This is a genomic window from Sphingorhabdus sp. EL138 (assembly GCF_900258045.1).
Lineage (GTDB): Bacteria > Pseudomonadota > Alphaproteobacteria > Sphingomonadales > Sphingomonadaceae > Parasphingorhabdus.
On record NZ_OGVD01000004.1, the window covers coordinates 1,376,824 to 1,432,023 of the forward strand.

Annotated in this window: 65 protein-coding genes (2 of these 65 cut by a window edge); 25 read left to right on the forward strand and 40 right to left on the reverse strand. The window is 53.2% G+C overall.

Annotated features, from left to right (window positions below; all coding sequences use genetic code 11):
• From DK507_RS16465 to DK507_RS16480, 4 genes are all read right to left on the reverse strand, one after another.
• A protein-coding gene (locus tag DK507_RS16465; RefSeq protein WP_109357372.1) for an efflux RND transporter periplasmic adaptor subunit crosses the window boundary here: on the reverse strand, positions 1–207 show its 5' end (the start). It extends 978 nt beyond the left edge of the window; the window shows 207 of its 1,185 coding nt (coding positions 1–207); its start codon is at positions 205–207; its stop codon lies beyond the left edge, outside the window.
• Between the two features lie 257 nt (positions 208–464).
• Complete coding sequence (locus DK507_RS16470) at positions 465–740, reverse strand: GlsB/YeaQ/YmgE family stress response membrane protein (protein WP_174209053.1); 276 nt, start codon at positions 738–740, stop codon at positions 465–467.
• Between the two features lie 195 nt (positions 741–935).
• Positions 936–1,235 (reverse strand): DUF1153 domain-containing protein, encoded by a 300-nt coding sequence (locus tag DK507_RS16475; protein WP_108812231.1) that lies wholly within the window; start codon positions 1,233–1,235, stop codon positions 936–938.
• Positions 1,236–1,343: 108 nt separating this feature from the next.
• A complete protein-coding gene (locus DK507_RS16480; protein WP_162559096.1) occupies positions 1,344–1,673 on the reverse strand; it encodes a biotin-dependent carboxyltransferase family protein in 330 nt (109 codons plus the stop codon).
• Positions 1,674–1,878: 205 nt separating this feature from the next.
• Here DK507_RS16480 and mnmA point away from each other — a divergent pair, with 205 nt between their 5' ends.
• Positions 1,879–3,012, forward strand: a complete 1,134-nt coding sequence (gene mnmA / locus DK507_RS16485; RefSeq protein WP_174209054.1) for a tRNA 2-thiouridine(34) synthase MnmA — start codon at positions 1,879–1,881, stop codon at positions 3,010–3,012.
• Between the two features lie 8 nt (positions 3,013–3,020).
• Here the strand turns inward: mnmA and DK507_RS16490 are convergent, their stop codons facing one another.
• On the reverse strand, positions 3,021–3,395 hold the full coding sequence (locus DK507_RS16490) for a hypothetical protein (RefSeq protein WP_109357374.1): 375 nt from the start codon (positions 3,393–3,395) through the stop codon (positions 3,021–3,023).
• Positions 3,396–3,424: 29 nt separating this feature from the next.
• Between DK507_RS16490 and DK507_RS16495 the strand changes: the two genes are divergently transcribed.
• Positions 3,425–4,567, forward strand: a complete 1,143-nt coding sequence (locus DK507_RS16495; protein WP_254054426.1) for a serine hydrolase — start codon at positions 3,425–3,427, stop codon at positions 4,565–4,567.
• Positions 4,568–4,573: 6 nt separating this feature from the next.
• Here DK507_RS16495 and DK507_RS16500 read toward each other — a convergent pair whose 3' ends face one another.
• Both DK507_RS16500 and pdxH read right to left on the reverse strand, forming a co-directional pair.
• Positions 4,574–5,380, reverse strand: coding sequence for a PhzF family phenazine biosynthesis protein (locus DK507_RS16500; protein ID WP_109357376.1), 807 nt, complete (start codon positions 5,378–5,380; stop codon positions 4,574–4,576).
• On the reverse strand, positions 5,377–5,964 hold the full coding sequence (gene pdxH, locus DK507_RS16505; RefSeq protein WP_109357377.1) for a pyridoxamine 5'-phosphate oxidase: 588 nt from the start codon (positions 5,962–5,964) through the stop codon (positions 5,377–5,379). Before pdxH ends, DK507_RS16500 begins: the two co-directional genes overlap by 4 nt.
• A 133-nt stretch (positions 5,965–6,097) precedes the next feature.
• On the opposite strand from pdxH, the gene DK507_RS17900 reads away from it, so the two are divergent.
• Positions 6,098–6,445: a PilZ domain-containing protein gene (locus tag DK507_RS17900; protein WP_162559097.1), complete on the forward strand. Its 348-nt coding sequence runs from the start codon at positions 6,098–6,100 to the stop codon at positions 6,443–6,445.
• Between the two features lie 34 nt (positions 6,446–6,479).
• Here the strand turns inward: DK507_RS17900 and DK507_RS16515 are convergent, their stop codons facing one another.
• From DK507_RS16515 to DK507_RS16525, 3 genes are all read right to left on the reverse strand, one after another.
• A complete protein-coding gene (locus tag DK507_RS16515; protein ID WP_109357379.1) occupies positions 6,480–7,193 on the reverse strand; it encodes a hypothetical protein in 714 nt (237 codons plus the stop codon).
• 5 nt (positions 7,194–7,198) lie between these two features.
• Positions 7,199–8,404, reverse strand: coding sequence for a toxic anion resistance protein (locus tag DK507_RS16520; protein ID WP_109357380.1), 1,206 nt, complete (start codon positions 8,402–8,404; stop codon positions 7,199–7,201).
• Positions 8,405–8,573: 169 nt separating this feature from the next.
• Positions 8,574–9,206 carry an arylesterase gene (locus DK507_RS16525; protein WP_254054427.1) on the reverse strand — a complete coding sequence of 211 codons (633 nt, stop codon included), beginning with the start codon at positions 9,204–9,206 and terminating at the stop codon, positions 8,574–8,576.
• 90 nt (positions 9,207–9,296) lie between these two features.
• Between DK507_RS16525 and DK507_RS16530 the strand changes: the two genes are divergently transcribed.
• Positions 9,297–10,037, forward strand: a complete 741-nt coding sequence (locus tag DK507_RS16530; protein ID WP_109357382.1) for an ABC transporter ATP-binding protein — start codon at positions 9,297–9,299, stop codon at positions 10,035–10,037.
• On the forward strand, positions 10,034–12,541 hold the full coding sequence (locus DK507_RS16535; protein ID WP_109357383.1) for an ABC transporter permease: 2,508 nt from the start codon (positions 10,034–10,036) through the stop codon (positions 12,539–12,541). Before DK507_RS16530 ends, DK507_RS16535 begins: the two co-directional genes overlap by 4 nt.
• 11 nt (positions 12,542–12,552) lie before the next feature.
• Here the strand turns inward: DK507_RS16535 and DK507_RS16540 are convergent, their stop codons facing one another.
• On the reverse strand, positions 12,553–13,491 hold the full coding sequence (locus tag DK507_RS16540; RefSeq protein ID WP_162559098.1) for a bile acid:sodium symporter family protein: 939 nt from the start codon (positions 13,489–13,491) through the stop codon (positions 12,553–12,555).
• A gap of 100 nt (positions 13,492–13,591) precedes the next feature.
• A complete protein-coding gene (locus tag DK507_RS16545) occupies positions 13,592–14,425 on the reverse strand; it encodes a glycosyltransferase family A protein (RefSeq protein WP_162559099.1) in 834 nt (277 codons plus the stop codon).
• Between the two features lie 262 nt (positions 14,426–14,687).
• On the opposite strand from DK507_RS16545, the gene typA reads away from it, so the two are divergent.
• The 7 genes from typA (at position 14,688) to DK507_RS16580 (ending at position 20,534) form a co-directional block, all read left to right on the forward strand.
• Entirely contained in the window at positions 14,688–16,505 is a 1,818-nt protein-coding gene (typA, locus tag DK507_RS16550) for a translational GTPase TypA (protein ID WP_109357386.1), read from the forward strand.
• Positions 16,506–16,552: 47 nt separating this feature from the next.
• Positions 16,553–17,521, forward strand: a complete 969-nt coding sequence (locus tag DK507_RS16555) for an MBL fold metallo-hydrolase (RefSeq protein ID WP_162559100.1) — start codon at positions 16,553–16,555, stop codon at positions 17,519–17,521.
• A 161-nt stretch (positions 17,522–17,682) separates the two neighbouring features.
• The gene (locus DK507_RS16560; protein WP_367889563.1) at positions 17,683–18,102 is read left to right on the forward strand and encodes a DUF805 domain-containing protein; all 420 of its coding nucleotides are present in this window, start codon (positions 17,683–17,685) and stop codon (positions 18,100–18,102) included.
• Positions 18,103–18,199: 97 nt separating this feature from the next.
• Positions 18,200–18,514: a DUF3297 family protein gene (locus DK507_RS16565; RefSeq protein WP_109357389.1), complete on the forward strand. Its 315-nt coding sequence runs from the start codon at positions 18,200–18,202 to the stop codon at positions 18,512–18,514.
• A 17-nt stretch (positions 18,515–18,531) separates the two neighbouring features.
• Positions 18,532–18,930, forward strand: coding sequence for a hypothetical protein (locus DK507_RS16570; protein ID WP_109357390.1), 399 nt, complete (start codon positions 18,532–18,534; stop codon positions 18,928–18,930).
• Between the two features lie 3 nt (positions 18,931–18,933).
• Positions 18,934–19,758 carry an SDR family NAD(P)-dependent oxidoreductase gene (locus DK507_RS16575; RefSeq protein ID WP_109357391.1) on the forward strand — a complete coding sequence of 275 codons (825 nt, stop codon included), beginning with the start codon at positions 18,934–18,936 and terminating at the stop codon, positions 19,756–19,758.
• Positions 19,758–20,534 carry an enoyl-CoA hydratase gene (locus DK507_RS16580; RefSeq protein WP_109357392.1) on the forward strand — a complete coding sequence of 259 codons (777 nt, stop codon included), beginning with the start codon at positions 19,758–19,760 and terminating at the stop codon, positions 20,532–20,534. The genes DK507_RS16575 and DK507_RS16580 overlap by 1 nt, the downstream gene beginning before the upstream one ends.
• 5 nt (positions 20,535–20,539) lie before the next feature.
• Here DK507_RS16580 and DK507_RS16585 read toward each other — a convergent pair whose 3' ends face one another.
• From DK507_RS16585 to DK507_RS16600, 4 genes are read right to left on the reverse strand one after another with little or no spacing between them, the layout of a single operon-like run.
• Positions 20,540–21,415: an alpha/beta hydrolase gene (locus DK507_RS16585; RefSeq protein ID WP_162559101.1), complete on the reverse strand. Its 876-nt coding sequence runs from the start codon at positions 21,413–21,415 to the stop codon at positions 20,540–20,542.
• A 17-nt stretch (positions 21,416–21,432) separates the two neighbouring features.
• The gene (locus DK507_RS16590) at positions 21,433–22,347 is read right to left on the reverse strand and encodes an alpha/beta hydrolase fold domain-containing protein (protein ID WP_109357394.1); all 915 of its coding nucleotides are present in this window, start codon (positions 22,345–22,347) and stop codon (positions 21,433–21,435) included.
• 9 nt (positions 22,348–22,356) lie between these two features.
• A complete protein-coding gene (locus DK507_RS16595; RefSeq protein ID WP_109357395.1) occupies positions 22,357–22,761 on the reverse strand; it encodes a GFA family protein in 405 nt (134 codons plus the stop codon).
• A 14-nt stretch (positions 22,762–22,775) separates the two neighbouring features.
• Positions 22,776–23,909, reverse strand: a complete 1,134-nt coding sequence (locus DK507_RS16600; protein ID WP_109357754.1) for a beta-ketoacyl-ACP synthase III — start codon at positions 23,907–23,909, stop codon at positions 22,776–22,778.
• Between the two features lie 132 nt (positions 23,910–24,041).
• Between DK507_RS16600 and ung the strand changes: the two genes are divergently transcribed.
• Positions 24,042–24,746: a uracil-DNA glycosylase gene (gene ung / locus DK507_RS16605; protein WP_109357396.1), complete on the forward strand. Its 705-nt coding sequence runs from the start codon at positions 24,042–24,044 to the stop codon at positions 24,744–24,746.
• Between the two features lie 38 nt (positions 24,747–24,784).
• Positions 24,785–25,132: a DUF962 domain-containing protein gene (locus DK507_RS16610; RefSeq protein WP_109357397.1), complete on the forward strand. Its 348-nt coding sequence runs from the start codon at positions 24,785–24,787 to the stop codon at positions 25,130–25,132.
• On the opposite strand, the gene DK507_RS16615 is transcribed toward DK507_RS16610, so the two are convergent.
• Together DK507_RS16615 and DK507_RS16620 are read right to left on the reverse strand one after the other, a co-directional pair.
• Positions 25,129–26,112 (reverse strand): alpha/beta fold hydrolase, encoded by a 984-nt coding sequence (locus DK507_RS16615; protein WP_109357398.1) that lies wholly within the window; start codon positions 26,110–26,112, stop codon positions 25,129–25,131. The genes DK507_RS16610 and DK507_RS16615 overlap by 4 nt on opposite strands.
• A 130-nt stretch (positions 26,113–26,242) precedes the next feature.
• Positions 26,243–26,449, reverse strand: coding sequence for a cold-shock protein (locus DK507_RS16620; RefSeq protein ID WP_109357399.1), 207 nt, complete (start codon positions 26,447–26,449; stop codon positions 26,243–26,245).
• Between the two features lie 358 nt (positions 26,450–26,807).
• Between DK507_RS16620 and DK507_RS16625 the strand changes: the two genes are divergently transcribed.
• Genes DK507_RS16625 through DK507_RS16635 form a run of 3 tightly spaced genes read left to right on the forward strand, consistent with a single transcriptional unit; the run spans position 26,808 to position 28,384 of the window.
• Positions 26,808–27,458 carry a hypothetical protein gene (locus tag DK507_RS16625; RefSeq protein WP_109357400.1) on the forward strand — a complete coding sequence of 217 codons (651 nt, stop codon included), beginning with the start codon at positions 26,808–26,810 and terminating at the stop codon, positions 27,456–27,458.
• 45 nt (positions 27,459–27,503) lie between these two features.
• A complete protein-coding gene (locus DK507_RS16630; protein ID WP_216822400.1) occupies positions 27,504–27,935 on the forward strand; it encodes an ion channel in 432 nt (143 codons plus the stop codon).
• Positions 27,935–28,384 (forward strand): DoxX family protein, encoded by a 450-nt coding sequence (locus DK507_RS16635; RefSeq protein ID WP_109357401.1) that lies wholly within the window; start codon positions 27,935–27,937, stop codon positions 28,382–28,384. The genes DK507_RS16630 and DK507_RS16635 overlap by 1 nt, the downstream gene beginning before the upstream one ends.
• On the opposite strand, the gene DK507_RS16640 is transcribed toward DK507_RS16635, so the two are convergent.
• Complete coding sequence (locus tag DK507_RS16640) at positions 28,381–29,832, reverse strand: MFS transporter (protein WP_109357402.1); 1,452 nt, start codon at positions 29,830–29,832, stop codon at positions 28,381–28,383. The genes DK507_RS16635 and DK507_RS16640 overlap by 4 nt on opposite strands.
• Positions 29,833–29,994: 162 nt before the next feature.
• Here DK507_RS16640 and DK507_RS17930 point away from each other — a divergent pair, with 162 nt between their 5' ends.
• Both DK507_RS17930 and DK507_RS16645 read left to right on the forward strand, forming a co-directional pair.
• Complete coding sequence (locus DK507_RS17930; RefSeq protein WP_174209055.1) at positions 29,995–30,144, forward strand: hypothetical protein; 150 nt, start codon at positions 29,995–29,997, stop codon at positions 30,142–30,144.
• Positions 30,145–30,239: 95 nt separating this feature from the next.
• Positions 30,240–30,686 carry a GFA family protein gene (locus tag DK507_RS16645; RefSeq protein ID WP_109357403.1) on the forward strand — a complete coding sequence of 149 codons (447 nt, stop codon included), beginning with the start codon at positions 30,240–30,242 and terminating at the stop codon, positions 30,684–30,686.
• Between the two features lie 34 nt (positions 30,687–30,720).
• On the opposite strand, the gene DK507_RS16650 is transcribed toward DK507_RS16645, so the two are convergent.
• The 7 genes from DK507_RS16650 to DK507_RS16680 form a co-directional block, all read right to left on the reverse strand.
• Positions 30,721–31,395, reverse strand: coding sequence for a chromophore lyase CpcT/CpeT (locus DK507_RS16650; protein ID WP_109357404.1), 675 nt, complete (start codon positions 31,393–31,395; stop codon positions 30,721–30,723).
• Positions 31,392–32,333, reverse strand: a complete 942-nt coding sequence (locus tag DK507_RS16655) for a cyclase family protein (RefSeq protein WP_109357405.1) — start codon at positions 32,331–32,333, stop codon at positions 31,392–31,394. The genes DK507_RS16650 and DK507_RS16655 overlap by 4 nt, the downstream gene beginning before the upstream one ends.
• 11 nt (positions 32,334–32,344) lie before the next feature.
• Positions 32,345–32,797, reverse strand: a complete 453-nt coding sequence (locus DK507_RS16660; RefSeq protein WP_109357406.1) for a PaaI family thioesterase — start codon at positions 32,795–32,797, stop codon at positions 32,345–32,347.
• 89 nt (positions 32,798–32,886) lie between these two features.
• The gene (locus DK507_RS16665) at positions 32,887–33,345 is read right to left on the reverse strand and encodes a hypothetical protein (protein WP_109357407.1); all 459 of its coding nucleotides are present in this window, start codon (positions 33,343–33,345) and stop codon (positions 32,887–32,889) included.
• Between the two features lie 202 nt (positions 33,346–33,547).
• Complete coding sequence (locus DK507_RS16670) at positions 33,548–34,003, reverse strand: hypothetical protein (protein ID WP_109357408.1); 456 nt, start codon at positions 34,001–34,003, stop codon at positions 33,548–33,550.
• A gap of 14 nt (positions 34,004–34,017) precedes the next feature.
• Positions 34,018–34,389: an antibiotic biosynthesis monooxygenase gene (locus DK507_RS16675; RefSeq protein ID WP_109357409.1), complete on the reverse strand. Its 372-nt coding sequence runs from the start codon at positions 34,387–34,389 to the stop codon at positions 34,018–34,020.
• 12 nt (positions 34,390–34,401) lie between these two features.
• On the reverse strand, positions 34,402–34,854 hold the full coding sequence (locus tag DK507_RS16680) for a MarR family winged helix-turn-helix transcriptional regulator (RefSeq protein WP_109357410.1): 453 nt from the start codon (positions 34,852–34,854) through the stop codon (positions 34,402–34,404).
• Between the two features lie 237 nt (positions 34,855–35,091).
• Here DK507_RS16680 and DK507_RS16685 point away from each other — a divergent pair, with 237 nt between their 5' ends.
• A complete protein-coding gene (locus DK507_RS16685; RefSeq protein ID WP_109357411.1) occupies positions 35,092–35,874 on the forward strand; it encodes a DUF2189 domain-containing protein in 783 nt (260 codons plus the stop codon).
• A 26-nt stretch (positions 35,875–35,900) separates the two neighbouring features.
• Here the strand turns inward: DK507_RS16685 and DK507_RS16690 are convergent, their stop codons facing one another.
• The 4 genes from DK507_RS16690 to aspS all read right to left on the reverse strand — a co-directional run bounded on the left by DK507_RS16690 (position 35,901) and on the right by aspS (position 40,555).
• Complete coding sequence (locus DK507_RS16690; protein WP_109357412.1) at positions 35,901–36,689, reverse strand: polyphosphate kinase 2 family protein; 789 nt, start codon at positions 36,687–36,689, stop codon at positions 35,901–35,903.
• 115 nt (positions 36,690–36,804) lie between these two features.
• On the reverse strand, positions 36,805–37,782 hold the full coding sequence (locus DK507_RS16695; RefSeq protein ID WP_162559102.1) for a hypothetical protein: 978 nt from the start codon (positions 37,780–37,782) through the stop codon (positions 36,805–36,807).
• 101 nt (positions 37,783–37,883) lie between these two features.
• Positions 37,884–38,774 carry an alpha/beta fold hydrolase gene (locus tag DK507_RS16700; RefSeq protein WP_109357414.1) on the reverse strand — a complete coding sequence of 297 codons (891 nt, stop codon included), beginning with the start codon at positions 38,772–38,774 and terminating at the stop codon, positions 37,884–37,886.
• Entirely contained in the window at positions 38,771–40,555 is a 1,785-nt protein-coding gene (aspS, locus tag DK507_RS16705; protein ID WP_109357415.1) for an aspartate--tRNA ligase, read from the reverse strand. The genes DK507_RS16700 and aspS overlap by 4 nt, the downstream gene beginning before the upstream one ends.
• Positions 40,556–40,755: 200 nt before the next feature.
• Here aspS and rnd point away from each other — a divergent pair, with 200 nt between their 5' ends.
• Both rnd and DK507_RS16715 read left to right on the forward strand, forming a co-directional pair.
• Complete coding sequence (gene rnd, locus DK507_RS16710) at positions 40,756–41,946, forward strand: ribonuclease D (RefSeq protein ID WP_109357416.1); 1,191 nt, start codon at positions 40,756–40,758, stop codon at positions 41,944–41,946.
• The gene (locus DK507_RS16715) at positions 41,943–42,248 is read left to right on the forward strand and encodes an I78 family peptidase inhibitor (protein WP_109357417.1); all 306 of its coding nucleotides are present in this window, start codon (positions 41,943–41,945) and stop codon (positions 42,246–42,248) included. Before rnd ends, DK507_RS16715 begins: the two co-directional genes overlap by 4 nt.
• A gap of 7 nt (positions 42,249–42,255) precedes the next feature.
• Here DK507_RS16715 and DK507_RS16720 read toward each other — a convergent pair whose 3' ends face one another.
• The 4 genes from DK507_RS16720 to DK507_RS16735 are packed head-to-tail and all read right to left on the reverse strand — an operon-like array spanning position 42,256 to position 47,919.
• The gene (locus DK507_RS16720; protein WP_254054428.1) at positions 42,256–43,746 is read right to left on the reverse strand and encodes a Ppx/GppA family phosphatase; all 1,491 of its coding nucleotides are present in this window, start codon (positions 43,744–43,746) and stop codon (positions 42,256–42,258) included.
• Positions 43,747–43,774: 28 nt separating this feature from the next.
• Entirely contained in the window at positions 43,775–45,955 is a 2,181-nt protein-coding gene (locus DK507_RS16725) for an RNA degradosome polyphosphate kinase (RefSeq protein WP_109357419.1), read from the reverse strand.
• A complete protein-coding gene (locus tag DK507_RS16730) occupies positions 45,956–46,606 on the reverse strand; it encodes a DnaA/Hda family protein (RefSeq protein ID WP_109357420.1) in 651 nt (216 codons plus the stop codon).
• Positions 46,603–47,919 (reverse strand): hypothetical protein, encoded by a 1,317-nt coding sequence (locus DK507_RS16735; RefSeq protein WP_109357421.1) that lies wholly within the window; start codon positions 47,917–47,919, stop codon positions 46,603–46,605. The genes DK507_RS16730 and DK507_RS16735 overlap by 4 nt, the downstream gene beginning before the upstream one ends.
• Positions 47,920–47,981: 62 nt before the next feature.
• On the opposite strand from DK507_RS16735, the gene purM reads away from it, so the two are divergent.
• A complete protein-coding gene (purM, locus tag DK507_RS16740; protein ID WP_109357422.1) occupies positions 47,982–49,100 on the forward strand; it encodes a phosphoribosylformylglycinamidine cyclo-ligase in 1,119 nt (372 codons plus the stop codon).
• Between the two features lie 6 nt (positions 49,101–49,106).
• Entirely contained in the window at positions 49,107–50,072 is a 966-nt protein-coding gene (purN, locus tag DK507_RS16745) for a phosphoribosylglycinamide formyltransferase (protein ID WP_109357423.1), read from the forward strand.
• Between the two features lie 170 nt (positions 50,073–50,242).
• Here purN and DK507_RS16750 read toward each other — a convergent pair whose 3' ends face one another.
• Both DK507_RS16750 and DK507_RS16755 read right to left on the reverse strand, forming a co-directional pair.
• A complete protein-coding gene (locus DK507_RS16750; RefSeq protein ID WP_109357424.1) occupies positions 50,243–50,899 on the reverse strand; it encodes a LuxR C-terminal-related transcriptional regulator in 657 nt (218 codons plus the stop codon).
• Positions 50,900–50,993: 94 nt separating this feature from the next.
• Positions 50,994–51,767, reverse strand: coding sequence for an SDR family oxidoreductase (locus tag DK507_RS16755; RefSeq protein WP_109357425.1), 774 nt, complete (start codon positions 51,765–51,767; stop codon positions 50,994–50,996).
• A gap of 84 nt (positions 51,768–51,851) precedes the next feature.
• Between DK507_RS16755 and DK507_RS16760 the strand changes: the two genes are divergently transcribed.
• Positions 51,852–52,319 carry a nuclear transport factor 2 family protein gene (locus tag DK507_RS16760; protein WP_162559103.1) on the forward strand — a complete coding sequence of 156 codons (468 nt, stop codon included), beginning with the start codon at positions 51,852–51,854 and terminating at the stop codon, positions 52,317–52,319.
• A 241-nt stretch (positions 52,320–52,560) separates the two neighbouring features.
• Here DK507_RS16760 and ndk read toward each other — a convergent pair whose 3' ends face one another.
• From ndk to DK507_RS16780, 4 genes are all read right to left on the reverse strand, one after another.
• Positions 52,561–52,983, reverse strand: coding sequence for a nucleoside-diphosphate kinase (gene ndk / locus DK507_RS16765; protein WP_109357427.1), 423 nt, complete (start codon positions 52,981–52,983; stop codon positions 52,561–52,563).
• A gap of 102 nt (positions 52,984–53,085) precedes the next feature.
• Entirely contained in the window at positions 53,086–53,589 is a 504-nt protein-coding gene (locus DK507_RS16770) for a hypothetical protein (RefSeq protein WP_109357428.1), read from the reverse strand.
• A gap of 81 nt (positions 53,590–53,670) precedes the next feature.
• Positions 53,671–54,108, reverse strand: a complete 438-nt coding sequence (locus DK507_RS16775) for a DNA polymerase III subunit chi (RefSeq protein ID WP_109357429.1) — start codon at positions 54,106–54,108, stop codon at positions 53,671–53,673.
• A 25-nt stretch (positions 54,109–54,133) separates the two neighbouring features.
• Positions 54,134–55,200 carry the 3' portion of a leucyl aminopeptidase gene (locus DK507_RS16780; protein ID WP_109357430.1) on the reverse strand. It continues 391 nt past the right edge of the window, so the window shows 1,067 of its 1,458 coding nt (coding positions 392–1,458); the start codon falls outside the window, past its right edge; the stop codon is at positions 54,134–54,136.

Below are 55,200 nucleotides of genomic sequence, written 5' to 3' on the forward strand. Positions count from 1 at the left end.
GGTAACAACTGGCGCCTGACCGTCTTCTGCTCCATCTACGGCACCACCACCGCCAGACATGAGTTGGTACGTAACCACAGCCACAATCAGGGCTATGATGACGGCCGTAATGATCATTAAACGTCGATTACGACGGCCGCGATCAACAACATCATCCTCTGTCGAGACATCAAGGTCTTCGCCGACAATTTTCGATTCATAGTTCATATTCAATACTCGTCAGCCGATCTTTATCTTGTTTTTGCGCTGCAATATATAAAAGAATCGCCAATCTAGCGAAAACGGAAATTTCTATACTTGGTGTATTACATCAATAAGCCAGTGATCACAAGCCCGAACAATCGCTTAAATTAAACGCTGTTACCAAGCCGTTGCCAAATCGCAACATCCACAAGTTTTTATCCAAAAAAAAGGCCAACCCAGATGGGTCAGCCCTCTGTTTTATATGAGAAAATATCTTATCGCTAGCGGACACGGCCACGCTTGATCAAATTTACGATACCAAGCAAGACGATAGCGCCGCCAAAAGCGACCAGCAAAGTCATGGGGCTAAACGGGGCATCCCGCAGATTTGATGTGCCGCCGGTAAAGAAGCTGAACAGCCATCCGCCCAACATAGAACCAACACAACCTACCACAACGTTCCAGAATATCCCCATCGAGGCGTCCCGGCCCATCACTATGCTGGCCAGCCAACCGATAATACCGCCCATCACCAGTGCAATGATAAAATTGATCATACTTCCCTCCTGATCTGTTTTGACCCAAATCCAGGCCCGATCAGGCAATCTTATACAAATGCTTGGTCAAAACCAGAAAATAGTATGGGAAAGGCCCCGGAAACAGTTTTCCGAGGCCTTCCACCCATTAAATTTTATGATTAATCCTATTGGCGTTACAGACGACTGTACCAACGCCGTGATTAATTTCTCTGCCTAGTATTTCTGCTGGCGCTCATAAAGATCGCGATAGTGCTGGATGCGTGTAACGCGCAAACCGGGCATGCCGGACCGGTCGACGGCACGCTGCCATGAAGCAAATTCCTCCAATGACAGGCTGTAACGGTCGCAAACCTCATCAACCGTTAAAAGACCGCCATTTACCGCCGCAACGACTTCTGCCTTGCGCCGAACCACCCACCGGGTTGTGCCCGGGGCCGGCAAATCAGCTATAGTCAAAGGCTCACCCAATGGGCCGACAACTTGTGCTGGTTTAATTGTTTGGTTCTCGATCATACTACCCTCAAAATACGCCTTGCGGCTTTTCACTCTACGTCCAACTGTTTTTACATCTTTAGACATAGAGTTTTTCAAACTACTAAATCACCAAGGTAAAGAACGCGTTCATATTTGCCTTTGCGTCTCGTCTCCGGATGATTTTTCACGCAACAGATCTGGCCGGAAATGACCCCTTTCAAATATGCGTGCGCTTTTTGAAAACAGGCTTCTTTTCGGAAGCTCGCCTGCAAAAAACTTGATCCGATCTTCCATCAATCCCCTGCTGCCGAGCACTGGTTTCACAGCAACGCCGCCACGTCGCGCAATATAGGCGCGAGCGGAAGGAGACAGAGTCTGACGCGCGATCGCATGCGCAATCAGCGCGTCATGCGCGCTGCCTGCTGGTGCATCCGGTTCGGCACTGGTCTTTGCCAGACCCTTGTGAGGGAAGTTCATTTCCATGAGCAGCCTTCTAGCAACGAAGATATAAACATCCGTAAAGGCGATGTTCACGAGGTCTTAGGACTGGTTAAGCAAATCTTCCTTTCAATTCGGATTTTCGTCCCAATATGAACCATAGCGGGATTTGGTGCAGGTTTTTGGCGGGAAATTTCCACTATACTGGCACTCTGCGCGGTTCATCGTTAAAGGACGTGGCGATATGGCAGACCGAATCAACAATCAATTTCAGCTCGGGGATAACCTGACGGGCAAGCGCATCGTGGTTGCGATGTCCGGCGGTGTCGATTCGAGCGTTGTCGCCGCTCTGGCTGCGCGGACGGGTGCAGAGACGATCGGTATCACTCTGCAGCTCTATGATCATGGCGAAGCGGTTGGCCGCGCCGGCAGCTGCTGTGCCGGTCAGGATATTCGCGACGCACGTCAGGTCGCCGAGAAGCTGGGCATAGCCCATTATGTTTTTGATCACGCCAGCCGTTTTCAGGAGTCGGTGATGGATGTCTTCGCCGATGAATATATGGCCGGACGCACTCCCATCCCATGCGTGCAGTGTAATATGGGGGTCAAGTTTACCGACCTGCTCAATCTGTCGCGCGAACTTGGCGCTGACTGCCTGGCCACGGGCCATTATGTGCGGCGCGTAATGGGCGAAGATGGCTCCGAACTGCACCGCGCGATGGATCCTGCGCGGGACCAGAGCTATTTTCTGTTCGCCACGACACAGGATCAGCTGGACTATTTGCGTTTTCCGCTCGGCGACATGCCTAAAGATGACGTGCGCGAGATCGCCAAGGAAATGGGCCTTGCCGTCGCCTTCAAACCGGATAGTCAGGACATCTGCTTCGTCCCCGACGGTGATTACGCCAAAGTCGTACGCAAACTCCGCCCTGAAGCCGATGATGACGGCGAGATCGTCCACATCGATGGCACCGTCATGGGCCGGCACAAGGGTCTGATCCACTATACAGTAGGTCAGCGCAAGGGACTGGAAATCGGCGGACAGGCCGAGCCGCTTTATGTCATTCGTCTCGAACCGGAAACCAAACGCGTCTTTGTCGGGCCGAAACAGGCTTTGGCAGTGGCGTCAGCGACCTTACGTGATATCAACTGGATTGGCGGCGACTTTGAGGGACCTATGCAGGTCAAGGTCCGCTCCATGGCCAAACCCACCCATGCCCGCCTGGAGGGTGATACACTGCGCTTCCACAATCCCGAATATGGCGTATCCCCGGGACAAGCGGCGGTCTTCTATCATAAAGATCGCGTACTCGGTGGTGGCTGGATTGAGAAAACCGGCGCGGTTTCGCAGCAATGGTTGGCCGCTGCCACGGCCTGAACCGCCGTTTAGTCGGCTTCGGCCCCGGTCAGAATCACACAGCCCCAACCTTCACGAAACTCAGCTGTGGCCGATGCCAGCAGTGGCACTGATGCGGTGACACGGCGCTTCTCGTCATCCAGCGACAGGCCGATTACTTCCATTCCGGGTTCAAAATCCTTCTCGCAGTCCGTCAGATCACGCCCGCCCACATAGTGACAAGAACAGGCGACACGGGCCCCGTAAGCAGTTCCGATGCCAAGCTGCCCTTTGATGAAGCTATAGTTATAGGCGAATACGGCGGCCAGGATCAGGATGAACAGCGCAAGCACATATATGGCCACCCGGCCTTTGCGGATTTTGGGCTGGGATGTGGTTTCGGGATTGTTATTTACGGTTGCCATAGCTGCACCTATTGGTGCAACGCATGCTTATGTACAAGATTAAAATCACCGCCCTGTCCGCCCTTGCTCTTGCACTCACTGGCTGCGGGGCCGCCAGTGAGCCTGCCGCGGCGCCGCCCAAAACCGCCGAAGAGCTTGCCTATATTACGGACGCCAGCCCAATTCCGAAGGCCCGGCTGGACGCGGCGATTTCACCATTGTTCGAAGACCCGGCCATGGCCGAGACCCGCGCCGTGCTGATCATGCACCGCGGAGAGATTATCGCCGAACGCTATGGCGAAGGTTATGATGAGGACACACGCTTCATCAGCTGGTCGATGGCGAAATCCTTTACCGGTGCGCTGATCGGCTTTCTGGTTGCCGACGGCCGGCTGGTGCTGGATGATCCGGCCCCGGTCCCCGCCTGGCAGCGGCCCGGCGATCCGCGCGGCGACATAACCCTGCGCCAGTTGATTCATATGTCATCGGGTCTTGATCATACCGAAGTGCCGGAAGAAGGCGGCGCGACCGTGTTCGAAGCAGACACCAACCGCATGCTGTTTCTAGACGGCGCAGCGGATGCCGCGGGCTATGCCGAAGCGCGCCCGATGGAGGCGGAGCCCGGCGCAAAATTTGAATATAGCACGGCGACCAGCATGATCCTGGCCGACATCATCACGCGGACACTGACCAAGAGCACCGACCCCGAGGTGCGCCGGAACACGGCCATGCGCTTCATTCGCGGACGCCTGCTGGAACCGCTCGGCATGGACGGCACCTATTTCGAATTTGATGCCAATGGTACATTTCTGGGCGGCAGCATCATTCAGGCCAGCGCCCGTGACTATGCCAAATTCGGCGAATTTCTCCGCAATAATGGCGCGCGTAAAGGGGCTCAGCATCTCCCCGTGAGCTGGGTTCAGTTCATGCGGACATCTTCTGCCAATGATCCGGCCTATGGCGGGCATATCTGGCTGAACAAGAAACGCCCGGAAGGCCGCAACCAAGTGTTGTTCCCCGATATGGCCCCCGATACGGTGTTCGGTGCACTTGGCCATCTGGGTCAGCAAATCATCGTGTCACCGGAACAGAAGCTGACGGTTGTCAGGCTGGGCAAAACGCAGGATGATGTAAACCGGCCTATGAGTGATCAGGTCGGGCGGATCGTATCGCTGTTCCCAGTCAGCAAATAGAACCGTTTATAAGCGAAACTGCCCCTCGACCACGGTCACGCATTTTCCGCCAAGCCAGGCCTTTTCGCCATCCAGACGGCAATGCACATAGCCGCCGCGACTACTGGCCTGATAAGCGGTAAAGCCGTCCCGACCCAGTTGCTTTGCCCAATAAGGTGTCAGCACGGCATGCGCAGAACCGGTGACACTATCTTCATCAACCCCGCCGCCAGGGACGAAAACACGGCTCAACGCATCCGTATCCTTGCCTGGAGCGGTGCAGATAAATTGTTCATTCCCCAAAGCTGCCAACGCCTTCAGGTCCGGTTTTAACGCCAGAACCTCATCTGCGGTCTCATAGCGGATGACATTGTACCGACCTTCATGAAACTGGGTGTCGATCGGCGTCCCGCCAACCAGAGTAACAATATCAGGCAATGCTTTTGGTGATGGTGGATAGGCAGGCAATTCCAACGCATAGCCGTCACCGTCCCGCATCATTGTCAGTATACCGGCTTTACGGGTCTGAAAGGTGACCTGGTCCATATCCGGATTTTGCGACAGGATGATATGTCCACTGGCCAGTGTCGCATGACCGCATAGCGCAATCTCTACCGTCGGCGTGAACCAGCGCAGTTCATAATCCGCCTCGCCCGTCGTGTCGGGCAGGTAAAAGGCGGTTTCCGCGAAATTATTCTCTTCACCAATAGCCTGCAGCACGTCATCGTCGAGCCAGCTTTCCAGCGGCATCACCGCCGCCTGATTCCCGGTAAAGGGCCGGTCAGCAAAAGCATCGACGTGGTAATAGGGCAATGTTTGAGTGTCACGGGTCATGGGTAAAGCATTCCTTCGATCCAGCTTTCATCACTATCATTGGCCCGCACAAAGGTCCGCCGTTCGTGCAGGCGATGCTCGCGGTCCTGCCAGAACTCAAACCGCTTAGGCACAAGGCGATAGCCTGACCAATGCGGTGGACGGGTTACGTCCTGCCCATCAAAACGGGCCTTCATCTCTTCATAGCGCGCTTCAAAAGTCGCACGGCTGTCCAACGGCCGCGATTGATCCGATGCCCAGGCACCCAATTGCGAGTCCCGGCTGCGTGTTGCAAAATAGGCGTCAGCAATCTCGTCAGATACAGTTGACAGATTACCTTCAATCCGGATTTGCCGGCGCACGCTTTTCCAATGAAATAAAATCGCCGCTTTCGGGTTGGCTGCAATATCCGTGGCCTTCCGACTTTCCTGATTGGTATAGAAAATAAAGCCGTCGCGATCATATCCCTTCAATAGCACCATTCTCGCCGCTGGCTGGCCGTTGGCATCGGCCGTTGCGATGGTCATCGCATTGCTGTCATTCAGCTCGGTTTCACGAGCCTCGTTATACCAAGTGTCGAAGATAGAGAAAGGATCGGATGTCATAGGACCGCCTGTATCAGGGTGGTTGCACGCAGGAAAGCCATTGATTTCCGTTTTTGTGCCATCTCCCGATATTTTAGCCTTCCGCCCTTCAAAAACCCACCGAATGACCGTTCAATGTTTCAGGACCAACAATATGGACAAGTCGATGCCTCAGTTACAAACGACCGATGATCTTCAAATCGCACCACCGTGCCACAGGAAAAATCCACGAGAAGCTGTTGAGGCCAAGATATTTATAAGGCAGGCGAATTCACAGTTGTTTCGCACGACCCTCTCGGACTTGTCCGTTTCAGGCTTCAGAATGACGAGCTACACTGACCTTGACCCCAAGAAACCGGTTTATATCCGGCTGCCTGGAATCCAGACACTGAGTGCGATGATCAAGTGGAACGATTATCAGGACTATGGGTGCGAGTTCAGAAACGAACTGCACCCCGCTGTGCTGGAACATCTGTTGAATAAGTTGCGAGCATTTCAATAGCAGGTCGAGAACTGATCAGCACATCTTACAACAGCTATTGCGCTTCCCCGGTCTTGTCATATTTCAATTCCAGATAGCGGCCGCGGATCGATAGATTATCGATGTCGCCCTTCGCTATCTGTTGCGTGACACCGGAAATTTCTTTTTCGATCAACGAAAGACCACTGACAAGCTGTTCATCCGGTGATTTTCCGGAATCGTTGCTCTTCTTGCGCATGGACGCTGGTATCGCGCGATAGCCCGAGATCAGCTCTGGCAGATGCTCCCCCATCAGCTTACGCACTTCATAAGCGGCCGGTTCCGCTTCATCGAGCTTTTGCAGCTGCGGCGACAGCATGTCGAGCTGCGTACCGATATCATTGACAATCTTCACTGCTGGCGGAGGCAATAGAGGCCGCTGTGATTCCAGCCATATCTCGGTTTTCCCTGCCAGCGTTTTCAAATCAGACTGCACCAGAGTGTCGGGCGTCGGGATTTTCATCTTGGGAAATTTCATCGCTGCCCAGATACCGCCTGCAATCAGCCCAGCCGAAATCATAACGCCCCAAAAACCGATACCGTTCAATATCCCGCCGACAACACTGGCGCCGACAAGCACACCGGCCGTGACCATAGCGGCCCGTACAAGCTTCTTTCGAAAATAGCCACGTTTCAGGCCTCTCGACCGTTCACCAATTGATTCCGCAAATTTATAACTGCGATAATAATTCGCGGCATTGTCGTAAATTTGCTGATTGCTTTCGCTCATACGCCTTATTCCTCAAGCGCGCTCAGCGGGTTTTCGGAAGGCGCTTCGAGAGCGGCTTTATCCTGCCCCTCAGCGCGGGCGATATAGCCCTTTGACTTCTCAATTTCTCCTGACAGGCTGTTGACGGTGGTTTTCATATTTTCCAGCGCCTTGATCTTGAACGTGTCGATATTGTCCATCGTATCATAAACATTCTGGAAAGCGCGTTGCAGCGTCTCGAGCGGAATGGTCGCGGATGCTGCTTGCTCATGTATCTGCGCCGTCTGGTTTTTCAGCATATCGCCGGTGCTATCGATAATACCCGCTGTCGTCGTATTTAACGAGGTAATCTGGTCGAGTACCAGCTTCTGATTGGTCAACGCCTGTGCAACCGTCACACCTGTACGCAACGCACTAACAGTCGTGGTACTGGCGCGGTCCACACCCTTGACCAGTTCGACATTGTTTTTCTTCACCAGATCAAGCGCCAGATAACCTTGCACCGTAACGGCCATCTGGGTCAGCAAATCCTGAGTCCGCTGACGCACATAGAAAAGCGCACTTTCCCGGATCGCTTTAGCCTTTGCGGGATCAGTAGCATCCAATTCGGCCGCTTTGTCTTCCAGCCGCTGATCCATGACTTTAGACACATGGATCATCTGCTCGAGCCGGCCCATCGCCGCCCACAGATTTTTGCGCTCCACATCAATCGCAGCATTATCCATCAGCAGTTCGTCTTTGCCGCCCTGCAAGCGAGAGAGAATAGAGGAGATATGACCTTGCGCACTCTTATAGCCATCAAAATAGTTGCGTAGCTTGGAACCGAAAGGAATGATCCCAAATAACTTGCGCGGTGCCAGTAAGTTACCGCGTTTACCAGGATCAAGGTCTTCCACGGTCCGGCGGAGTTCGGTCAGGTCAGCGCCAATGCCCGACTCTTCATCCATGGTACGGATGGGCCGATCCAGAAAGCGGTTGGATTGGCCCGCCGCATCGGCAATCTCCTTGCGGCCCATATTGGTGATCTGGTCAACTTTCTTGCCAAATTCCGGGCTGTTTTCATCTTCCGCAACGAGGTCGTCGATAAAACTGTCTACTTTCTCTTCCAGTTTTGACTTTACTTCATCACCCACCGGCACCAGCCCTGCTGCCTTTGTGGGTTCCACAGCCACCACTGGATCAGGCGGTGTCAGGGTCAGGTCTTCGGTTGCGGTAATCGTCTCGGTCGCCATTGGCTCAATCTCCATATAGCTGTCTCTAGTGCAGCACTCCCACCATAAATGGATGCAAATGCACCACTTTTCAAGCGTTTCCGCGCTGTATTATAAAAATAATACAGTTAACACAGAATTGCGCTTAGTGCCTCCAGTGTTTCCAATGGCTTGACCGAGATATGGGCTGTTATCCCTGCAGCGCTTTTTCAACGTCGGGTGCTATCCGCTCGACGATCACATCTATGCCTTCAGCATTCGGATGAATACCATCGGGCAAGATCAGATCAGCCCGACCGACCACGCCGTCCATGAAGAAAGGATAGAGATTGGTTTCATATTTCTTCGCAAGCGCAGGATATATCACATTAAACTGATCGCTAAATTCCTTACCCAGATTGGGCGGGGCCAACATACCCGTCAGCATCACGGGGATTTCCCGATCCGCAAGCTTCCGGACCATCGCTTCCATATTGGCCCGCGTCTCCGAAGGTTTCAGTCCACGCAATAAGTCGTTACCGCCAAGGCCAAGCAAAACCAGGTCCGGTTTTCTGGACAGGCTATCGAGCACAAAATCCATTCGCCGCAGGCCGGCCGCCGTTGTGTCGCCTGAAACGCCGGCATTGTGAACCTTCACGTCCTGACCAGCGTCATTAAGAGCTTTCTGCAGCTCTGGTGCAAAACCTTCATCGGGTGCCAATCCATAGCCTGCATAAAGACTGTCACCGAATGCTACGATAAGTGTTGCTGCTTCGGCAGCGGGAGCTTCAGAGCTGTCGCTGACCACCTGCTGCTGCGCAACTGGTGCGGAGTTTTCTTCCACCGCTGGGCTACAAGCAATCAGAAGTTGAAGAATTGCAAAGCAAAACCCATATGTCATGAACCTGTTCAACATCGGATACACCTTCCCACCATGTTACAAAAAACCGCCGCAACCAGCGACGCCGCTAAAACCAAGTCTCATATTGCCATTGATGCGCAAAATGTCACCCTCTCTTTGGGAGAAGGTGATGCACGGGTCGATATTTTGAAAGGGATTGATCTGTCGATCGATTCCGGCACCACGGTAGCCTTGCTGGGCCCATCCGGCTCCGGAAAGTCTTCGCTGATGGCGATCTTGTCCGGCCTTGAACGCGCCACCGGCGGTACTGTCAATATCGCGGGAGCAGATTTTGGGACAATGAACGAGGATGAGCTTGCCATCGCAAGACGCGGGCGGGTCGGTATTGTTTTGCAAGCCTTCCACTTGCTGCCAACGATGAGCGCACTGGAAAACGTGGCAGTGCCGCTAGAGCTTGATGGTCAGGAAGATCCCTTTGCGATTGCGGCCAGTGAACTGGAGGCCGTTGGACTTGGCGACAGGCTCGGCCACTATCCCACCCAGCTATCGGGCGGCGAGCAACAACGTGTAGCAATTGCGCGTGCTATGGCTTCACGCCCCTCCATTATTTTTGCCGATGAACCGACGGGCAATCTGGATGGAGCAACTGGTGAAATCATTATCGAGCTTTTGTTCGAGCGTCAGAAAGCCAGCAACGCCACATTGTTGATGATTACGCATGATCCGGAGCTTGCCAAGCGCTGTGATCGCATCATCGAACTGCGTGACGGCATGATCGAGAAAGACAGTGCCGAAAAGTCTGTCCAATCATGAGTGCCAGCCTCTCCAAAGCCTGGACCATTGCCCGGCGTGACTTGCGCGGTCGCTTCGTTGGCCTGCGCCTGCTAATCGTTTGCCTATTTTTGGGCGTCGCCACGCTCGCAGCCATTGGCAGTCTGACGAGCGCGATCACGGATGAACTGGCCAATCGCGGACAAGCCATTTTAGGTGGCGATTTGGAAATATCGGTCGCGCAGCGCGAAGCGTCAGCAGCAGAATTGGATACTCTAAAAGAGACGGGTGAACTGTCCGAAACCTTGCGTATGCAGGCCATGGCGCGCTTGCCAGATGGCAGCGACACGCAATTGGTAGAGTTAAAAGGTGTCGATGCCCCCTACCCTCTTTATGGCGATTTCATATTGGAGGACGGTGCCAACGCGCCGCCGCTTGGCCCCACGGATATTTATGTTACTCCTGCCTTGATACAACGATTATCGCTAAGTCTTGGCGACAAGATTGAATTTGGCGAAGCGGCTTTTACGGTCAAGGGCGTCATTGGTGACGAGCCCGACCGGCTGAGTGAAGGTCTGTCACTAGGTCCGGTCGCGATCACATCACTCGAAGGCTTGCGCGCCACCAACCTGATACAACCAGGCAGTCTGTTTCAGAGTAAATATCGCCTGAAGCTGCCTGCCACCGTTGATCCGGCCGAACTTGGAGACGAGCTGGAGAAACAATATAAGAACGCCGCTTGGGAGGTAAAAACCCGTGACAACGGCGCTCCCAGCACACGGCGTTTCATCGAACGTATGGGCCAGTTTCTGACACTGGTTGGCCTTGCATCACTGGTCATTGCCGGAATTGGCGTGGGCAACGGTGTCGCCTCTTACCTGCGCGGCAAACAAAGTGCCATTGCGACGCTCAAGATATTGGGCGCGGACAGTGCAATGGTGTTTCGCATCTACATGTTCCAGATTCTGGCCGTCGCTTTGGTTGCGATAATCGCTGGATTGCTTGTCGGAGCCATTGCGCCTCTAGCCATTATTCAGGTCGCAGGCGATGTCCTGCCAATCAGGCCCGAATTCGCGCTCTATCCACTACCTCTCATCGTCAGTGCTGCCTATGGCTTGCTCATCGCCGTCATATTTGCGTTGCCCCCGCTCTCACGAGCCAAACTTATTCCGGCGGCTGGACTGTTTCGGGGAGAAAGCCGATCATGGCGGGAAATTGACAAACCGACTTGGGTCGCCGTCATGCTGGCGGTCGCTGCGATCGTCGCGCTGGCTGTTGGGACCGGACGGGAGCCGATTTTCTCACTCGCATTCATAGGCGCAGCGCTGGGCATATTGTTGCTGCTTAGCCTGCTTGGTATCTTGATCCGCTGGCTCGCAAGCAAATCGCCGCGCCCCAAACAACCGCTGCTGAGACTGGCCCTTACAAACCTTCACCGGCCTGGCGCACAGACAGGACAGCTTGTTGTTGCCTTGGGTCTGGGTCTGACACTCTTTGCCACACTTGCCGCGATCCAAACCAGTTTGACAAACGAAATCAGGTTCAGTGTTCCGCAGCAGGCACCGAATTTCTTTGTCCTCGATATTCCTGTAGAACGCGCTGATGAATTCAAGAACCAGGTAACCGCAGATGCGCCTGAAGCTGAAATCAATATCGTTCCAACACTGCGCGGCATCATTACCGAATATGGCGGACAAGTCGTCGCCGAGCTGGATGAGATACCGGAAGGTGCCTGGGTTCTGCGCGGAGACCGTGGCTTGACCTATAGCGGAGAACTTCCGGAAGGCAGTGAAATCGCCGCCGGTGAATGGTGGCCTGCGGATTATGATGGGGCACCTCTCGTATCGGTTGACGAGGAACAGGCGACTGCGTTGGGATTGAAAGTTGGTGACAGTCTGACCGTTAGCCTGTTGGGCGTAGAAATTAAATCCACCGTTGCTTCACTACGCAGGATTAACTGGCAAAATTTCGGCTTTAACTATGTGCTGGTTTTCCCGCCTAACGTGCTGGCCAATACGCCGCATAATGTAGCCGCCACCATTCAGCTGGATGAAACCAGAGAAGATGGCCTGCTGGGGTCATTGCCCCGCGAGTTCCCGTCCATATCGATGGTGAAGGTGAAAGAGATTGCGTCGCAGATCGGTACGATATTGGACCAGATGGCAACCGCCATCGCTTCGGCCGCGTCAATAGCCATTTTTTCAGGGATAGCAGTACTGATCGGCGCTATCGCAGCCTCTCGTCAGTCGCGGGTATATGACAGTGTGATACTGAAACTGCTCGGTGCGACGCGGTCGCAGATATTGTCCGCACAAGCGATTGAATATGCGGTGCTCGCCTTGCTGCTTTCTGCTGTTGCCTTGGGTCTGGGGCTGCTCGCCGGCTGGTTTGTTATCACGCAGATTTTTGAGTTTACGTGGCAACCTGACTGGGGCGTGGTAATGGTGACGCTGGGCCTTGGCGCCGTCATGACTCTGGGTATCGGCCTTTTGGGTTCAATCCCGGTCCTGTCCGCGAAACCGGCACGAGCCTTACGTGAACTCTAGGATTTCGAATTTTAGAGCTTAGATAGCCGGACCGCTAAGGGCGCAGACAGTACCAGGCTGGACAGATGATAGAATAGCAGAGGTATAAGCAATAAACCTGCGGCTTCGGCAGGGAATAATATGGCCGCCAGCGGCGCACCCACGGCTATGCTTTTTTGCGCTCCGCCAAATAACAAGGCCTTTCGGTCATTTATGACAAAATCTGCAATTCCGCCCAATAACCAAGCCCCACCAAATGCGAAGATCAGCAGTACAGCAATTGCGGCAGCGACGACCAGAAACTGATCACCGGGCACTTGCTGCCAGATTCCCGCTGCGACGGCGCCCGAGAAGGCAACATATACAGCCAAGCTGATAGCAAGCTTGTCCGACCACCCTACGATATTACCATGGCGCGCCGCCCAAGGACGCGCCCAGCGCTGAATCAATTGCCCGATTACAAATGGCAGCAACAGCATCGTCATGATTTTCACGAAAGAAGCGCCTGTGATAATGATGCCAACAGATTTGGCCAGCAGCGCGAAAAAGACCGGTGTGACAATGATCGATGACAGATTAACTGTCGCCGCCGCAACGACAGATGCCCCCACATTACCTTTGGCAATGGCCGTATAGCTTGCTGCAGATTGGATGGTGGACGGCAAACAACCAAGGTACAGAAAACCAACCGCTATCATCGGCGCGATGTAACCATCCAAAACCCAGGACAATATAAGACCAGCGAGCACCATTGCGCCGAAAACAAACCCGAATACGGCTGATTGCAGGCGCCAATTACGAAACCCAGCGACCACTTCCTGCCGGTCCAGGCGGATTCCGTGAAGCAGAAATATCCAGAAAATACCCGCCGAAACGGCAAAGGCGGCAACAGGTTCGGCATCTCCTGTTACGGGAAATACGGTCGCCAGAAGAACGGAGCCCCCGAGCAACCAGATAAATTTGTCTATCAAAATCAATCTTATGGTCTGCATTGCACAAAGCCAATGCGCCAGTGCGGCATCTGAAGCAAGCCCACAAAATAAGCGTTCGGGATATGGCCGGAAGTTTGGGCTAGGATCGAATTCGGTGCCAGATAGCCCGCGCCAGATCCACTGCCAGTTTGGGCGAGGCTTTGAACACAGTCGAAGGATGGCTTGCGAAAGCCCTTCCCAGCAGTTTCAAATCAAAATAATACCAGTCAGACAATATTCGCTGGACCAATGCTTCGGCACGCAGGGCTCTGTCATCGACATGGTCCAGTTCCCTCAGCAGTACTTTCGAGACCAATTGCCGAATTTCCTTGCTCCTTTGATCGGTCAAACTGCGATCATGTCGCCGGTAGAGGTAAAGATCGGCGTCCACCGGTACCATCTGAAAATGATGCGCGGCTCGCATCCAGTAATCATAATCCTCGGCACCAAAAAGCTGTTCGTCATATCCCCCCAGCTTTTCGGTAACCTGACGACGGTACAAAAAAGCAGCGCCCACCGGGTTGCCGAACCAGCGCTGTTTGATCGGCGGCGGAGAGACATAACGCAATATGTTCTCTGCATCGTCAATCACGCTGTAACCCGCATAGGCAATGTCCATGCCTGGCTCATTCTCCATTTTTTTCATCAACGTCGTAATCATATTGGGTCGCAGGATGTTGTCGTCACTGGTCCAGCTGTGGAAATCCCCGCGAGCTTCAGCAAAGCCGCGGTTAAGCGTCGCTGGCAAACCCAGATTACGTTCATTGGTGCGATGCAACACCCGAGGATCAGCCTTGGCGTAATGCTCTATGATAGTGGCTGAACGATCCGTGGAAGCATCATCTATACAAATCAGTTCCCAGTTCGGATAATCTTGCTCAATTACAGACTTAATCGCACCGTCGAGATATTTCTCACCATTATAGATGGGCATTACGATAGTAACTATCGGAGAAGCCAAACTAGAAAATGTTCCGGACTGAGCCTTCATATACCATCTGTATTTTAAGTGGATGGAAGCTGGGCATATTTAATATGTCGATGGTGAAATGACACCTGTTATTTTCGTACTGCGGCGATAGACTTCATCAAACCCGGTTTCTGATGTTGCGGCGCAGCACGAAACAGGTTAAGGGCGCACGCAATATAAGGCGCGGCACAATAGCCCCCTTTCCTCTCTTACGGCAGAATTTGATATGTCTCTTCGCAATATTGCTATTATCGCGCACGTGGATCACGGCAAAACAACCCTTGTGGACCAGCTTTTCCGCCAATCAGGAACATTCCGCGACAATGAACGGGTCGAAGAACGCGCCATGGACAGCAATGATCTGGAAAAAGAGCGCGGCATTACGATTCTCGCAAAATGCACCAGTGTCGAGTGGAAAGGCACGCGTATCAACATTGTCGATACGCCGGGTCACGCTGACTTTGGCGGCGAGGTAGAGCGCATTCTTTCCATGGTCGATGGCGTGATCCTGCTGGTTGACAGTGCCGAAGGTGCGATGCCGCAGACGAAGTTCGTAACCGGCAAAGCGCTGGCACTTGGCCTGAAACCCATAGTCGTCGTTAACAAGATTGACCGCCCTGATGGCCGTGCAGAAGAAGTGCTCGACGAAGTGTTTGACCTCTTCGTCAATCTTGATGCCAATGACGAGCAGCTTGATTTCCCGTCACTCTTCGCCAGCGGCCGGAATGGCTATGCCGGCGACACACCGGAAGTGCGCGAAGGTGACCTGGCGCCACTTTTCGATAAAATTGTCGAGCACGTGCCAGAACCAGATGTGAACCCGGATGCTGATTTCAAATTTCTCGTTACCCTGCTGGACCGCGACAATTTTGTCGGCCGCATCCTGACAGGTAAAGTGGAAAGCGGAAAGATCGACCTAAACGCTCCCATCCATGCGATTGATATGGACGGAAATGTTGTTGAGACCGGTCGCGCGACCAAGATCATGGCGTTCCGGGGGCTGGAACGCGTTCCTGTAGAAAGCGCGAAAGCTGGCGACATCATCTCACTCGCTGGCTTGACCGAAGCGACGGTTGCCAATACCATCTGTGATCCGTCGGTCACCGAACCCATTGCCGCACAGCCTATTGATCCGCCAACCCTGTCGATGAACTTTGCCGTTAACGACAGCCCGATGGCTGGCCGCGAAGGCGACAAGGTGACAAGCCGCATCATTCGCGACCGCCTGTTGCGCGAAGCGGAATCCAACGTGGCGATCAAAATCACCGAAAGTGATGAGAAAGACAGCTTTGAAGTCGCTGGTCGCGGCGAATTGCAGCTTGGCGTGCTAATTGAAACCATGCGCCGCGAAGGCTTTGAGCTTTCCATCTCCCGCCCGCGTGTTCTCTATCGTGAGGAAAATGGCGAGCGTCAGGAGCCTTATGAAACTGTGGTTATTGACGTTGATGACGAACATAGCAGCACCGTCGTTTCGAAAATGCAACGCCGCAAGGCCGAGCTGACCGAACAGCGTCCCTCCGGCGGCGGCAAAACCCGCCTGACCTTCTCCGCGCCGTCACGCGGCCTGATCGGTTATCATGGTGAATTCCTTTCCGACACGCGCGGCACCGGCCTGATGAACCGTCTGTTCGAAAAATACGGTCCCTATAAAGGCGTAATCGAAGGCCGTCCTGTCGGTGTGCTGGTTTCCAATGGTACCGGTAACGCCATGTCCTACGCGCTGAATGCGCTGGAAGAGCGCGGCATATTGTTCATTGGCGGCCAGACCCCTGTCTACGAAGGCATGGTCATCGGCGAAAATGCAAAACCCGGCGACCTCGACGTCAATCCGATGAAATCGAAACAGCTAACCAACTTCCGTTCAACCGGAAAGGATGATGCCGTACGCCTCACCCCGCCAAAGATCATGACGCTGGAACAGGCAATTGCCTATATCGACAATGACGAACTGGTCGAAGTGACGCCAAAGAATATCCGCCTGCGCAAACGCTATCTCGATCCCAATGATCGCAAGAAAGCAGCGCGCAAAGCGGAAGCGGCTTAGGCGCAACAATTGTTGCATCATGCGCTGTGATGGATCATCATCAGTGCATGACAACAACAATCAAAACATTGCTCGGTGCCGGCTATCTATTGGCAGCTTCAATCACACTTGCATCGTGTTCGGCCGATCCAACGATCGAAACCAAAGCATCAACCGACAGCAACAGCTGCAGCGATAGTCCCATCGCTTTGCAAGTCCTTGGCTCTGGCGGTCCCATTGCTGATGATCATCGTGCGGGAGCCAGCAACATCTTGTGGGTTGATGGCAAAGCCAGGTTGCTGATCGATGCAGGCAGCGGTGCCTTTGTTCGCTATGGCGAGGCCGGGGTAGACTTTAACGATCATGATGCAATCCTGCTCACCCATTTACATGGTGATCATGCCAGCGGTCTTCCTGCCTTACTAAACAACGGCGCTTTTGCGAAGCGATCGGCAGATCTTATGGTCGCCGGGCCAGCAGGAAATGATCAGTTTCCATCGACTAGCGCCTATCTTAGTTCTTTAATTGGCAAAGAAGATGGCGCTTTGCGTTATCTGCATCCTTATCTGGAAGACGATGACGCCCTACCCCGCTTGACAGCCAACGACATTAATGTCGGCAAAACCGGACTGCAAACCATCTGGAATGAGGATGGTGTGAGAATCGATGCCATCGCGGTTCATCATCTTGATGTGCCTGCGCTTGCTTATGTCATTCGCGCCAAGGATAAAACTGTTGTCCTTTCCGGAGACCAGAGTTTCTTAAGCGAAGATTTTGTCACGATATTATCGGACACGAAACCAGACTTGTTGGTGATGCACAATGCGATCACCATGGCTGATGGTCAGCCACGCGGCTTGCACCGTGATCCGAAATCCATAGGAGAAACCGCAGCAGCGCTGAACGCACAAACCTTGCTGCTAACCCATCATATGCAGCGCGCTTTATTGGTCCAAGATGAAGTCAACGCGGCCATTTCAGAAGACTATAGCGGGCCGGTGCTGATGGCAGATGATCTGTCCTGCTATCCTTTATGATCATGGAGGGATCTACACAGACGTCAGAACGCTAGTTTCTTCTCCGCTATCGGTATTTCCGCAGGATATTGATGGCCATATGGGTTTACTGAATGAAATAGGCGCTTGATTTTCACCATGGGCCGCTTAGGCTCCTTATATCAATAATGAAGAGGGGAAGAATGATGGAATGGATGTTGATGCCGCTAAAACGCTATGCTGATTTTAGCGGGCGCTCCCGGCGTAAGGAATATTGGATGTTTTTCCTTCTGCAGATAATCATCATTGTTGTATTGGCGATTATTGGCGGTGTTCTGGGCGGCTTCACGCCGGATCCAGCAGGCTCCATGTCCACTGGTGGAACTTTGATGATTGCGCTGTTTGGCCTTTACGCGCTCGCAATTTTCATCCCCTCGCTTGCGGTGCAGGTACGCCGCTTTCATGATCAGGACAAATCTGGTTGGTTCGTACTTTTGGGATTTATTCCCTATGTTGGCGGTCTAATCGTTCTCGTGTTCATGTGCTTGGACGGAACCAAGGGCAAAAATCGCTTTGGCGACGATCCGAAGATGAGCGACAATGTGGGTGATGTATTCAACTGAGCATCACGAGGGACCCTTTGGGATAGACCTTGTATAACTTGATTTTCGATAGGGTTGTGGCAAAGCGCCACAACCCTTTTTTTGGAGATACAGAACCATGACCGACACGCCTGACCAGCCGGAAGAAAAAGCCAAATCCGGTACGGACACACCGCCGGATCGTCTCGCGATCAATCCGCGGAGCAAGTTTTACGGTGGTGAACTTCTCGAACGTGGCATCGGCATCAATTTTCGCGGGGCGCGCAAACATAATATCGAAGAATATTGCGTGTCCGAAGGTTGGGTAAAGGTTCAGGCCGGCAAGACGGTCGATCGCAAGGGCAATCCATTGCTGATCAAACTTAATGGCGAAGTCGAAGCCTGGTTTGAAGACCTTGGTGACGATGCGCCGATGATCAAGAAAGGCTCCTAGGAGCCCATAGCCAGCAAATGACACCCCAGCGCATCCAATATTTTATCGCACTGGTGTTTTTCATACTCGGCGGATGGGCTGCCCTGTTTCCGCAGCATGTCATCGACACGGTGTTTCTACCCGAATATCGCAACGGCGGGCGGATGCTACCGTTCATGATGGCCTGTTTTGGTGCGCAAGCTTTGCTAGCGGGGCTATTCGCAGCTTTCGCCCGATTCACCGCGACGACATTTCTGGTCTACGGTATCGCGTTACTACCCTTTTTCGGATTCAATTATTATTTCACCTTTCACGATCCGGTGTTCACCCGCATGGGATTGATTGACGCTTTAGGTAATATCATCATGCTGGCACTCTGCTATGCCGGATGGCGACAGTCAAAGACGGCCGAACAGATCGAAAAGCAAGGGAACTGAGCAATGGACTTTACGGACAAGATAGTCTGGATCACCGGTGCTTCATCGGGAATTGGTGAAGCCTTGGCAAAAGCTTTTGCGGCACAAGGCGCACATATCATCCTCTCCGGTCGCAGGGTGGAAGCTTTGGAATCCGTTGCCGCGGACATCTCGACCGACACACTGCTGCTTCCTTTTGAGACGACCGATTATGATGCTCTACCTACCAAGGTCGCCGAAGCCGAGAATTGGAAAGGCCGCGTTGATGTGCTGGTCAACAATGCCGGGATCAGTCAACGCAGTTTGGCTCTAGATACCGATCCCAATGTTTATCATCAGATCGTCAACGTCGATCTGCTGGCGCCGATATGGCTCACGCAGTTGCTGCTACCGCACATGATCAGTGCAGGCGGCGGTCATGTCATCGGGATCAGTTCTGTTGCCGGACGGATTGGCGTTCCGCTACGCACGGCTTATTGCGCCGCCAAGCACGGCTTAATTGGTTATATGGATGCCCTGCGTGCCGAAACCGAGACACGGCATAATATACATGTCACCAACATTCTGCCCGGCTCCATCCGTACGAACGTATCACGCAACGCCCTGACCAAGGATGGTTCGAAGCGTGACAAGTCTGACGCAGTAATCGACAATGGCATGGAGCCAGACGAATGCGCCCGACAGATACTCGAAGCCGTGGCCAATAAAGTGCCGGAACTGATCATTGCCGAAGGCCCCGAGTTGATGCTGGCCCAATTGCGGCAAAGTGATCCGGAAAAGCTGTTTGAAATGACCGCCGGTCTAGGTGCGCAAATTGCCGAAAAGTATGAAGCCGGAGACGATGATTAATGGCTTTGGTGCTGCTTGATAAAGCCGATGGCGTTGCCACGATCACGCTTAACCGCCCGGAAGCCATGAACGCCTTGTCCCACGCTTTGCGGGGCGAATTTTTTGACGCCTGCGAAGATATTGGAACAGATAGCAATATCCGCGCTGTCATTGTGACCGGTGCCGGAGAAAAGGCCTTTACGGCGGGTCTTGACCTTAAAGAGCTGGGATCATCCGGTCTTGGCGCTGCGACCGACCAGAAGCCGGCCAGCAATCCCTGCCGAGCGCTGGAAAAACTGGACGTACCGGTCATTGGCGCCATTAATGGTGTCGCTATCACCGGAGGCTTTGAACTGGCCCTTGCCTGCGATGTACGGATCGGATCGACCCATGCCCGCTTTGCCGACACCCATGCGCGGGTCGGGATCATACCGGGATGGGGCCTGTCACAGAAACTGTCGCGCTATGTCGGTTTGTCCCGCGCCTGTGAATTGAGCTTCACCGGACAGTTTCTGGATGCCGAGACAGCCTGCAGTTGGGGCCTGATCAATCATGTCTATGCGCAGGATGAATTGATGCCTGCTGCACGGGCACTGGCCGCCGATATGGCGACGATCGACCCGGGTTTTCTCAAGACCTACAAAAAACTCATATTCGATGGCTATGACCGCAATTTCAAAGACGCTATGACTTTGGAAAAGCAGGTCACCGATGCCTATAACAATCGTGTCAGTGCCGAAGAAGTCGAAGGACGACGGCTAGCAGTCATTGAGCGCGGCCGCGCTTTGAAGGCTTAGATCTGCTAGCCCTTTATGAATGATACGATCTGGGCTTGTGCCAATTTCGCTTCCCTGATCGGTAACAGCATCCAGACATGCTGCATCTCTTCTCCCACATGAAGTGCGACAGGAAAGCCTTGTGTATCCGCTTTCTCTTTCAGCCTTAGCGCATCGGCATACAGCAGATCATGGCTACCGGCGAAAATGGCAAGCGGTGGCAATTTATCGATGGCCGCGAAAAGCGGACTAACCGGAAAAGCCGCCGGATCTTCACCTTCACCAGCCCAAAATTGACCAGCGGTCTGAGCGCCCTGTATCGAGAGCAATACATCGTGCTTCTCCAGCTCTCGCTGCAACGGATCGCTGGCAGTTGCATCCAGCCAGGGTGAGAGCAGAATGATCTTGCCCGGCATTGGCTTACCCTGATCACGAAGCATCTGCGCCAGACCGAGACTATATCCGCCGCCTGCGCTGTCACCCATTACGGTTATATTTTCCGCCCCATATTTGGCTACTGCCCGATCGTAGGCCTGCATCACGACAGGATAGCTTTGTGACCAGTCATGCTCTGGTGCTAACGGATAGAGCGGGACGGTCGCGCTGGTTCCGGTCGCCCTAATCAGCTTCTTGATCATCCCCCAGTGGACGAACACGATGTTGAACGCATAGCCGCCACCGTGAAGATAGAAGATATGATGTTTGCTCTTACCTTCTTTGGGATCGATCTCATAAACCTTATGATTATCAATGTGATACTCGTTAGTATGGCTATACTTTCTAAACCACCGTCCGGGCCGCGCTGGGCCGTTTTTCCTGTCCCGTGCCAGAAACTTCATGCCGGTATCATAGTCTGCCAAACGCTGCTGCACCTTTAGCAAGCGTAGGACAAAATTTATCAATCGGGCGCGCTTGCTGATCACACCGCAGCAGCCTCAAGATCAGCATTGATGAAATCCGCAATCTGCTTGCGGGCTTTCTTGCCTTCCGGAATGGGAAACAGCATCCAGACATGTTGCATTGCTGGAAACTCGAAATAATCCAGCGGCATATCCGCCGCCTCCGCTTTCTCTTTCAATTTTCTGGCGTCGGGCCAAAGCAAATCAAATGTACCGGTAAATACGGCAATTGGTGGGAGGCCTTCCAAAGCACCAAATAGAGGACTAACCGGCGGTATATCAACGGCTCCACTTTCTCCAGCCCACCATTCGCCTGCTGCACGAAGGCCACCAATACCCAATATGCGATCCTTCTTTGACAGTGCTGGCTGCATCGGATCGGTCATACTGACATCAAGCCACGGTGACAGCAGAATCATTTTATGCGGCATTGCCTTTCCCTGGTCCCGCAGCATCTGCGTCAGACCAAGTGCAAAGCCGGCGCCCGCGCTGTCACCCATGATGGTTATATTGTCTGCGCCCACCTCTTCGACCAGCGCGTCATAGACTGGCATCATCCAGTCATAACTTTGTTGCCAGTCATGCTCCGGCGTCAAGGGATAGCACGGTGCCACAACAGTAGCGTCGGTCCGGTGCACCATCTCTGCTAGCAATGTCCAGTATCCAGGCTGGATATCCAGAACATAAGCGCCTCCATGGATATATAAAATACGACGATGACTCCCGGATTTTGGGGCCAGTGTGAATATGGGATATCCGTTTTTCGCAGTCTCAGTGACCTTAAACTTGCGGTGCAACGCCTTGCCGGGCGCGGCAACCTTTTTCGCACGGGCTTTCGGAATACTCGCTCTCAGCTTCGCTTCGTCCGAGAAAACCGCTTTTAAACCGGTGAGCGGAAGGGCTTTGGCGAGCAGCCGGGCTCTTATGCTGGTCATGGCCCGTTCCTAACCCGGATTGCCTTCCATTTGCGGCACATTGGGGTCAATGGTCACCCAGTCCTGCGAACTTTTGGTCCAGAAATGTACTTGCGGATTGAGATGGCTGGTATCGTCCAGCGTGCCCGCCTTGACGAAGGTCATGCCAGGCTGCGTTGGCAGTGTGGACAGCAGCGGTGAACCGCATTTGCCGCAGAAGTGTCGTTCCACAACATTGCCCGTTTCACTACTATCTTCATAAGTTGTGAGATCGCCCTGAATGCTCAGCTGATCATTGGCTACACCAAATAATACGGAATAGGCGCTACCCGACTGACGCTGGCAGTTTTTGCAATGACAGACACCGGTCATTTGTGGTTCTCCGCTAACGCTATAGCTTACTGCCCCGCAAAGGCATTGTCCTGTCATTGTCATAATATTCTCCCCGTTTATGCGACTTTTCTAACGAAAACCGTTCCCGCCGAATATCCTGCGCCAAATGAGCAGATAAGTCCAATGTCTCCGTCCGACAGATCGGCGCTGTGCTTGTGAAACGCGATGATTGAACCAGCCGAAGACGTATTCGCATAGGTATCCAGCACGGTTGGGCTTTCATCATCATTTGCTTCATGACCAAGCACGCGCTGAGCGATCAACCGGTTCATCCCGGCATTGGCCTGATGCAACCATAGGCGCCTAAGGTCAGTATTCTCGATACCCAGCCGCGCCGCTTGATCCACAATCATCTGGGCGACCATCGGCACCACTTCCTTGAAGACCTTGCGCCCTTCCTGGACAAATAGCTTATCTACGTCATCCCGTGTTTCCGGACTGGTCCGGTTGAGGAAGCCAAAGTTGTTACGGATATTGTTCGAAAACTGCGTCTTGAGCTTGGTCCCGACAATTTCCCAATGTTCTGCTGGTGCGATGTCTTTTGCTTCCACCAATATGGCTGTTGCTACATCTCCAAAGATGAAGTGGCTGTCACGGTCCCGCCAGTTCAAATGACCTGAACATATTTCAGGATTGATTACCAATACCGATTTGGCACTGCCGGAACGGATATAGTCCGCCGCTGTCTGGATACCGAATGTCGCGGACGAACAAGCCACGTTCATATCAAAACCGAAACCGTCACCAATGCCCAGCGCATCCTGAATCTCGACCGCGATGGCAGGATAGGCGCGCTGCAGATTGGAACAGGCACAGAGTACGGCATCGACATCCTCTGCTTTCCGCCCCGCCCGTTCCAGCGCCTGCTCGGCCGCCTTAACGCCAATTTCGGCAAGGACGGAGATTTCGTCATCCGGCCGTTCAGGCAATCGCGGGCACATGGTTTCGGGGTCAAGGATCGGATCCTTGGAAAGTACGAAGCGTGATTTTATGCCTGATGCCTTTTCGATAAACTCGACCGAACTATGCTGCAATTCGGCGACCTCACCAGCGGTAATGGCATCGGCATTTTCGTTGTTATGCAAATCAACATAAGCGTTGAAGCTCGTCACCAGTTCTTCATTGCTGATGCTATCGGTGGGTGTGAAGAGGCCAGTGGCAGAAATTACGGGAATGTTAGTGTTGGTCATAGGGCGATATTCTCTTAAACCTTGAAGACAATTGGAATAATAACATGCCAATATCGTAAAGTCCCAACGGGCAACTAGCAAGCGGTGTTGCTCGCCGATTGCCAATCGCAGACATCTTGCTATTTGTTTGGCATGACCGAAACCGATCGCATCAAATTGCATGAAAGCTGGAAGATGCCACTCGCGCGTGAATTTTCCAGCGATTATATGACCAACTTACGGGCCTTTCTGATTCAGCAGAAAAAAGAGGGCAAGCATGTCTTCCCCAAGGGCAGTGAATATTTTCGGGCGCTCGACCTCACACCCCTAGACAAGGTGCGTGTCGTGATCCTGGGGCAAGACCCCTATCATGGCCCGGGACAAGCGCATGGGCTTTGCTTTAGCGTGCAACCCGGCGTCCGGCCGCCACCGTCGCTGGTCAATATCTACAAGGAACTGGAAAGCGATATCGGAATGCAACGCCCCCAGCACGGATTTCTGGAATCCTGGGCACAGCAAGGCGTGCTGTTGCTAAACAGCGTGTTGACGGTTCAGCGAGCAGAAGCAGCCTCACATCGCGGCAAGGGGTGGGAGCAGTTCACCGATGCGATCATCCGATTGATCGCGGCGAAGGAAGAGCCCGTCGTCTTTCTGTTGTGGGGTAGCTATGCGCAAAAGAAAGCGGGCTTTGTCCAAAGCATCGAACAAGGCGGCAAGCATCTGGTGTTAAAGGCACCGCACCCCTCCCCGCTTTCGGCGCACAATGGCTTTTTTGGGTGTCAGCATTTCAGCAAGACCAACAGCTTTCTGGAGCATAATGGCCTGCCGCCGATCGACTGGTCTTTGCCGCCCGTTTAGCTTATGATTGCGCACAAAGCACAAAAGGGGCCAAGCCAATGACGTCCAACAGACAAAAAGAGCATCAGAGTTTTGATACATTCTGGCCGTTCTATTTGCAGGAGCATGCCAAACCGGCGACGCGTAATCTGCATTATGTCGGAACCAGTCTGGTTGTCCTGATAGCCTTTTATTCGGTCGCAACGACCAATTGGCTGTTACCGCTGGCCATGCCTCTCGCAGGCTATTTTTTCGCCTGGATGGCCCATTGGAGAATCGAAAAGAATCGCCCGGCGACCTTCACATATCCTCTGTGGTCCCTGATCGCAGATTTCAAGATGTGGGGACTTTGGCTCACCGGACGCCTGAAGCCGGAGCTTCAAAAGGCCGGTGTAGAGGACGCCTAGCTGGCCGCTTCCAATTCCGCTTCCTGCACCTTCAGCGCTTCGGTTCCTTCGATCCAGATACCGATATCCCGCGCCACCTGATCTGGTGTTTCTTCCATCGGCAGATGTCCGGCATCTTTGTAAATGATAAGCTTGGATCCCGGGATAGCTTCTTCAAAAGCCTTTGCGTGAGATACCGGAATAACCTTGTCCTGCTCTCCCCAAAGCAACAGCACGGGCATTTTTAGATTTCCGACTTCCGCCCACTTTTCCGGTTCGCGTGCTGTTTTGCCCCGCGCGACTGAAGCCTGACGATTGCCAGGAAAGCGCAGCAATTCCCAATAACGGGTCACCAGTTCATCGGTCAAACGTTCTGGTTGTGCAAAATTTTCTTCCAATGACGAGCGCACGAGAAATTTGGGAGTAATTTCAGGCAACAACAATTGTCCGATAGACGAACGCGCCAGTCTTGCAGCCAGATAGGGTTTGACCTTTTCGTCCGTTTGCGCGCCGGATGCATCGATCAAAACAAGCCCTGAAACGCGCTCAGGAACTGCCAGACCGGCACGCCACGACAACCAGCCGCCCATGCTGTTGCCGACCCAATAAGCTTTTTCGACACCCACGGTATCGAGCACCTTCGTCGCCGCGGCAATATTGGTATCGGCACTATAGTTACCGTTTGCCTGAGGACCGGTGAGGCCATGGCCATATAGATCAAGCGAGATCAGCCGGTATTTGTCGCCTAGCAAAGCCACAACCGGCTCCCATGTCTGAAGCAGGCTGTTCGAACCGTGGATCAGCAAGATCGCTGGTCCCTCCTTGTTCCCTTCATCACGATAATGAATTTGCCCACCGGCGCCGTCCTCCACAAATTGCGACGCGTCATTGCTATATTTTGCGATCATGTCCGCACGATCGGTATCCGGCGTGCGGAATATGAAAAACGCGGCGATCAATATAACGATCAAAGCCAATAAAGTACGGAATGTGGTTTTCATGTTCTTGCCCCAGACGATGCCAAGAAACGACAATACATATCGAGCCGCTGGTAGGACAGACAAAAAAGGGCGGGAAAGCAAAAGCCGTCCCGCCCCTGTAAATAGTTACCGGCCATAAAGGCCAATAGCCTTAAGCTTGCTGAAGGTTTACAGCCGCTTTCTTGCCATTGTTTCCGGTTTCAATATCATAGGTAAGGCGCTGTTCTTTTTCCAGCGTCTGCATACCGGCAGCCTGAACGGCTGTGATGTGAACAAAGCTGTCATCGCCGCCATCTTCAGGAGCGATAAATCCATAGCCTTTGTCCGTATTGAAAAATTTTACTGTGCCTGTAGGCATATTCTTATTCCTATTCATTACTTAGTGGTGTCTGTCCGACCTTTCGGCCGCGCCAGACGGGGGTCGCCAAACGTCGAGAAAAAGGAAAAAAGAGCATGCGGGCTGCTTTACCAGCCGCGAAACAAGAATTTCGTCGTACGCGATTATTAGCTGTGGTGGCCGTAGCAGCCTAACCCGCACTTAGCAAACGGCTTAACCCGACGGATGCGTTAACGCGGGCATTTACGGCGTCGAAACCAGCGCAATGGCCGCCATTGTCAAAGTTAATAGGCCTAATCCTAACAACCATATCCAGCACAGGTCCAGCAGCAGCCGCAGCCCTTTCCCTTGCCGTCGATAAAGTGTAGCGCTTTATCCTATGAAACAGACATTTAAATTTGGAGGCGCTGCCTGCGCCGCTGTCCTCACCATAACCCTTTCCGCTTGTGAACCGGGCGAACCGCCGGTCGCACCCGATCTTTCACCACAGGATGTTTATTTTGAACGTCTATCGCTGCTTTGTGACAAGGCTTATCCGGGGCAGCTGGTTTCCGATCAGGAAGCCGATGCGGATATGATGGGTCAACCGATGATCATGCATGTCGCGACCTGCGATCAGACAGAGATTCAAATCCCCTTTCATATCAGCAATGCCGATGGCAGTTGGAACCGCTCGCGGACGTGGATCATCGCCCGCACCGAGGACGGTCTGCGTCTGAAACATCGCCATCGGCACGACGATGGATCACTGGATGCAGTCAGTAATTATGGCGGCGATACCGCGGCCCCCGGCACCAAGCAACGTCAGGAATTTCCGGTCGATGAAGAGTCCATTGCTCTGTTCAAGACAGAAGGCCTTGATCAATCCGTGACCAACACATGGGCAGTCGAGATTAGCCCTCCTGGCGAGCAGGAGGCCCGCTTCGCCTATGAACTGCGGCGACCCGAAACGGCTGACGCTCGTTTCTTCCGCGTTGAATTTGATCTCTCAAAACCAGTCGAGACGCCGCCACCGCCGTGGGGCGACTAGCCCGATCACCCCTTGACGAGACCACCTGTCCTTGCGCACAGTCAGATGATGCTCGCAGAACTTCTCGTCAGCGCCGGAGTGGTGCTGCTCACCGTCCTGATCCATGGCGCCGGCATGTACGGCCTTGCCCGTCTTTTGAGAATTGAGGCTCGCGAGGAGGCGGAGGAGCATATTCATCCGATGTCATTGCGCGGTGTGTCGGTGACATTAATCCTTGTGCTGGGGTTGTTTACGCTTCACGGCATTGAAATCTGGCTCTATGCTTTTGTCTATCTGTTGCTTGATGCACTGCCGACCTTACCCGATGCAGTCTATTTCTCTGCGATCACCTATGCCACCACGGGCTATAATGACGATGCTCTCAACCAAAGCTGGCGCATGGTTGCGGCGATTGAAGGCGTCAACGGCATTATCCTGCTGGGCTGGTCCACCGCCTTCTTTGTCTCCGTCGTCCACCGCATGGGCGGCAGTAAGTGATGGCCAAACTGCCGGAAGCTTCTCCGGTTTCAGAGACTATCACGCGCCGGTTTTTCCGTTTGCTGCTCGCCATCGTCTATCTCGTCGCCGGTATCCTCCATATCCAAAGCCCGGGCGGATTTCTCGCCATCACGCCTGACTGGGTGCCGTTCCCGGAACAGGTCATCTTTCTTACAGGCGTTGCTGAGATTGCCGGTGCCGTCGGTCTCCTCATTCCGTCCCAACTCATTCCGCATATCCGCTATGCATCCGGTATCGGGCTCGCCCTTTATGCATTTTGCGTCTATCCGGCGAACGTCAATCATGCGGTCAACAATATCGCCATCGGTGGAGAGATTGCAAACTGGGCCTATCACGGTCCGCGATTGTTGTTTCAACCCGTCTTTATCTGGTGGGCATTGATCGCTGGCAACGTCATCAACTGGCCATTTAAACCGAAAATCAGCTAATTTTTAGATGCCCTTTCACTCAACTTCCGCAGATTTTCTTCATGACCCGCACGGTTTAGCTTGTACATGCTGATCACCGCGATCATCGTCATCCACAGTGCGAGGATCAGAGGTACATAGACCGCGCCCAACCTCCAAAGCGTATCTGCAGAAACATCCCCTTGTCCCGCACCGGATTGCAGGCCGACAATTCCCAGCACAGTGCTCGCCAATATGATCCCGACCCCAACGCCGCATTTACGGATGAAGGTTGTGGCGGCAAAGAATATCCCTTCCGAGCGCCGCCCCGTTTTCAGTTCTGCCTGCTCAACCAGATCGGCGATCATTGATGAGGCCAAGATTTGGTAACAGATGATCAGACCGACATCGATTGTGGTAGCGATCAGAACAAACCAGAAAATAAACGGCGAATCATTGCCCGGCAGCACATCAAATACTCGCAGCATGATCGGTGTCGGCGACCCGATGAAAGCGATCAGTCCGATTATTATCGCTCCGCGTTTCTTGCCAATTGTGCGGGTTACATAGGGCGCCAGAAACAGTCCGATAAACGTCGAGAACGTGACACAAATGGAAATAAGCCCGATTTGCTCTGGACCAAAACCCCAGAAATAAGTGGCAAAATAGAAGTTCAAACCACCCGCGAGACCGGAGGCGATGAACCCCAATAGGCTTGCAAAGAACAGTGCCGCAAAGGACCGGCTCGATAATGTCTCAAAGATCTCTCGGAACATCAGACCGGGTGTAATCCTGCGCTTCGCCGGTGGTTCCCGCAGTTTGGGGATAAGATGATGCGTCCCCAACGCTGAGATCATAATCGCCGCAAACATCATCAGCGACGCAATGACCCCATAGAAAGCATAGGCGTCACGGTTAAATTGGCCATTGCTGATTGCCGCTGTAACGAAGGCGGGAAAGATCAGAATGAACATCGCAATCGCCATGGTGTTGCCGCCAAGCCAACCGAAGAACCAGCGGAAACTGATCACCGAACTGCGCTCATCATAATCCTGCGTCATCTCTGGCGCCAGCGCTGTGCTAGGCGTTTCATATATGGTGATGAACGTCCGGATGAGGATGGAAAGCAACAATACATACCAGAAGAGCTGCGTATTGCTCCAGCTCTCCGGCGGGTTCCATAAGAAGTAATAACTGATCGCCACAGGCACAGCTGCGGCATACATGAACGGATGGCGACGGCCCCATTTGGACCGGAAGTTATCTGACCAATAACCGACAATCGGATCGCTGAGCGCATCTGCAATCAATGCGATCATGATGGCCAGCCCGACCAGTTGGGCATTCAAACCAATGACTTGCGCATAAAATATCAGCAGAAGATACTGAAACCCGCCGTCTTTGATCCCGTATGCGACGGATCCAAAACCATAAGCCAGTTTCGTCCCAGTCGATGGCTTCGTATCCATTGTAACCGCTGATGCGTTCATAATCCCCCCAGCTTGTCGGCACGTTATTGGTTGCGCTCTGGTGGCAGACCGTAAACAGGCTGCGCCCATTTACAAGCACTTGCGCACCGGGACAAATCTCTGCAACGCGGCCTGATTCGTGCTATACTCCAATGCGGAGGGCAATTTTGGAAGGAAGGCCCAATGGAACGCCATGGAGATGAAATACTAGTTACGGAAAAGGAAGCCAGCAACAAAACCCGGCCACAAGGAGTACGATGGGTCCTTGCTGTTTCGCTGCTTGCCGCACTGATCGCGATGTCCTTTGTCTGGATCATACCAGCCTTGTCATAACGCTCTGGCGGGGCGGCCTGGTTCATTGACCATGATCAATTCATCCGCTCTTGTTCCGGCCTATGATTGCAGAGCGATTGAACAGGAGAGCGACTATGACCAATACCCCCGAGCCGGCTGAAACCAGAGAACGCAAAGGGCATTGCCTGTGCGGTGATGTCCAGATTACCGCACATCAAGCCAGTACAGAAGTCGGTGCCTGCCATTGCCACATGTGCCGGCGATGGGGTGGCGGCCCCGCCTTTGAACTCGATTGTGGCACCGATGTCACCATAACGGGCGAAGACCATATCGCGGTCTACAACTCCTCCGAGTGGGCCGAGCGGGCTTTTTGCAAAACCTGCGGCACCAATCTGTACTATCGGTTGAAAGAGCCCGGCCAATACATGATTGCCAGTGCGATATTCGACAATGAAGATGGTCTGAACTTCACCACCCAAGTCTATATCGACAGCAAGCCCGACTATTACAGTCTGGCCGAACAGACCAAAAACCTGACCGGTGCAGAGGTGGAAGCCATGTTCGCCGCTGAAATGCAATGACACCGGCATGGTGTAGTGCCAAGCGCTCCATCAACTATTCAACTTTTACCCGCTGCATTGTTGAGAAGGCTCCGGGGGCTGTGCCCCAAAGCTGCTTGCCATCCAGATCAAAGCCGCGCTCCGCTTCTTGCAAAGCACTTTTGGTCAAACGTGTTTCTGAACCAATAGCGATCCGTTGGTTTCGACGTTTCGAGAAAATCGTGCACTTCACCGGATCTACCCGGCCGCGCCATGTGACACCCTCAAGCACCCAGATTTGTTCGCAACCGGGCTCTAGTGTCGGGACAAGCGCATCTCGGCTCAGCGACGCCAACAGAGCCGGATTGTTGGGCGCAACGGCATAACCTTCGGGTTCCTGCAAGCTCCACGTAATCTGCGCGACGCCGCCATCCGGCCGGTTCACCAACTGAAGCACCCTCTGACGATAGGCCTTGCGCGTATCTCCCGCTTCGCGCTTGCCGTGATCCCGCTGGTAGTATAGCCACTGCCCCTCACCCATCGACGACAGCCTGCTGCGAAAATCAAAAATCGCTTTATCGCCTTGCTCAGCAAAGCGGCCAGCCATCATCGCGGCGAGTCGTTCAGCTTGATTGTCTGATGATTGCGGATTTTGTCCATCGGTAATCGCAACAATATCTGCGGTCGGAGCGCAGCCGATAGCAAGTTGCGAGCATATCAAAGCCGCCAAAACCCAAATATCACGGCTCACCGAATAGCCACCGGATTGATCACCATCTGCACCGCGCCCTTAAAGCGTGGCTGGCCCAACACGAACATGAACTCGGTAGCGCCGTCCTTCGCCAGCTCAGCTGTGTTGATGCTCTCCAAGATATGTATACCATGTTTGGCCAGCAATGTCTGATGTACGATAAACGGCTTGGCCGGGTCTTCAAACGGAATTGCCTCCAGCGCCGCGGTATCCGCACCTACCATCACGACATCCAGTGACGCGAGATACTCCGCACCCTCAACGCCGAGTCCTGGCTGCTGCGCGATATAGCCTTGCGGATCACTCCCGCTCTTGCTCATCCAGCCAGTGTGGAAAAGCACCACATCGCCCTTGCCAATCGTAACACCTGCCGCCTCGGCGGCCGCTTCAATCTCTGCCCGGTTGAATGCCGTACCGGGGTCGACGACAGCCTTGCCGAATTGCTTGGTCATATCGAGCAATATGCCGCGCGTCGCCGTCGGCAGTATCGTCTCCGTTCCAAATTTCGTCACGCCTGCAGGCGAATAAAAATCGCTACCCTTCACACCGTTATAATAATGATGGTCGATGCCGAGATGCGCAAAGCCGTCAATTTGCGTCCCGATCCCGACCCAGCTGTGAATGATATCATCATGGGCTGTGACTTTGTTTGCGCCCATCGAACCGCCCTGCCCATCATTAGTCTGCAGCACCGTCGCGCTATAGGATCGCGGCGGATAGGCAGGTGTCGTCGGCCCAGTCACCACGCCCAAGGCATAAGTCTTGCCGGTCTTGACCAGCTTGGCAGCGTTAACGGTAGCTTCCGGCGACAAGTTGTTCATAGCACCTTTGGTATCCTCTGCGCCGTATTTGCTAGGATACCAGCTCTTCTCCGCATCTTGTGCAATTGCTGGCATCGCAAGCGTTGCTGCCGCCAAAATCAATCCCAAAGCTCGCATATTCTCTCTCCCTATTTCTTGTATCCGTGGCTAAGCAACTTCACCGTTACCTTCGCATGGGCGACTGTTACATCGTCAGCGTCCTTAATCTCCAATTCCGCCAGATAGCCGGCTGAACCCTTGCGCTCCAGATCGGCTTGCAACGCCGTGATATCCGCCGCACTCAGGCTATATTCTGCGGTGATATCGCTTGCCGCTGGCTTGCGGAAATCGACGAACATATCCTTGATGATCGGAAAAAAGCGTTTCTTGTCCAGAAAATCAATGGCCGGCGTTGCTGCCGCTGCCTCGGCCAGAACGGTAAAGGCGCCCATATACATCACCCCGACATGGTTTTCATTCCCGACAAGCGGCATCAGCATATTCACATAGCCTTTACGCTTCTCCAGCGGCCGCATGCCGGTGCGCTCGATAAAAGGAACACTATATTTCTCAGTCTGGACGGTATCGGCATCGGTTTGCATGGGTGCGAACTCCTTTGACTGTCAAAGTGCCACGGCGTACGACGGAGGGAAATACAAGTTTGTGATAGGTACTTGTCGACGCAATGCCACTATCGCAGATGGGATTGCAATTCACCGAGCAGTTTTCGGGAATTGCTGGCTAGTCGAGTACTGTCCATATCATTGGCGCGCCCGGCTATTGAGGCTGCCGCCTTACAAAAGCGCTCTGGCCTGCGCTGGTTGGAAAAACGATTATAGAGACTGGTCTGATGCCGATCCAGGCCAACCTTACCGTGCCTCTGCTCCTCGGCCTTATATGCTTGATCAAGCGCGCTCCGGTGCTTTGATAACAGGCGATGATAAGCGTCTCTGACCGATTTGCGTCCCTTGCCCCGGCAGCTCAGCGCCGCAACATTCAGTCCGGCGCGCAAATGCCACAGGGCTTCAAGCGGATCACGGTCAAGCCCGCCTCCCACATAGGGGCGGTCATCGCCCCGCGCACAAGCCGACAGGAATAGAACAGTAGCCGCCAATATGGAAAACGCACGAACAGATTGAAAATCGGGCATCAAAAAACCCTCCACCGATGGTCAACTGCCCCTGAAACTATCGTGCCGTGCCATGAAAATTACCGCCGTCCCGTTGCGGCGAGCCGGTTGGATTGTGGGATTGGACGGTCAACTGCAAGCTGATGGCAGATGGTCTGGGCAATCCTTCAAGTCGGCATCTTTGTGGGAGTCGTCATATCCCTCCATTTTGCCTCTCAGGATGTTATCTAGCCACTTTCTTTTTGCGACCAATCCGCCCCGTCATGGTTAGACCATCACGAATATTCAGGCCTATGAGGGTGAGGTTTGTGGCACCTGCAACGAGTTCCAGCGCCTGAACACTATAAAACCAACCATCAAACGACCCGGCAGCTGACTTGGTAGCTAGGAAAACAGCCGATGGTACCAGTATCAACAGGCCGTTGGCGGCAATAAAGGGCATCCTTTTCTTCTTGGCCAAAGTCTTTGGATCTTTGCGTTTGGCGCCAAGTGACATGCCCGATCCACCGGTTACCATCAGGGCGGGGACCAGCAGCATCATCCCATAAAGGATCATTTGTTTGACCCCGGCGATAGTCACATAGCTGCCGAACAATTCGGAGATCACCGTCGTCGTCCAGAAAGTTAAAATCGTGAAGAAGCCTATCATCCCGGCGATGGCGTGAATGCGCCTTTTCATGGTGCTGCTCCGGCTCAGGCGACGCAATGGCCGCGCACGGCCAGCTTTTTGAAAAGATGCGGCGATACTGTGGCGCTGTCCGGATAGCGGCCAATGCGTGCTTGAAATTCCGGGTTGGTAAAGGCATTGCGGAAACTCTCGACGCTTTCCCAAATCGCATAGTTGAGGAAGGTCGAACTGCCAGCAATGCCCTTGTGCAATTGGGTGGAAATATATCCCGGCTGCGCTTTCATAAACTCTGCATCGTGCGACCATGCCGTGATCAGCGCGTCTTCATCGGAGGGATCGATGGTGAACAGGTTAATGAGAACGATGGAACCATCCTCATTAACCTGCATCTGGTCCATCAGACTGACATGATCGTTAAGTTCTCTAAGCTGTGGCATCTCTATTATCCTTTAGTGGCCAAGATTTTCTGATAATTCGCGGATGGATTGCAAGAGGTCCAGGGACTGATCCAGCTGTTTGGCAGACAAGCTATCCGACAAGTTGTTGACCCATGCGGCTTGCGCCTCATTGATTTTGGCCATCGTCTTTTCACCTTTATCGCTCAGCGAAAACAGCGGAGCACGCTTGTGATCAATATTAGGCATGCTCTTAACCAGACCTATTTTATTCAGTTCGTTGATGATCCGTTGCACACCCTGTCTGGCGAGGCCCATGCGTCGGGAAATCTGAGAAACAGTCAGCGCTTTCCCTTCCTCATCAATAGCACCCAGGACCTGCCAACGCGCGCTGGTGAGCCCAAAGGGCTTGGTCATCCGGTTACCAGCACTCAGCAATTCTCCGTTGATCCGGAATATCTCCAGAATCAGTTGGGTGAGCGCCTGTCCATTCTTGGTTCGAATCATTATGGCTAACCTATAACCATAATGACAATATATTGTCAAATGTGATATCGTTATCGTCAGCAATGATCACTGGAGCTCGGTATTTTTCCGAATGAACCTGAGCTGTTTCCAACGTCCGCTTTCACGCCCAAAAACAGATGCTGGATGGAACGTCACCATTTGGGCATATTGGCGAAACTTGATGTAGCTGGTGATTTGTTGCAATATTGTCTGACGTTTCCATGAGGAGGGAATGTCATGAGCACCGCCAATCAAGCTCAAATCGCCCCGGCAACAGTCGCAAGCAACCTTACGGTAAGAGACCTGCGCGCTGCACTTGTCGCGGGTTGGGGTGATTTCAGAGCTTATCCTGTATTCGGACTTTTTTTTGCGGCAATCTATGTAGCCGCGGGATTGTTTCTATATTTCGCCCTCTTTGAACGAGGCGAAATTGCCTGGCTGGTTCCGCTTGCGGCGGGGTTCCCGCTGCTTGCACCTTTCGTGGCTGTCGGGCTTTATGAAGTAAGCCGCCGCCGTGAAGCTGGTACACCGATGAGCTGGCGCGCTGTCCTTGGAGCGCTCAGAGGGCGCGGCGATGAGCAAATATTGAGCATGGGCGTTATCCTGTTTGTGGCGTTCGCTTTCTGGTTAATGGTCGCACACGGTATTTTTGCCATTTTCTTGGCAGAATCCGGTATCGGATCAGAGTCGCTTGAGCTGTTTCGGACAACGGCAGGTATTGCGATGCTGGTGGTCGGAAGTATCATTGGCGCGCTGATGGCGCTGGCCTTTTACGCGATTACGGTCGTCAGCCTGCCGATGTTGGTCGATCGTGAAGTTGACTTTATCACCGCAATCATAGTGAGTCTGGCAACGGTAAGATCAAACAAGCTGGTTATGCTGATCTGGGCTACCCTGATCGCAGTTGCCCTGTTTGTGGCCATGCTCCCGCTTTTTCTGGGACTGTTTGTGGTACTCCCTGTTCTGGGACATGCCACCTGGCACCTATATCGCCGTTCTGTGAGCCAGCCAGGTTCATGAGCTACCGAAACCCACAATAGCGGACGTTATTCCGGTTTATACCCGAACGCTTCTTCCGCGAGCTTCACCAGTTCCGGGTCTGCTTCCGGCAAATCATTCGGCAAGGCTGCCTCCAGTGTTTCGGCGACATAGGTCATCGCTGCAATCCGCGCGGCTTTCTTGTCATTGCCATCAATCACTTTCCACGGTGCCCAGCGCGTGTCGGTTTGTTTGAACATGTCCTCCATCGCATCCAGATAATCCGCCCGTTTGGACCGGTTACGAAAATCATCTCTGGTGATCTTCCAACGCTTGTCCGGCGTGTTCAGACGATCGGCAAAGCGGCGGTCCTGCTGTTTCTGGGTGACGTGAAAAAACAGTTTAATCAGGTTGGTGCCGCCATCAATTTGCTGCGCTTCAAATTCGTTGATTTCGTCATAGCCGCGCTTCCAGTCGGCCTTGCTACAAAAGCCTTCAACCCGCTCTACCAGAACACGGCCATACCAGCTGCGGTCAAACACTGCGATCTCTCTGCTGCCCGGCAGACGTTTCCAAAAGCGCCAGAGGAAATGGCGGTCCTGCTCTTCCCTCGTTGGCGCACCAATGGGATAGACTTCAAAATAGCGCGGATCCCATTCGGCGGTCATCCGTCTTATGCAACCGCCCTTCCCGGCCGCATCCCATCCTTCGAATACCAGAATCGTCCGGTTGCCGTGAATGATATGCTCAAAATGAACATGAGCCAGACGCTCCTGCAATTCTTTCAGTGTATCGGAATAATCACCCTCAAAATCCTTGCCATCTTCATAATCTGACAGTTTGATATGTTTGCTCATGGATCGCCTCGATAATCTCGCCACTGCCCGATATGTGCAGCGGATAGCCGCACAGGTCAGAATGGCGACATACTATAGACCCGGAAAAAGAACCAACCTGTTAACCCTGTTTGGATTAATCAACCTTTACAGGCGCCTCGACTGCATTGGGGTCAGCGCTGGCATAGCGGACATCCCAGTCATCCAGAGCTTGTTGACGATCTTCAACGCGGCGAATGGCTAGATCAATCTCGATTTTGCCACCAGGCAATTGACCGGCCTCCGCATAAAGGTTCAAAGCTTTTTCCAACGCACCCTCTTTTTCAGCACACAGGCCGCGATTAAAGGCGATTGATCGATGCGATGTGCTGTTTGCTGCGGCTTGATCCCACATGCGACAGGCTTCCTGTTCATCGGTTTTGGTCATCTTCACCGCCGCCTTAAAAAATTTGGCGGTGGCCTTGTCCATGCCCTTGCGGCTCTCAAACACACGAATGTTCTGGCGTTTTTCTATCGGAGCCAGATCACGGCGCACTGCATGGGCAGCGCTATTGATCATCCCTCTTATGATGTTTTCACTGCTGGAGAAGCTCTCTTTACGTCCGCAAACGATCTGTTCATGGCCATCAGATTTACGATCGGCGTAAATGGTTTGGCCATCGCTGAACCGGGACATGCGGATTTCTGCCTGAAAATCGATAACGCGTTTAAGGCAGGGTACCTTTATACTTTTACGCTTTTCGCATTTGCCCTTGTCGTCCCTCTCGATACAGCGTTCCCGATATTCGCGTGTCTCATATTCTTCGATTCCGGCTGTTGCCGTGCCCGATAATGTTGCTTCGGGATCAATGGCGGAACGCCCCGCCATGATTTTGAAATAAGGTGCGTCATCAATTTCGATGCCGCTGAGCTTATCCTCAATGGCAAAAGCCAGTGCGGTACCGTCACCGCCACCAAAACGGTCAATCGCGATGGTTTTGATTGCGGCAATATTGGGCGCACGAGCTGGATAAAGGCCTTCAACACGCAAAGTTTCGGCCTGTGCTGTAGCGGCCAGACATAGCCCAGCTACACCGATCGAAGCCATTTTACCGATAGACAGAATTCGCATCATATTGCCCCTAAGTCGTTCATCCTGGGGATTTATCCCAGTATAGGTGAACAGGCAATTACGCGATCGTTCATATAAATACTGCGTTAGATGAACGCAAAAAATCAGGTGTCAGCGCCCGCAGCGATATGGCTGGCAATCCGCTTTGGATCCTGCATCGGCATGAAATGTGTAAGCTCTGGTATATGAACTTCCTCTGCATTGGGATATATATCCACCAAGCTCGGCCAAGTCGGACTGTTGGCGAAATCCCGCGCCGCCGTGACGTCATCATCCGCCGACTGCGCGCGTAAGATGGTGACTGGCAATGTGTTCCGCTTTACCAGGGGATAAGGATCAACAGACCGAAAGCCTTCGTAGACCGACGCTTCAAGATAGGGCGGACAGGCCAGAACATATCCGGCCCCGTCATCTTCAGCGAGCAAACCATATTGGCAATAGTCCATCAGCACATCCGGCTGCCAAAGACTGAACGGGTGACGATCCTTGAAGGCGGAGAACATGGCCTCAGAAGACTCCCAGCTGTTGCGTCGCCGCGATACCGGGTTCTGATTGGGGTCAATATCTGCCAAGGCCGGAGGGTCTTCATAGGCATCTGGCGCCGTGATCGTTGGATCAACCAGCACCAGTCGTTCGAACCGCTCTGGCATGACATCGGCGATCTGGACGATCACATGAGCACCCATGCTGTGCCCCACACCGACGATATTTTCCAGGCCAAGCCCCGCAACAAGCGCACCGACATCCCGGCCCATCAGGCTCCAGTCACTCAGACTGTCAGGCTTGCCGCTCCGACCATGGCCACGTTGATCGACGGCGATGACATGATAGCCAGATGGCAAGGCAGCGATCGTCTTGTCCCAACAGCGCGCATGGAAGCCCGTGGCGTGGACCATCAGGATCGTCTGATCGTCCGGATTGCCCCACTCGAAATAGCAGAGATCCGTTTCGCCTTGTTGAAATCGCTTTTCTGCTGGCTGCCCCGCTTCGTTCATCCTTCTTTCGGTGGCTCCACGACACGGATATGAAGTTCGCGCAACTGCTTGGGCGAAACACCGCTTGGCGCACTCATCATCAGGTCTTCTGCCTTTTGATTCATCGGAAAGAGTACAACTTCACGGATATTGGGCTCATCCGCCAGCAGCATCACGATCCTGTCAACACCTGGCGCAGAACCGCCATGCGGTGGTGCGCCATATTTCAGCGCGTTGATCATGCCGGAAAACTCACTGTCGACCGCAGCTTTGTCATAACCGGCAATTTCAAATGCCTTGTACATGATGTCGGGACGGTGGTTCCGGATAGCGCCGGAGGACAGCTCGATACCGTTACAGACAATGTCATATTGCCACGCCAATATGTCGAGCGGGTCTTTATTCTCTAAAGCCTCCATTTCGCCTTGCGGCATCGAGAAAGGGTTATGCGAGAAGTCGAGCTTCTTCAGTTCCTCGTCATATTCATACATCGGATAATCAACGACCCAGCAGAATTTAAATTCATTCTCGTTGATCAAGCCTAGCTGTTCGGCCGCACGGGTACGCGCGACACCAGCCAGTTTTGCAGCTTCCGCTTCCTTGCCAGCAGCAAAGAATACACCGTCGTCAGGGCCGCAACCGAGATCAGCCAGCAATTTCGCCGTGCCTTCTTCACCATGGTTTTTGGCAATCGGTCCGCCAGCAGCACCCTCTTTCATGTTGATGTAACCCAGACCCGCAAAACCTTCGCCGCGTGCCCAGTTATTCATGTCATCAAAGAATTTGCGGCTGTTCTTGCCGGCTTCGGGTGCGACAAAAGCGCGCACAGTGCCGCCGGATGCGGTTATCTTGTCAAACAGGCCAAAGCCGGAACCTTTGAAATGATCCGATACGTCCTGAATGATGATCGGGTTACGAAGATCGGGCTTGTCCGAGCCATATTTCAGCATCGAATCTTTGTAAGGGATACGTGGAAACTCACCGGCAGGCGTTACCGACTTGCCATTCGCAAATTCTTCAAAAACACCAGCCAGCACCGGTTCCAGCGCCTGGAATACGTCTTCCTGCGTCACAAAACTCATCTCGAGGTCGAGCTGGTAAAATTCACCGGGAGAGCGATCTGCGCGGGCGTCTTCATCGCGGAAGCAGGGCGCAATCTGGAAATAGCGGTCAAAGCCCGCAACCATCAGCATCTGTTTAAACATCTGCGGTGCCTGTGGAAGCGCATAGAATTTGCCGGGATGCACGCGGCTTGGCACCAGATAATCGCGCGCGCCTTCCGGAGATGAAGCGGTCAGGATCGGGGTCTGAAACTCTGTAAAGCCCTTTTCCACCATACGGTTGCGCAGCGAAGCGATCACCTTGGAGCGCAGCATCATATTGGCGTGGACTTTTTCCCGCCGCAGGTCGAGAAAACGGTAACGCAAGCGGATATCTTCCGGATATTCCTGTTCGCCAAAGACCGGCATCGGCAATTCATCTGCAGGACCCTGCATTTCGACTGCTTCGGCCACCAGTTCAACTTCCCCTGTTGGGAGGTTGGAGTTAACTGTCTCCGCCGAGCGTGCTGCGACCTTACCGGTGACAGTAATAACTGATTCTTTGCGCGCCGAATCCAGCAGCTTGAACGCATCGCTGCCTTCTTCGCTGACAATCTGCGTCAGACCGAAATGATCACGCAAGTCGACAAAGAGTAAATTGCCATGATCGCGAACGTTGTGAACCCAGCCGGACAGGCGGACTTCTTCACCAACATTGGCAGCGCGAAGCTGTGAACAGTTATGGGAGCGGTATGCGTGCATGATGAACCTTTGATAATTGGAATGTTTCCTCTTTGGAAACTTATGGGGCGTAACACAGGCCAAAGCCACTTTTGTCAAGGCAGAAGGTATAAAGCAGGGCCATAAACCGCCCGTAGCAAAAGGCAGAACACAGTTATTGATAATAGACAATCTCTATCGGAAATGTTTGCGACACTCGGCTCAGCTTGTATAGATGCGGCATGAAAATTCATCCTTTACTGACTGACAGTCAGGATATTGCCGATATTTGCGAACGCTTTTCGACCGCTGAGTTTGTTGCGGTCGATACAGAGTTCATGCGAGAAAACACCTATTGGCCGATCCTCTGCCTCATCCAGATTTCGGATGGCAAGGAAGCAGCTGCAATTGACCCGCTGGCCAAGGACGTTGATCTCAGACCTTTGCTCGACTTGCTGGTCAATAATGAAGATGTGCTGAAAATCTTTCACGCTGGGGGCCAGGATGTGGAGATTATCCACAATATGACCGGCAAAACCCCTCACCCGATTTTCGACACGCAGGTCGCAGCCATGGCTTTAGGACCAAGCGAACAGATCGGTTATGCCAATTTGGTTGATAGCTGGTTGGGCATCACACTGGACAAGGGTGCGCGTTTCACAGACTGGTCGCGGCGTCCTCTCAACGACCGGCAGATTAAATATGCCATTGGTGACGTTACCCATTTGTCGGCCATTTTTCCGATGATGCTGGAAAAGCTGATCGAAACGGGGCGCGGTATCTGGATCAATGCTGAAATGGAAAAACTGGCCGATCCCGCAAACTATGTAAATGACCCTCAAAATTCATGGCGGCGCGTCAAATTCCAGGGCCGCAATCTGGAATCTTTAGGCCGGCTGAAAGCGCTGGCTGCCTGGCGGGAAAAGGAAGCACAATCCAAAGATATGCCGCGCGGCAGGATCATGCGCGATGAAACGCTGGCCGATATCGCCGCCCATCCACCAAAAGACCAAGCCAAGCTGGCACAAGTACGCGGATTGTCGTCTGGCTGGAAAAATAATGATATTGGCGAACGGTTGATGGAAGCGCTGGCCAATGCACAGCCCTTGACGAAAGACGAGTTGCCTGACCGCAATGGTCGCCGCCCCAAATTTAGCAAAGAAAATGCGTTAGTCGCCGATTTGCTGAAATTACTTCTGAAAATCCGGTCTGCGGAAATGAGTGTTGCTTCGAAACTACTGGCCCGCGCTGATGACCTTGAGCGTATTGTTGGCGGTGAACGGGATGGTGTTGCTCTCCTGGAGGGCTGGAGATATGAAGAATTTGGACGTGACGCGATCGATTTGATCGAAGGTCGGATGAGTTTTACGGTCCAGGATGGTAAACTGAAAATGACCCATCAACCCGAAACCACAAGCGAAGAAGCACAATGAAGAAAGTCTTGTTCGCCTTGGTAATCTGTCCCGCACTATTGGCCTGCTCCACGACTGTTGGAGAGCCGGAAGTGCCGGAACGCGGAACTACTCCTGGATATGCCTGCGCAGTAGAAAACCTTCAGTCATTTGTTGGACAATCGGTAAATCAAGAGAATGGAGCCGATGCGCTCAAACAATCTGGTGCAAAAACTCTACGCTGGATAGCCCCGCGTAGCGCCATAACGATGGATTTTCGTCAAGACCGCCTGAATATTGAATATGATGATGCTATGATAATCACGCGCATCTACTGCGGTTGACCGGAACTTATTCGGTTACCAAAACAGGCTCCAGCTCGAGCATGTTCGCGAGTTGAATATGTCGTTTTGCTACAGCATCGCCATAAAGGTCACTCAGATCCGTAGCCATAACGATCTCCAGTCGGCCGTCAATTTTGCGAAGCTGCGTCTGTTCCAATGGGTTACGCGTACCGCCGCTCAGCCTTTGACCCAGCCGCATCGCCAAACCCCAACAAATCGCACGCTCCGTTGCCTTTTCGCTGGCCAGTTTACCGCCTCCGGAAAAGATATTGGCCCCACCGCCAAAACTGGTGAACAATGTTTGGCCCAACAACTCCCGTTCAGCGCCGGTTATTCCGACCCAGTTACCGTGCAAACCCATGACCAATCCCCGTTCAGCGCGAAAATTCGGATTGGCTCGCCATGCTACATCACCCAGATTGCAAGCCGCCTGCCTTATGCGCTGCCAGTCAGGAGGGTCTTCAGAGAAAATCGGTGCAATCCATTTCCCCAGTAATTTGCTGTTTGCGGGAAACCGGGCCTGCGCTGCCCCGGATTCCTCGGTTGCAAGCAATAACGGATCACGTTTGCTCTCCGGTTTGCTGACATTTTTGAACAATAAACCTTCCCGAACACCATATGCGGAGACGATCATGGTGCTGCTACCCAGATAGCGGACGATGAACGACAAAAGCCATGCCGCATCATCCAGCGTGGGAATTCGGGAAGTAGACAGGCCGGGAACCGCCTTTAACTTTGCCTTGTTCATCCGGGCGAGTTGCCTGACCAATCGCCGCGCGCGCTGAGGTTGCATTTCATAGTGATGAATGACCGGCAGCGGATAACCACTGTCAAACATGTCGAGCCGTGCCAGCGACCGCCAGGAACCACCAACAAGATAAAATGGCAGGCCCTGCGCATTCTGGTCCCAGCCTGTTTTTTTCAGCATCTTGCGCACTTGACGTTTGAGCTTGTCCTTACCCTTGGCCCTCAAATTGGCAACGCGGAGCACACCGAGCGGAAAACTGTATCGCTCTACAACTTTGCCCTTGTCGATCATCGCCAATTCAAGGCTGCCGCCGCCAAGATCACCGACTATTCCTTTGGCACCAGGAATGGCAGAAAGGACTCCCAGTGCCGCCAGTTCCGCTTCTTCTTCACCCTGAAGAACCTGTGTCTCAAAACCGATCTCCCCGGCAGCTTGAAGCAAGTCCTTGCCATTGCTTGCATCGCGTACCGCAGCGGTTGCGAAACATTTGATCGAGTCCACATCCATCTGGGTACACAGTCGGTAAAACCGCTCGAGTGCCTGAACCGCAAGCGCCATGGAGTTTTCAGCAATGGCGCCTGTCGTCGCAAGCTCTTTACCCAATCCAGCCATCACTTTTTCGTTGAATAATATCGCCGGAACCCTTGCCGCACCCTGATAGACAACCAGGCGGATCGAGTTGGAACCGATATCGACAATCGCAGTCCGTTTGTTGGTCCGCTGCGCCTTTCTCTTTCTGGTTATTTGCAATCCCCCGACCTGCATCTGGTAATCGCGCTCAGGCTTTTTTCTTGCGTCGGCGAAGAGACAATCGCGGTACGGCGTTGCTTTTGTTCAAAGCCTTACCGCGGCCGGACAGCGACGGATTGGTCATGAAATAGCGGTGCAGGTTGAAAGATTTTTCCGATGGTTCAACTCTTGTGTAACTGCCGTCGCTATTCAGTTCCCAGCTCTGTTCATCGTCAATCAGATTAGCGACCATCACCTGATCCAGTATCTGATCATGTACCGTCGGATTGGTTATCGGAATCATATATTCCACACGCCGGTCAAGGTTGCGCGGCATCCAGTCGGCAGAGCTTATGTAAAGCGCCGCATCATCATTTGGTAAATCCCCGCCATTGCCGAAAGCCCAAATCCGGCTGTGTTCCAGAAAGCGTCCGATAACCGACTTGACCCGAATATGATCAGACATGCCCGGCACGCCCGGTCGCAGACAGCAAATTCCCCGAATCACCAGATCAATCTCGACCCCCGCATTGCTGGCCGCGTAAAGTTTTTCGATCAACGCCGGGTCAACGAGCGAATTCATCTTTGCCCAAACTATACCTGGTTTCCCGGATCGCACGTTATCAATTTCACGATCAATCAAATCCATCAGGTCACGCCGCATATAACGCGGAGACATCGAAATCATTTCCAGTTTTTCCGGCTCTACATAACCGGTGATATAGTTGAACAGCTGCGCTGCATCTCGTGCAGCTTTGGGATCCGCCGTAAAGAAGCTGAGATCGGTATAAATCTTGGCGGTTACCGGATGGTAGTTACCGGTGCCAAAGTGGCAGTAAGTCCGATAACCCTCTTGTTCCTTGCGGATAACCATTGATATCTTGGCGTGGGTTTTCCACTCGATAAAACCATAAACAACCTGCACACCCGCCCGCTCCAGCGCGCTGGCCCAAAGCAAATTCTGTTCCTCATCAAAGCGCGCTTTCAACTCGACAATGGCTGTTACCGATTTACCGGCTTCTGCCGCATCAATCAGGGCTCGAATAACGGCAGACTGTTTGCCCGCGCGGTAAAGCGTCTGTTTGATCGCAACCACATCCGGGTCAGCCGCGGCCTGGCGCAGAAACTCAATCACCACCTCAAACGATTCATAAGGATGGTGAACAAGAATGTCTTTGTCACGGATCGCGGCAAAACAATCCCCGCCATGTTCACGAATCCGTTCGGGAAAGCGCGGGCTATACGGCGTGAATTTCAAATCCGGACGATCTTCGTCCACTAGCAAGTCAAGATCACCGATACCAACCAGGCCTTTCACCCGGCTTTCCGTTGCACCTTCTGTCAAAAGATTCTCGCGTAACAACGCAACAACCGCATCTGACAGGCCCGGCCCCATCTCAAGCCGGATGACATCACCCCGACGCCGGCGTTTGATGGCGCTGCGGAAATAGCGAACCAAGTCTTCGGCTTCTTCTTCCACCTCTATATCGCTGTCGCGAATGATCCTGAAAAGGCCGCTATTGGCTACATTATAGCCTGGAAATAACTGGTCTGAATAACATTGAATGACCGATTCCACCGAAACATATGTCGGTGTTTCATCGGGCATCCGAATGAAACGCGGCAAGCCTGACGGGATCATCACCAGTTCCCGTATCCTTTGGTTATCGGATTGCCTTATCAGATCAAATACCAAGCTGAGCCCCTTGTTCGGAATGAACGGAAAGGGGTGAGCGGGGTCAAGGGCCTGAGGTGTCAGAACCGGAAAAATCTGATCCAGAAAATGCTGCTTCAACCAGGCATCACTGGAATTCCCCAACTGTTCGGCATCAAGGACATGTATGTCCTCTTCCGCCAGCGCAGCGGACAGCTGATCCCAGACTTGCTGCTGATTGCCCATCAGCTTGTCGCTATGAGAAGCGATTGCCTGCAATTGCTGCTTGGCCGTCAATCCATCAGCAGAACGTTCCTCAATATGCTGACGAAACTGGCCGACTAGCCCAGCAAAGCGGACCATGAAAAACTCGTCCAGATTACTCCCGGAAATTGACAGGAAGCGCAGACGCTCCAGCAATGGATGCGAGCTATTCTGCGCCTCTTCAATGACTCTATCGTTGAATCCAAGCCAACTTAACTCGCGATTGAAATAGCGTTCGGAGCCCCCATCATCGACAGAAAATGAGCTGTGTTCTTCTTCGGTATCTGGTGCCTGGGGGACAAGACTATCCATTCAACCTTCCTTACCATCTTGGGCTGTTTTTGGTTCAGCGCCGGTTTCATGTTCATCCGCCTGCCGCTGCGCCAATGCATCAATGGCAATAGAGCGCGTGATCGGCTTTTTTCTTTCTATAGCAAGAATATTCATATTTTGCGCCAAAAGCTGAACATCTTGATAACTTCGTTCCATCCGTTTTCCGAGATAAGACAGCGCATCTTCAGAGATGGAAAGACCGCGCAGCGCAAAATATTTCTGGAACAACCCTGTAATCATTGCCTCGTCTGGCTGGCCTACCTCGATAAGCAGAGAAGCTGCCAAACGGGATTTAAGATCAGGAAGCTCGACGCCCCAATTGGAGACCGGTTCGGATGAGACGAGAAGCAACGGTTTTTCCTCTTGTCTGGCGCGATTCCAGAGATGGAAAAGGTCATTGTCGGTCATATCCCTTGCATCATCGACAACATGACCGCCGCTATCACGCCCAAATTGTTGCGCCATGGCAGATTTGCCTGCTGCTTTGCCGCCAATCAATATCGCAGTGAGATGCGGCCAACTTTGCCAATTACAGAGATGATCATGCGCCTGAGCATTGGCATCGGTAACGATATAACCATCATCCTGCGCTGCTAAGGCTGAATCCAAAGGAAGGGCAATTTGGTTCACTGGTCCTGCCCGTCACTCCCGGAATTCGATCCATTTGATGGACCGCCTCGAGTGATCCTGAGCGCCCCGCCCCCTTGCTGGACCTGCCACCCTTGCGCACGTAGCGCTGAAGCCAAAGTCGCAAGGTCACCAGCGTACGATACCTGCATCACCGACACACCGCCCAAGGCCAAACTTGAGGTAGAAGCCGAGGACACTCCCGGAACGGACCGGACCGATGCCTCACCACGACTGACCGCACCGACATCAGGCGTGTTAAACTGAACCGTATAAGTCGTTGCTGCGACGGTTGGCCCTGTAACAGTATTTGCTTCGCCAGACGCTTCGGACGCACCGCTGCCAGATGATTCAATGCCAGACAAGCCACCTTCAGCCGCCAATTCTGCCTCAATCTCCCGTTCGAGCGCTTCCAGATCGATCGAATCTTCAATAATCAACGACTTGTCCGTTTTCAAAAGACCGCTGGAAAGGGCGTTTGTGTAAAGGCCATCCATCCGCACAATCGCCTGGTCCATCATAGCCGGAATCCCGTCAGTGGATTTGGTCTTCAAAGAGAAACTGTCGATAAATTTGCTATCCGGACCGTAGCGGGCCGTAAAATGGGCCGTAACCGGACCACCGGGATATTCTCTTTCCATTCTGACAATCGGAATAATGACATCGGCGGCGCTGAACTGATCCAATATCATCCGCCACCATCTTCGGTTGCGACGATCAGCCTGCCCGGCGGTCAATACCAGTGATTCGCTATCCGAGCCATAAGCACGGACATAGTCAATCGCGCTGTCACCAGAGCGGAATCTGGCCCATGCCTTTTGCCACTCTGTTTTGCTTTCAAACACCTGCGGTGATCCGCCACTCCACATAATCGGTAGAACCAGCAAAGGCGGCGACCGCAACCGCCGTCCACTAACGCCAAGAATTTGGCCAGCACGAGCACGGTCGAACATCACGCCCAACGTAGCAATGTAGCGTTTCGGACCAATTTGCTCCTGTTCGACAATGATTGCCGACACAATATTATTGAGAGCGCCATCAGACAGCCCGGCAGTTTTCCCACCCTGAGTCCGGGCATAAAGAGTCTTCCACGCCTTGCGCTGCGCCTCTTCCCAGCCTTTTTGGCGCGCCTCAAAAGAATTATCGCCTCGTGTGTCGACCTCCACCCCGAAAACTTCAAAGTCACCACTGCTCGCAAGCGGTGCAACTCCACGGTCAGCTCCTTCCAACTGCGCATAAACAATACCGGCTGCAGCCAAGCCGAGAACCATAAAAATCGCAACAATAGGGGTTTTAAAACTGGTCAAAAATTTCATTTCCGCTCTTTTGATGATTATGACGTGGAAATCCACCCACGACTTGTCTAATCGCCTATTTTATGAGTGATAAACAAAACAACGAGCGAAATGAACCGGAATCATACACCTATGCGAAAGCCGGTGTATCGATCGAGGCAGGTAATGCACTGGTCAAGGCCATTGCACCGCTTGCCAAAGCAACTGCACGTCCGGGGGCGAATGCGGAATTGGGAGGGTTTGGCGGTTTTTTTGATCTAAAAGCAGCTGGCTATGATGACCCTCTGCTGGTCGCTGCAAATGACGGCGTTGGCACCAAACTGAAACTGGCCATAGACCATGACCGCCATGACAGCGTCGGCATTGATCTGGTTGCGATGTGTGTAAATGACCTGATCGTGCAAGGTGCGGAGCCACTGTTCTTCCTCGATTACTTTGCGACCGGCAAACTGGAAAACGGTGTTGCCGAGCGAGTCGTAGCGGGCATAGCGGAAGGCTGTAAAATATCAGGTTGCGCATTAATCGGTGGCGAGACGGCAGAGATGCCGGGCATGTATGCCGATGGTGATTATGATCTGGCGGGATTTTGCGTGGGTGCCGTAGAGCGCGAAAAAGCGCTGACCGGCACGCAATTAGCGGATGGCGATATACTTATTGGTCTGGCGTCCTCAGGCGTGCATTCCAATGGCTATTCCCTCGTTCGCCGTCTGGCCGAAGATAAAGGCTGGAAACTGGATCGTCCGGCACTTTTTGATCCTGAGGTTCTGTTGATCGAAGCATTGATTGCGCCAACGCGGATTTACGTAAAACCCCTGCTTCCCCTGATGCAATCCGGTCGGATCAAGGCATTGGCACATATTACCGGCGGCGGATTACTCGAGAATATCCCCCGTGTCCTGCCAGATGGCCTGCACGCCCATGTTGATGCCGATCGCTGGGATCAGCCGCGACTGATGGCTTTTTTGCAGGCTCAAGGTAATATCGAACCGGAAGAAATGGCGCGGACGTTTAATTGCGGTATCGGAATGATTCTGGCTGTGTCACCGGATGAGGCGGCCTCGATACGGTCGGATCTGGAAGCCGCCGGCGAAACCGTTCATGAAGTGGGTGTCGTCAAAACAGGTACAAAGGGCTGCACTGTGTCAGGTAGCACCGGAACTTGGTCGGCGCGAAATGATTGGACCGCAACTCACAATGGCTGATGCGTGATGCCTGAAATTGCCAAAGTGGCCGTGCTAATATCAGGTCGCGGATCCAATATGGCCGCATTACTATACGCCGCAAAGGCGGAAAACTGCCCGTTTGAAGTTGTTCTGGTGGCATCCAATGATCCGCAGGCTCCGGGGCTGAAGTTGGCGGAAGCGGAAGGCATTGATACTTTTGCCCACCCGCATAAGGGCCTAAGCCGCAACGAACATGACCAGATCATGCATGAAGTCATTGTCACTGCGGGCGCCGACTATGTCGCACTGGCAGGATATATGCGCATCCTGAGCAATGAATTCGTTCGCCAGTGGCAGGATCACATGCTCAACATCCACCCCAGCCTACTGCCGAAATATAAGGGCCTCGACACGTATCAGCGCGCGCTCGACGCCGGGGACAGCCATGCGGGATGCAGCGTTCATCTTGTGACCCCGGAACTGGATGATGGACCCGTGCTTGCACAGACAGAAGTTGCGATCCTGCCTGGCGATACCGCCGACATACTGGCCGACCGGGTTCTGATTGCCGAGCATCAGCTTTACGCCCCAACCCTCGCCAAATATGTGGCCCGCGAGGCCGATCCCGACTGGATATTGGAACAGGTCCGCACCCGCGCGCTCGCACTGGCGGAAACCCATGAACGGCCAAGTTTCGGAACACCGGGCTGGCGTGTGGGCAGCGAAAAGACCGGCAAATATTTTGCCTATTTTTCTCGCCGCCATTTCGGTGAAACAGGGACATCGGTTTTCGTGAAAACCAGTGGTCTCGACGAGCAAAGCGCTCTTCTTGATGCCGATCCCGATCTTTATTTCACGCCTAAGTTTTACGGTAAATCGGGCTGGATTGCGATCCGGCTGGATACCGGACACACAGACTGGGATCATGTCGGTGACTGGCTGGAAAAAAGCTGGCGCATGGTAGCACCAAAGAGACTCACCAAAATGATGGATATCGCGGCAGAATTCTAGGGAAAAATTCGCATCGCGGGAGGAGCAAACCTAAAGCGACAAGGAGGAGGGAGGATATGCCGCCATGGATTTGAGATCTGGGATGACTGCTCCATCCGCGATGCTTAAATATTCAATACGCCAGAACTGCAATAATATAGATACGGTATTAGGACCGTAGTCAATTTTACTTACATTCCTGCTTCCACGGCCAACCGGACCATATCGGCTGCACTGGGGGCATCCAGGCGTTTCATCAGGATCGCACGGTGCATCTTTATCGTCCGCTCGCTCAAATCCAGCTCATGCGCAATCTGCTTATTTAACAGACCCTTGGCGATATATCTCAACACTTCGCGCTGCCTTTTGGACAGGTCCTTGACGATTTCCGTCGCCCGCATGCGCCGCGCTTTGGCAAGGCTCGGACCATCGCTATCAATCTCTACCTGCGATCCCAGAAAAAACTCTAGTTCCCCGCCATCATCAAATAAAGGGGCAACAAGAACTGCATTTTGAAAAGGCGTGCCATCTTTTTTATAGTTGAGGATTTCTACCAGTACCGGCTTACGTTCCCGCACACCGCGGCGGATTTCTTCCGTAAGCCATGGTTCAGTGGCAGTTCCGGCCAAAAACCTGCAGTTTCTACCGATGATAAAGTCAGGATGGTAACCGGTGAGATCGGAAAACGCCTTGTTAGAGGAGACAATTGGATTGTCTGGAAGCCTCGGATTGCTGATGACCGAAGCAATCGGGCTGTTGTCGATCAGCGCCCGAACAGAGGCCTTTGGCAGACCAACCTTGGGGATTGACTGCTGCTCCGTTCCAATATTCCCTTCCTCGCTACTCATAAGATAAACTTAGTCTATGCATCTCCGACATGGCAAGCGGAATGCCACATGGTCCCGTCCTGTTTTGAGCCGTCTTCCTAACCGTTTAACAAGATTAAGGAACAACACCCTCGACCACCGATTTCGCGTTATCAACCCTTATCGCGGCGCCATTAATAAATTTGGATTCGTCCGATGCCAGGAACAGTACTGTATTGGCTATGTCATCGGGTTCCCCCAATGCGCTGGCCGCCGGTCCTTCGCCGGCTGGCCGCAAATCCGTTCTATCCATCATCTTCGGTCCGATTTCTTCGACCATCGGCGTCAAAATCCCTGCCGGATGAACGCTGTTACAACGGATATTATAGCCATTGTTGGCGCAGTGCACCGCGATGCTGCGGGTCAGGCTTTCCACTGCCCCTTTTGCCGCTGCATAGGCGGCGACAACAGGTTCTCCCTGAACCGACGCAATGGATGCCATGTTGATAATCGAACCGCCGCCGGAAGCCTTCATTGCCGGTACCGCATATTTGCATCCGAAAAATGTCCCGTCAGCACTGACCGCCATCACAAAGCGCCATTCTTCTGCCGTTTGGGTTTCGATGGTGCCGGGTTCAACCACACCTGCATTGTTGACTAGGACATCCAGCTTCCCGTGCCGGGACACAATATCTGCAATCAGGTCTTCCCATGCCGATTCATCGCGAACATCCTGCTTGTGAAATTCTGCCGCACCGCCAATTTCAGCAGCAACACGCGCACCATTATCTTCATCCATGTCGGTCAGGATGACTGTTGCGCCTTCGCGTGCAAACATCCGGGCATCTGCTTCACCCAATCCCTTTGCTGCGCCCGTAATGATCGCTATTTTTCCTTCCAGTCTGCCCATCCTGATCCCTCTCTTTTTTGCCAACTGTTCACAGGTTAGCAGCACATGCTAATCCCTCAGCCTAACAATATGAGGGAGAGCGGGATGGACAAGGTCGAAGAGCTGATAGCACGGGAGGAAATTCGTGACTTGCTGCACCGCTATTGCAAGGGAATAGACCGCAAAGACTGGACTTTGGTTCGGTCATGCTTCGCAGATGATCATGTTCACAACCATGGTGATTATTCGGGTCCACCGGATGAATTTGTCGGTTTTGCCAGTGAGATACTGAAAAAAGTTCCCGCCACACATCATTCCATTTCCAATGTGCATTTCTCTTTCAGCGATGATGGCAACAGCGTGTCAACCGAAGCGAATTTCGTTGCCTATCACTATGTGCAAGAGGGGACGCCGGAATTCGATCCGGTCCCGACCGGCGGCAAAGCCACGGACTGGATAGTGGCCGGTCGCTATTGTGACAAATTTGAAAAGCGCGACGGCAAATGGATTATCGTCCGGCGTGAAGCGTTTCACGACTGGGAACGCTATGACGAAGCCAATCCCAAAACCTAGTCCAAGCGGGCTTCAAAACTGATAGTGAAACTGTGGTCAGTTGATCCGTTCGAGGCAGCCAAGGCATAGGTCATGATCAGCAAGAAATGCTTGATTATTTGTTGCACTGGTCTGGTCCCACAATTCCGACCATCCGGCACAGGATTTCCCACTCCCGTACCAGTGATCAGATTGCGGATTAACAGATCATGCTTAAAATTCCGTGAAAGCCTTGAAAAACCGTCACTAAATCGGCGTCAGCCTAGCCTACGATTTCGTCTTCGTTGAAGAAGTAGGCGATTTCAATCGCCGCATTCTCATCGCTGTCGGAACCATGAACCGTGTTGGCTTCGATGCTTTCAGCCAGCTCCTTGCGGATGGTGCCCGGTGCGGCGTCGGCCGGGTTGGTCGCGCCCATGATGTCACGGTTACGCTGCATGGCGTTTTCGCCTTCCAGAACCTGAACGACGACGGGACCGCTGATCATGAAATCGACCAGTTCACCAAAGAAAGGACGCTCTTTATGGACCGCGTAAAAGCCTTCTGCCTGTTCGCGGGTCATGTGGATACGTTTGGAAGCGACAACGCGCAGACCTGCGTCCTCCAGCATTTTGGTGACCGCACCGGTCAAATTGCGCTTGGTCGCGTCTGGTTTGATGATCGAAAATGTCCGTGTACCGGCCATGATTTTGCTCCGTAATAGGGGTGTGAAATAAGTTTGCGCCGCCCCTAGCCGGACTTTTCAAGCATAGCAAGTTTTGTAAGACTTTCCTGCCTGATTTGCAGTCTAGTTCTTGCCGCCAGCCATCAAGGTGGTCGTCACGCCGCCATCTTCATCCTTGATAACGGAAATATTTATGCCCTCTCCATCGGAACGCTGGCCGCCAATCATCTGCATGTCCCCCGATTTGATTTCGGTTTGCACATCAATGCCCTTATCCTTCATCTGGTCCTTGTAAAAGCTGATCACCTCATCCTGGTCATCGGAGCTTTTGAAGACGATCATCGCCCCAGACTTACCATCACCCATACCGGCAATACTGCTTTGAATTTCCGCACCGGGATATAATTTTATGCCCATCGGCAAATCGGCGACCGCTTTCGATCCTGTCGCAATCCGGACCTCTCCGTCATCGGTTTTGATCACAGTTTCGCTATCGTCGCCCTCGCCGCTGACCGAATAGCTGCCTTTTCCGCCATCACCATCATCAAACGTGCCGGATGCGACCTCATCATTGCTGCCACAGGACATGGCGAACAAAACGACTGGCAGGATAAATAACTTGTTCATGAAAATGGCTCCATCCAAAAAATGGCGCGACCCATTCAGGATTGTAGGAGCAACGCCAAAAAAGCGCAAACGGCAATTATATCAGGGCCCTTCGACCCACCGGCCACCATCCTGTTTCCAATAACGCGGCGTAACGTCGTCTTTGGCCGATAGGGCTCGCCAGGCGGTTCTGGCATTGTCGATCTGTTCGGCGGTGAAGAGATAGAAAGCCCGGTCAAAAGCCAAAGCCTCATCCCGCCATTCACCATCGGTCAGCGCGATGTAACGCGCGCCGTTGGCTGCCTCACAATCCCCGGAAATCAGGATGGGCTGCGCTTCATCCTGTCCGTTTCCAGCCAGACCGTGGGCCAGAAAACTGCTGGGTCCAGCGCGCCACAAGGCATTGCTCAGCTTTTCCAGCTGGCCGACAAAGCTCGACACGAGCAACATCCTCTGTCCGCCATTCAGGGTTTTCTGGGCCAGAACGGGCACCAGTTTTTCCGCTGGATCACGGGTCAAATGATAAAAATCGACCTGCACCAGTCAAACGATCCTTCAAATTGGCTTATTGCTCAAAATGGTCGGCGACATATTGATCGAGCAGACGCACACCGAAACCGGTTGCGCCCTTGTCCCACACCGGACCGGGCTTGTCCGCCCAAACCATCCCGGCAATGTCCAGATGTGCCCATTTGACACCGTCTTTGATAAAGCGTTTCAGGAATTGCGCGGCGGTAATCGATCCTGCCCCCTTGCCACCGACATTTTTCATGTCTGCAATGGGCGAGTTGATCTGCTTGTCATAAGCGGCCGTGAGCGGGAAGCGCCAAAGCGGATCACCAGCTGTTTTGCCAGCCGCCAGCAAATTGTCGGACAGCCCGTCATCGTTGCTGAAACAACCGGCATGCTCATTGCCCAGCGAGATAATGATCGCTCCGGTCAAAGTTGCCAGATTGACAACAACCTCTGGCTCAAAGGTTTCCTGCGCCCAGTGCAATGCATCGCATAATACCAAGCGCCCCTCAGCATCGGTGTTAATGACTTCGATGGTCTGACCACTCATACTGGTCACCACGTCGCCAGGCCGCTGGGCATTGCCATCGGGCATGTTTTCAACCAGGCCGCAAATGCCAACGACATGCGCCTTAGCCTTACGCCCGGCGAGCGCCTTCATGGTGCCGGCCACCGCACCGGCTCCGCCCATATCCCATTTCATATCTTCCATGCCGCCCGGTGGTTTCAGCGAAATGCCACCGGTATCGAAGGTCACACCCTTACCAACCAGCGCCAGCGGCTTTTTTTGCGCGCCATTGGTGCCATCCCAGCGCATAGCAAGCATCCGCGGCGGCCGGACCGACCCTTGTGACACGCCCAGAAGCGCGCCCATGCCAAGCTTTTCCATTTCTTCCTGCCCGAGGACGGTAAACTCGACGCCCATGCCCTGAAGCTCTTCGCAACGCGCGACGAAGCTTTCCGGATAGATGACGTTCGCCGGCTCCGACACCAGTTCGCGGGTCAGCGCTACCCCGTCGGCGACGGCAGACAGGTCTTGCCAGACCTGCGCCGATTCCATGTCGGTATCCAGCACTGTTATGGTTTCCAGCGTCTGCTTCGCATTTTCCGGCATGGTCG

Bases quoted from the DNA above. Each gene is read 5' to 3' on its own strand.
- DK507_RS16655 (WP_109357405.1), bottom strand. From the start codon at position 32,333: ATGCGAGCTTTGGGATTGATTTTGGCGGCAGCAACGCTTGCGATGCCA.
- pdxH (WP_109357377.1), bottom strand. From the start codon at position 5,964: ATGACATCCGATCCTTTCTCTATCTTCGACACTTGGTATAACGAGGCT.
- DK507_RS16640 (WP_109357402.1), bottom strand. From the start codon at position 29,832: ATGAACGCATCAGCGGTTACAATGGATACGAAGCCATCGACTGGGACG.
- ndk (WP_109357427.1), bottom strand. From the start codon at position 52,983: ATGGCCGGTACACGGACATTTTCGATCATCAAACCAGACGCGACCAAG.
- DK507_RS16620 (WP_109357399.1), bottom strand. From the start codon at position 26,449: ATGCCTACAGGCACAGTAAAATTTTTCAATACGGACAAAGGCTATGGA.
- DK507_RS16690 (WP_109357412.1), bottom strand. From the start codon at position 36,689: ATGAGCAAACATATCAAACTGTCAGATTATGAAGATGGCAAGGATTTT.
- DK507_RS16480 (WP_162559096.1), bottom strand. From the start codon at position 1,673: ATGAACTTCCCTCACAAGGGTCTGGCAAAGACCAGTGCCGAACCGGAT.
- DK507_RS16725 (WP_109357419.1), bottom strand. From the start codon at position 45,955: ATGGATAGTCTTGTCCCCCAGGCACCAGATACCGAAGAAGAACACAGC.
- DK507_RS16625 (WP_109357400.1), top strand. From the start codon at position 26,808: ATGAAACAGACATTTAAATTTGGAGGCGCTGCCTGCGCCGCTGTCCTC.
- DK507_RS16680 (WP_109357410.1), bottom strand. From the start codon at position 34,854: ATGATTCGAACCAAGAATGGACAGGCGCTCACCCAACTGATTCTGGAG.
- aspS (WP_109357415.1), bottom strand. From the start codon at position 40,555: ATGCACGCATACCGCTCCCATAACTGTTCACAGCTTCGCGCTGCCAAT.
- ung (WP_109357396.1), top strand. From the start codon at position 24,042: ATGACCGAAACCGATCGCATCAAATTGCATGAAAGCTGGAAGATGCCA.
- DK507_RS16755 (WP_109357425.1), bottom strand. From the start codon at position 51,767: ATGGGCAGACTGGAAGGAAAAATAGCGATCATTACGGGCGCAGCAAAG.
- DK507_RS16735 (WP_109357421.1), bottom strand. From the start codon at position 47,919: ATGAAATTTTTGACCAGTTTTAAAACCCCTATTGTTGCGATTTTTATG.
- DK507_RS16635 (WP_109357401.1), top strand. From the start codon at position 27,935: ATGGCCAAACTGCCGGAAGCTTCTCCGGTTTCAGAGACTATCACGCGC.
- DK507_RS16590 (WP_109357394.1), bottom strand. From the start codon at position 22,347: ATGACCAGCATAAGAGCCCGGCTGCTCGCCAAAGCCCTTCCGCTCACC.
- DK507_RS16715 (WP_109357417.1), top strand. From the start codon at position 41,943: ATGAAGAAAGTCTTGTTCGCCTTGGTAATCTGTCCCGCACTATTGGCC.
- DK507_RS17900 (WP_162559097.1), top strand. From the start codon at position 6,098: ATGGACAAGTCGATGCCTCAGTTACAAACGACCGATGATCTTCAAATC.
- purM (WP_109357422.1), top strand. From the start codon at position 47,982: ATGAGTGATAAACAAAACAACGAGCGAAATGAACCGGAATCATACACC.
- DK507_RS16670 (WP_109357408.1), bottom strand. From the start codon at position 34,003: ATGAAAAGGCGCATTCACGCCATCGCCGGGATGATAGGCTTCTTCACG.
- DK507_RS16520 (WP_109357380.1), bottom strand. From the start codon at position 8,404: ATGGCGACCGAGACGATTACCGCAACCGAAGACCTGACCCTGACACCG.
- DK507_RS16560 (WP_367889563.1), top strand. From the start codon at position 17,683: ATGATGGAATGGATGTTGATGCCGCTAAAACGCTATGCTGATTTTAGC.
- DK507_RS16595 (WP_109357395.1), bottom strand. From the start codon at position 22,761: ATGACAATGACAGGACAATGCCTTTGCGGGGCAGTAAGCTATAGCGTT.
- DK507_RS16615 (WP_109357398.1), bottom strand. From the start codon at position 26,112: ATGAAAACCACATTCCGTACTTTATTGGCTTTGATCGTTATATTGATC.
- DK507_RS16645 (WP_109357403.1), top strand. From the start codon at position 30,240: ATGACCAATACCCCCGAGCCGGCTGAAACCAGAGAACGCAAAGGGCAT.
- DK507_RS16695 (WP_162559102.1), bottom strand. From the start codon at position 37,782: ATGATGCGAATTCTGTCTATCGGTAAAATGGCTTCGATCGGTGTAGCT.
- DK507_RS16760 (WP_162559103.1), top strand. From the start codon at position 51,852: ATGGACAAGGTCGAAGAGCTGATAGCACGGGAGGAAATTCGTGACTTG.
- DK507_RS16470 (WP_174209053.1), bottom strand. From the start codon at position 740: ATGATCAATTTTATCATTGCACTGGTGATGGGCGGTATTATCGGTTGG.
- DK507_RS16515 (WP_109357379.1), bottom strand. From the start codon at position 7,193: ATGAGCGAAAGCAATCAGCAAATTTACGACAATGCCGCGAATTATTAT.
- DK507_RS16530 (WP_109357382.1), top strand. From the start codon at position 9,297: ATGTTACAAAAAACCGCCGCAACCAGCGACGCCGCTAAAACCAAGTCT.
- DK507_RS16535 (WP_109357383.1), top strand. From the start codon at position 10,034: ATGAGTGCCAGCCTCTCCAAAGCCTGGACCATTGCCCGGCGTGACTTG.
- DK507_RS16475 (WP_108812231.1), bottom strand. From the start codon at position 1,235: ATGATCGAGAACCAAACAATTAAACCAGCACAAGTTGTCGGCCCATTG.
- DK507_RS16685 (WP_109357411.1), top strand. From the start codon at position 35,092: ATGAGCACCGCCAATCAAGCTCAAATCGCCCCGGCAACAGTCGCAAGC.
- DK507_RS16555 (WP_162559100.1), top strand. From the start codon at position 16,553: ATGACAACAACAATCAAAACATTGCTCGGTGCCGGCTATCTATTGGCA.
- DK507_RS16660 (WP_109357406.1), bottom strand. From the start codon at position 32,797: ATGCAAACCGATGCCGATACCGTCCAGACTGAGAAATATAGTGTTCCT.
- DK507_RS16495 (WP_254054426.1), top strand. From the start codon at position 3,425: ATGTACAAGATTAAAATCACCGCCCTGTCCGCCCTTGCTCTTGCACTC.
- DK507_RS16665 (WP_109357407.1), bottom strand. From the start codon at position 33,345: ATGCCCGATTTTCAATCTGTTCGTGCGTTTTCCATATTGGCGGCTACT.
- DK507_RS16545 (WP_162559099.1), bottom strand. From the start codon at position 14,425: ATGCCCATCTATAATGGTGAGAAATATCTCGACGGTGCGATTAAGTCT.
- DK507_RS16770 (WP_109357428.1), bottom strand. From the start codon at position 53,589: ATGAACAAGTTATTTATCCTGCCAGTCGTTTTGTTCGCCATGTCCTGT.
- DK507_RS16700 (WP_109357414.1), bottom strand. From the start codon at position 38,774: ATGAACGAAGCGGGGCAGCCAGCAGAAAAGCGATTTCAACAAGGCGAA.
- purN (WP_109357423.1), top strand. From the start codon at position 49,107: ATGCCTGAAATTGCCAAAGTGGCCGTGCTAATATCAGGTCGCGGATCC.
- DK507_RS16600 (WP_109357754.1), bottom strand. From the start codon at position 23,909: ATGACCAACACTAACATTCCCGTAATTTCTGCCACTGGCCTCTTCACA.
- mnmA (WP_174209054.1), top strand. From the start codon at position 1,879: ATGGCAGACCGAATCAACAATCAATTTCAGCTCGGGGATAACCTGACG.
- DK507_RS16630 (WP_216822400.1), top strand. From the start codon at position 27,504: ATGATGCTCGCAGAACTTCTCGTCAGCGCCGGAGTGGTGCTGCTCACC.
- DK507_RS16490 (WP_109357374.1), bottom strand. From the start codon at position 3,395: ATGGCAACCGTAAATAACAATCCCGAAACCACATCCCAGCCCAAAATC.
- DK507_RS16675 (WP_109357409.1), bottom strand. From the start codon at position 34,389: ATGCCACAGCTTAGAGAACTTAACGATCATGTCAGTCTGATGGACCAG.
- DK507_RS16575 (WP_109357391.1), top strand. From the start codon at position 18,934: ATGGACTTTACGGACAAGATAGTCTGGATCACCGGTGCTTCATCGGGA.
- DK507_RS16610 (WP_109357397.1), top strand. From the start codon at position 24,785: ATGACGTCCAACAGACAAAAAGAGCATCAGAGTTTTGATACATTCTGG.
- DK507_RS16500 (WP_109357376.1), bottom strand. From the start codon at position 5,380: ATGACCCGTGACACTCAAACATTGCCCTATTACCACGTCGATGCTTTT.
- DK507_RS16565 (WP_109357389.1), top strand. From the start codon at position 18,200: ATGACCGACACGCCTGACCAGCCGGAAGAAAAAGCCAAATCCGGTACG.
- DK507_RS16570 (WP_109357390.1), top strand. From the start codon at position 18,532: ATGACACCCCAGCGCATCCAATATTTTATCGCACTGGTGTTTTTCATA.
- DK507_RS17930 (WP_174209055.1), top strand. From the start codon at position 29,995: ATGGAACGCCATGGAGATGAAATACTAGTTACGGAAAAGGAAGCCAGC.
- DK507_RS16580 (WP_109357392.1), top strand. From the start codon at position 19,758: ATGGCTTTGGTGCTGCTTGATAAAGCCGATGGCGTTGCCACGATCACG.
- DK507_RS16750 (WP_109357424.1), bottom strand. From the start codon at position 50,899: ATGAGTAGCGAGGAAGGGAATATTGGAACGGAGCAGCAGTCAATCCCC.
- typA (WP_109357386.1), top strand. From the start codon at position 14,688: ATGTCTCTTCGCAATATTGCTATTATCGCGCACGTGGATCACGGCAAA.
- rnd (WP_109357416.1), top strand. From the start codon at position 40,756: ATGAAAATTCATCCTTTACTGACTGACAGTCAGGATATTGCCGATATT.